Here is a 54312-nt window from a genome sequence, read left to right as displayed (position 1 = left end):
CGCCCCCGACTCCAAGATCCGCCACCCCGATTACACGATCAAGGTTGCGTGACGCGGCACTAGTACGAAAGAGATGCCCGCGTTGCCGTCCACGGTCGGAGACGGTTCGTATGGAAGATGATGTGAGCCGGAGGCACCGCCACGGCGGTCGGTGGCAACCGGCGGGTTGTCAGCGGTTGCTGAGCAGGGTCCGTGCGAGCTCCGCCGGGTCGCTCAGGCGTGGCAGCGGGACCAGGTCGACGCTATGGGGCTCGTTGGGTGGTGGAGCGGCGCGGCGACGTTGCGGAATCTCGATGGCCGGGGCGCCGTCGGTGCTGAGTCCGGCCGGGGCGTGGCCGGCGGCGCGCAGTGCGGCGAGGGTTTCGGCCTGTGGTCTCGCGCTGGCGAGCACGGTCGGTGCGAGCCGGACCAGGTGCAGGCTCTGCAACGAGCGGGTGTTGAGGATTTCGGTGAGGAGGACCTCGTCCTCACTGCAGAGGCAGCAGCCGGTTGGGCGTACTTGAACCCGGCCGTACCGGCGGGCCACGTCGTCGATCAGGTAGGCGAGGGTCTGCGGCACGCGGCCACCGTCGGCCACCTCGGTGATCCGGGTGAGCAGCTCGGCGGGGGTGCTTCCGGCGTCGACTGCGGCGCGGATGCTGGCTGGTGAGAAACGCCAGGTCCAGGCGCCACTGCGGGACTCCGGCGCGGCCATGCTGTCCAGCAGTGCCAGCAGGTTGGCCGACGGGGTGCCGGTCACGACCGCGGTGAGGTCGTTCTGGAGCAGAACGAAGCTGCGGTTTCGGGGCAGCATGGCCTCGGCGTGGCGAAGGGCCGCGACCGGGTCACCGGTCACCAGGCTGCGGCAGAACCTGGTCACGGTTCCGTGTGCGAGCAGACCGAGCCGGTGCGCTTCCCGCCAAATGCCGGTGGTGTACCGGTGGAGATCCTCGTCGGTCTGATCGGTCAGGATGGGGCTCTGCCAGGCCAGTCGGTCGGCGAGCGTGGCGGGGTCGGTGGCCTGCCCTTCGGGTACTGCATCGACGAGAGTGCGTAAGGTCAAGGACCGCAGGCCCGTCAACGTCATCTCCTCATCCTCGTCCCAGTAGAGGAGACGGGGAGACGTCGTGTTGGGGTCGGTCGGAGCGAGCGGGCACGCAGGCATCGCCAGCCAGGTCTGGACGATGTCGAGCAGCTGGGCGGCGGGTTCTGCGGCGGTGAACTCGTCGTAGCTCAGGGCGGGGGTGATTCCGCCGTGGGAGGCATCGGTGAGGCCGCCCGCGGCGAGCAGTTCGATCGTCAGGCGGGTACGGTCCTCGTCCTGGTCGGACGACTTGGCGAGCCGGCGCAGTTCGCGTACGCCGAGGCCGCCAGTCTTGAGCAGGGGCACCGGGCCGGCGCTCATGGTCTCGACGATCGCGGTGATCGCGGCGAGGGTCTCGGAGGCGGCGGCCGCGGCCTCCCGTTCGGCGGCCTCCAGATCCGCCGGCGTGACAGATACCGCGGGCGGCTTCGGGTCGAACGGGGCGACGCGGCCCTCCCGCAGCGCGATGGCGACCTCGCGGGGTATCCCGTCGATGCCCCACGCGGACCTGACGACGAGACCGCGCTCGGCGGCCCACGGCAGCGCCGTCCCTGGCGAGCCGTAGATGATCCCTCCTCGCAGGTCGAAGGGTGAGGCCGGCCGCCGAGCGAGGGCGGCGAGCTGGGCGTGGACCTCGGCGGGGGCCTGCGCCGCGAGTCCGCGCACGTTTTCCGGCTGGGCCAGCCAACTGGCCAGCGAAGCGATCAATTCGTCCTTGCCGCGGCCGGCGGTCGGGATGCCGTACAGCTTTGCCAGCTTGCGCAGCTCGTTCATGTTCTGCGTGGTCAGTAGCTCAGCAGCGCTGGGCCCGAGCTCAAGCGGGTACGGCCAGACCGCGCTCAGGTGTGCCGCGGCAAGGCCGCCAGCGTGCGGCCAGATGAGCACGAGTTCGGTGAGCCGGCGCAGCGCCGCGGCCAGGTCCTGATCGTCCTCCGCCACGCCCACCAGCGCCGCCAGCCGGGCGGTGGTGCACTCCACGCCCAGTGCTGCGGCCGCTTCGGCCGCTTGCAGCTGCGGTAGCGTAAGAAGCCCACAAGCCGCAGCCATCGATGATGGGTGTAGGAGCCGCGCCGCAAGCTGATCGGTGGTCTTCGGCGCGGGCTCGACAGTCGCGTCGCGACGATTCGTGGCCAGAGCGGTGAGCTGATCCAATGTCAGGGTGCGAAGGTGAGCGGCGAGAGACTGCACCGGCCCAACCTACGGCGTACCGGGTCGACCCCGCAGGCGACGGTACCAGGCACTTAGCCCTGCTGGTGCAACCTCCGTACCCGCGGTGTGTGACGAACCGGCCCGCGTATTCCGATCGAGCTGGTGTCACTCTCGCGGGTCGATCACCGGGATCCCCGCGTCCTTCGCCGCAGCCGCCAGCCGGTCATCGTAGGTGGCCATGCCGTCCAGATCGAGGCCGAGCACCTTCGCGGTGGCGAGATGAATCGCGTCCACCGACCGCAGCATCCGGTCCGGTTCGTTCATCACCGCGTCCACGACCTCATCGTCGATGTTTACGTAGTCGAAGGCCAGCAGGAGTGCCCTCGCATCCGGCAGGGCCGCCGGCATAACCCGGTTGACGGCCCGGATTACCTCGATCCGCAGCAACGTCGAACTGACCCACGAGGCGCCCGCGCTTTCGTCGTAGAACGCGGCCAACGCGTGGGAATGGCTCTCCTCGGCCAGCAACTTGAGCGCTGCGGAAGTGTCGATGTAGTAGGTGCTCACCAGCGTTCCTCGTCGCGCAGTGCCGCGAGGGCGTCGCCGAGCCGGTCGGTGCCGTCCTCGGCTCGCATCCGCGGCCGAAAACCTGGCCGTACCGCCAAACGCGCCCGACCCGCTTCGACCAAGCGGTCCAACACCGGCGTCGGCTGACGCTCACCTACCGGCACGATCCGCGCCACCAGCTTGCCGTACTCCGTCACGTCGATCGTCTCGTCGCTCCGCGCCGGTTACTCACCGGTAAGGTATCGGGCGAGGCGCTCGGCGTTGAGTGCCCGCACAGCGCCGTCGACGGCCTCCTTGTCGGACAGGTCGACGCCACGGACGGCCAGCTCCGCGGCGATCTGCTTGGCCGGCCCCCAGGCGGTCGTGTCGTCGAACGCCTCAATGAACCCGGGAAGGTAGGTGTCGACGGCCGCGACCACCGGGGCGATCCACACGGGGTCGACACCGCGACGGCTCAGGGCGAACCGTATCCAGCAGCGCAACACTTCCGGCAGCGCGGCACGCTGCCCAGCGTCCAGAACCCCCTTGCGGGGCAGCCAGTCGGTCAGGAATAGCTCGACCCAGTCCGGGCTCCAGCACAACGGGCCGGTGGCCATGTAGCCCTCGCCGTAGTCGAGAAACAGCTCGGCCAGCGACCGGCCAACCGTATCGTCGAGATCGGTGGTGTCCGCCGCGAAGTCGTCCAGCAGCCTGTCACGGTCCACATCGCTCAGCGGCTGCCGATCGGGCCAGTCGGGAAGGTGCGGCCGGCACCGTGACCACGCCATGGCCCGCAGGTCGACGAAGTCCTCGTCGTCCTGCCGAGGGAAGGTCATGTCGGTGATCCGCAGGGCATGGGCCAACTCGGCCAGCGTCTCGGTGACCGGACACTCGACCATCGGCATCGGCACCTCGCCAGGCTCCCGAAGCCGTTCCCAGGACAGGGCCGCGCCGGGCTCAAGCAGTGCCAGTTTCTCGACCAGCACACCCCCGACGTGCACGATTTGAGCCATCAGCGTGTGCGGAACCGGACCGCCGTACTCGACGAACAGCACGTGTTCGCTGTCCCACGCATCCACCGCCCGCCACGACGCGACCGGTTCGAACGGCGGTACGTCCGACCACGGCGGAGGCGGCTGGCTGCCCGACAGGATATTGATGGTGCCATCCAGCATCGACACCTCGCTGGGCGCAGCGACACGTCGCATTGCCGCGACGGCGGCCAGCCCGTGCGGCGAGGGCCGGCTCGAGGCACGCCCGATCACCTCCAGGCACAACTGCCGCTCCGGCTCCCGCTCGCCGATCCCGGCGGCCAGCCACGCCCGACCAAGCCAACCGCTGGCCCACTGCTCGACCCCGAGCACACCTTCCTCGCTCGTCAGCGAGGCAGCGTCACGCAACAGGCGATCCGACAACCGCAGCTCACGCGCAGGACGCTGCGGGCGCTTCGCCCTCCCCCGCCCAGCCGGACGGCCACGACTCTTCGGCACACCCCAAGTCCACCACACCCGGCCCACAACCTCCGACACTGTAGAACGCGACCCGCCGTCGGGACACCGATCAGGCAGCAGCATCCAAGAACCGCTGTTATTCGGCCCCCGAAGCGGAGTCGCCCGCTCGCGACGCCCTCCGTTTGGGTATCCGTTTCGGGTGGACCGCCGGGGACTCGAACCCCGAACCTACGGATTAAAATCGCCGGTTAGCGTGATCGTGGGTGGTGAGCCGTAGAGCGACTGACCAGATCGGAGCGGTCATGAGCTGCGATAGTGCGGTAGGCGAAACGGGATGCGTCGAAGCTCCGAGCCTTTAGAGATCCACGGAACTCAGCAGCTCTAGCAGCATGTCAGTGTTGTCGATGGCCACCTGTAGCACTTTGCGTGCTTCGGGCAGCTTCCCTGCCTGTGCGGCCAACTGGGGCACAGCCCCGGCCGCAACGGCGCCCCGGGCCACGGCGATAACGCATACCCACAGCCTGGATCCAGCCTGCACCAGGTGCTGTCTATCCGGGTCTGGAAACCGCCAGCGGCGGCGGTCCATGCGAGGCGCTGCCGTTAGCCTGGTGTGGTGTTGGAGCCTGACGCAGTCGCGCTGGGCGTCGCCGCGGCGCGACGCCTTGCCGAGCTGGGCCGTACGGCGATCCGGCCCGGGTTGACCGACCGCGAATTCGACGAGGTGCAGCAGCGGTTCGGGTTCCAGTTCGCGGATGACCATCGCGCGTTTCTGGCCGAAGGGTTGCCGGTATGGACCGAGGGCGACGACGACCTAGACAAGACCACTGACCTGGGCTGGCCGGACTGGCGCGACGGGGATCCGGGGCGACTGCGCGCGCACCTCGACTTCGCTGAAGACGGGGCGCTAACCGCCGTCGAAAACGGCTACTGGCACCCGTGGTGGCGCGATGAGCGGCCGGCCGACGTCACGGATGCGCTGCGATTGGCGCGTGAACGCCTGGCCGCTGACGGCCCGCTGGTGCCACTGTATGTACATCGGTTCTTGCCTTCCGGCCGGGGCGGCTGGGGGCACCCGGTGCTGTCGGTCTGGGGCGTCGATGTCATTTACTACGCCGCCGACCTGCTCGACTACATCGACCGCGAGTTCAACGTGAACGACGACCCAGACGCCGAAACCAAGCCCTGGCCCGAGGCCCGGGTGCGGTATGCGCAGACATTCTGGGTGCAGATCGCCGACTGGAGTCGTAACGGATGCCCAGTCCTGCCGGGCTGAAATCGGCCCCGTGCGCCAAAGACCGACAAGGACGACGACTCGCTGTCACAGGCGAGCCAGCAAGCGAGGCTCATACCGGACCGTCCAGCCATCGGCCGCCGCCCGACTCCCAACCGCCACCACTGCGTCTGAACCGCCCTCGGCACGGTGAACCAGCCCGGTGACGGCAACTTGCTCGGCCATGACCGCACCGAAACACACACAGGCGCACCAAACGACCGATCGGCACAGAGTCCACCCACTTGAGCGAGCCGGCCGGCCAAAGCAGAGGCCACACCCTTCCCCGCCCGCCAGCGCGGCCCAACCGCCGGTCGACGAATGAATGCGTCGCGGCGAGCACTGCGGACCCTGCAGCAACACCGGCATGGTCGTGCGGGCCGGCGGAGACGACCCGGACCACCTCGTGCACGGCGTGGTCAGTGCCCCGCCCAGGCGACGCTCTACAAGGTCGAAGCGGTCCACTGAGGCAAATCTTTGGCCTGTACGTTGTCCGACTGGATGGAGCTGGACCGCGCCCGGACCATTCGTTCCGCTCTGGCAGTGCGCAGAATCCCCAGTGGACGAACAGTCCGGAGCGGCGTTCACGAACCAATGCCATCTGATCATTTTCGCACCCGCATGATCATGCGAATAGGCTCTAGGGTCTTCCGTGATTGTGTTCGACGGTGTCTGTCGATCGGAGTTGGGCTTGGCGCGGAAAGCGGATGCGAAGCGGGCGGAGATCATCGAGTTCTGGCGGACTGTGGAGATGTTCAGTCCGCAGAGCGTCGAGAAAGCGAGCCGGGATCGGCTGGTGGCTGCGGTCAAGCCTGGTGAGCCGCTGCCCTGGGAGCCTGGCCACGAGTTCGCCCGCCGACGACTGGGGAAGAACCAGACCTGGCGGCACGTCGTGTACCTGGGGATCTACCGTCTCGACGCGATTTTCGAGACCATTTCGCGTTTCTTCGAGCCGGGTCTGGACAGCTTCGACGAGCGGCCCGCTGGAGAAAGCGCCGTAGCGATGTTCCTGGTCGACGAAAATGGAAAAGCGCTCCTGGACTCCGAGGTGCTTTCCAGTTGTGCCTGGGCCACCGGTCAGGTACTGAGCCGGGGGCGGCGATCGCGAGACTGGCTTCGCGGGTTCGAGGACGCCGCGGAGCGGTTCAGCAAGGCGTGGGGCGACGAGGTCATTGAGGAGATCGTCCCTCCGGTGGACGACAACTCGCCGCCGACCGTGTACCGGCGGGTGTTGGATCATGCTCGCCTGCGCGCATGCCTGGCCGCCGCCACGGCCCCGGCTGGCATTAGTGAGGCGCTGTCCTGCACGGAGATCCGCATCAAGAGCCAGATCGTCGCCCGGCGTACCGCGGACAGCGGGCGCGGCCACGAGTTCCTCAACAGCTTCATTACAGGAGACCTGGAGTGGGTCGCTGGCCGGGCGGCCAAAGGGGACATCGGCGCCGCCCTGCGCGAGTATCTGCGCCCGGAGGCCGAGATCCCCACCGCCGCGCGGGTCGACGTCCGCGCCCAGCCGGGGGCCGTCCTCCCGGCCACCGCTCCAGACCGCGTGCCGGCGGGCCGCTGGCTGAGCCACCCCGATCACGCACTCGGCCTGAACCAGCAGCTCGCGGTGAACACCGCGCTGGAGATGACCGGCGCCGGCGTCATGGGAGTCAACGGGCCACCCGGCACCGGAAAGACCACGATGCTACGCGATCTGATCGCCGCGCTGGTGGTACGCCGAGCGCAGCGACTGGCGACGCTGTCGCATCCGCGGAAGGCGTTCACAGGCAAGCAGTTGCGGTGGACGACGGGGCAGCGCACGCGGGTGGTGTCCGAGTGGCGGCCCGACCTCACTGGGTTCGAGATGGTGGTCGCGTCGACGAACAACGGCGCGGTAGAGAACGTCACCGACGAGATTCCGGACGCTGACGCGATCGACGACTCGTGGCGAGACAAGGCCGCCGTTGTGGACTACTTCCCGGAGATCGCCACGGCGCTGCTCGCCCCCGACGCGCCCGCTTCGGAGCCCGAGGCCGAGGCCGCGGAGCAGCGCGCCGAGGAGTCCACGCACACAAAGGCGTGGGCGCTCGTCGCGGCACGGCTAGGCAACAAGATCAATCGCACCCGGTTCCTGAACGCGTTCTGGTATCAGGCCCATGACGAGCCGGCGGATGACCAGAACTGGCGGGGGATGCTTGCCGTACTCAAGGACTACGAGCAGCGCCCGCCGGAACAGCGGTGGTCGGCCGCGGTCGCGGAGTTTCGGACGGTCGAAGCGCGGGCGGAGAGCTTGCGCGCCGAACGGGCCGAGGTCTACCGCGCCGTTGAGCGTCGCGCACGGATGGACGGCGAACTCACCAATTCGCGGCGCGCGGTGGCCGCGGCCGGGGAGCGGATCGACCGGATACGCGAGCGGCATCAGCGCGCCCTTCGTGTCGAACGCGAGCGACAGGCCGAGGCGGACCAGGTCGCAAGCACGCGTCGAGCGGAGGCCGAGCGGATCGCCCAGCAGCGGATGGCCAGTGCCGAGCGGATGGTCCGATCGTGGGAAGCCGAGCTGAGCCAGCGCTGGCACGCCCACGCCCAGCATCAGCAATCCCGGCCAGGGCTGTGGGAACGATTGAAGACGCTCGGCGCGGCGGCCAGCCGGTGGGCGCGGCAGGACGGCTGGCTGGCCAGCGAGGTGGGCGTCGCTCAGCACGAGATGCGCGCCGCTCAGCAGGAGGTGGCCGCCGCCGCCCACGCTCTGGCGGCGCCGGTGGCGCAGCCGGCCTACGAGCCGCTGCTGGCGGCGCGGCGGGAGGTGGCGCAGACGGAGCGCGAGGTCAGCGCGGCCACACGCGCCCAGGCCGACGCCGCACGCGACCTGCGCAACCTCGAGGCGGAGATCATCGCCGTCGACGGTCTGCTCGACCGCGCGGCGACCGCCTTCGGCAGGCACTATCCCGACGCCACCTGGTGGAAGGAGCGCGAGCGACGCGAGCTTACTGCACTGTGGACAGACAAGGAGTGGAACCTCGCGCGCGGTGAAATGTTTCTCGCGGCCCTGCGGCTACACAAGGCGTTCCTGCGGCACATGCCCACGGAGATGCGCCGTAATCTGCAGGCTGCCATGGATCTGGTGAGTGGCGATGTGCCAGACGATGTCCCCCAACAGGCGACACTCGCGGCCTGGCGGAGCCTGTTCTTCGTAGTACCGGTGGTCTCGACCACGTTCGCGTCCTACGCCCGGCTGTTCGGCCACCTCGGCAAGGAATCGCTCGGCTGGCTCCTAATCGACGAAGCCGGGCAGGCGACGCCGCAGAATGCGGTCGGCGCGTTGTGGCGGACCAAACGCGCCGTCGTCGTCGGTGACCCGCTGCAACTCGAGCCGATCACCGCCCTGCCGTTCCGCGCGGAACAGGCGATCCGCAACGACTTCGGCGTCGATGAGCAGTGGTTGGCCAGCCGCACGTCCGTCCAGCGTCTCGCCGACCGCCTCACTCCGCTCGGTACCTGGCTGTCCGATGAGGACGACAGCACCTGGGTGGGCGTCCCGCTTACCGTCCACCGGCGCTGTGACCAGCCCATGTTCGACATCGTCAACGCTATCGCCTACGACGGCCTCATGATCGACGGTACCGGCCAGAGCGCCGCGGAACGGTTCGACGCGGCCTACCCGACCCTCCCACCGTCCAAATGGATCGACGTAAGCGGCGGCGCGGCCCAGGGCCACTGGATCCCCGACGAGGGCCGCCACCTCGACCGCATCCTCGACACACTCGCCGATCTCCAGTTCGACATGTCCGAAGTGATGGTGATCGCGCCGTTCCGGGCCATCGCCCGACAGGTCAGCGGCAGGTCACGCCGCTACCCGGGGCTGATCGCCGGCACCGTCCACACCGCGCAGGGCAAACAGGCCGACATCGTCATACTCGTCCTGGGCAGCGATCCCCAGCGTCCGGGCGCCCGCCAATGGGCGGCGAGCAAACCCAACCTACTCAACGTCGCCGTCAGCCGCGCCAAACGTCGCCTCTACGTCATCGGCGACAGGCGGGCGTGGGCACCTCAACGCCACTTCAGCGTCCTGGCAGCCAACCTGCCACACACCACACCCGGCAAAACGCAGTGACGGGCTCCGCGCCGAGGGTGGCAGTCTGGACTGGCCGTGGTTGCCGCAGCTGCGCGACCGCAACGCCTGCTGGATGGCGGCGGCCTTGACCTCGATGTCCCGACGATTCGCCCGGCGCAGCGCCGCGATGATCTGCCTGCGGACAGCCGAGCGGCCCGATCGGGGTCCGGTGCCGGGTCCAGCAACTCTAAGGCCTCCAATGCGACCAGGTCCTCGCTTGGTCGGCCATCGCATAACCGATCACCGTTCTGGCACCGCAGCCGACGACGGTGGCCATCGGTTAGGTGGTGTCGGCGCGCAGCAGCTGGGCCAGGTCCGGTCGGCCGCACATCTCGAGCGCCTCCGGCAGCGCGAACAACTGCTCGCGTATCTCCAGGGACTCCCACAGTCGCCGCGGTTGGTTGCCGTGCTCGAAGCTCGCGGTGGTGTGCGGCGGGACCTCGAAGTAGTCGGCGAGCTCTGCCCAGTTGTCCAGCCGGCGGCAGAACTTCACCTTGGCCGTGCCGGAGAACTGTGCGGGACCGCCTACCGGCACCGCCTGCGGCCGTTTCCCGGGGCCCGCTCGTGGCCGCGGGCCAGCACGGCGACCGCGAAGCGGCCGGCGGCCTCGGCCGCGTAGGCGGCAGCGCCCGCGCCGACGCCTTGGCCGCGGCCGCTCCCGCCCTGGCGTGGAAGCGGCGCAGCTGCGGTGACGGTGCCAAAGGCCCGCGCGTCTACGACTGGGCCGTGGCCACCCTGCCCGACACCGGTACCGAGGAGCACGGCTTCGCTCGGTGGCTGCTGATCCGCCGCTCGGTCAGCGATCCGACCGAGCTGGCCTACTACCTGTGCCACGGGCCAGCGGACACCACCGATGAAGTGCTGATCATCGTGGCCGGAACCCGTTGGGCGGTGGAGGAGTGTTTCCAAACCGCCAAAGGCCAGGTCGGGCTGGACGAGTACCAAGTGCGCCGCTACGTCGCCTGGTACCGACACATCACCTTGGCGATGTGCGCCCACGCGTTCCTGACCGTCACCGCCGCGACGGCGAAAAAGGGGGCGCTGGACCCGATCGCGAAGGACTTGTTCCGCTCTCCATCGCTGAAGTTAGACGTCTGCTGGCATACCTGATCACCCGAGCGCGTACCGTAGCGGGCGTCAATCGATGGTCACGATGGCGACGGCGGCATCAATACCGGGCCCGGATCAGCCACTACCAGCGCAGACTCCGCCAAGGCGAAGTGCGGCTGGAGTATTAGTACTCCAGCCGCACTTCAAGGCGGGCGAGTCTTCGCTGGTAGTGGCCGGTTTGGCTCTGAATTGGTGTCGACGGCGCCACCGCGACCATCGATCAATATGATCAATGGATCGGATGAGGGTAATCAGGTGTGCCAGGAGACGTCGAACCTCGCCGAGGGTGAGGCGGATGAGGCCGTCCCGTTCGGCGGAGCGGCCCCCTTTTCGGCGTTGGCGGCGGTGATGGCCAGGAAGGCGGTCGTGATCATGAGACCAATAGGGCCGCCGATTGTCGCCATAGTAGCCAACATCTGAAACCTACTTCCTCCGAGCCCCAACGCCGGTCGGCGTCCGTAGTCTCGTCGTCTAGTCAGACGCGCGGCCGCCGGACCTGGTCGGGGACTCTCGCCGTGGCAGGTTAGCGCTGACGTACCCACCTGCCTACGGTCACAGTGACGGATCCGAGTCCGCTTGCGCCCAAAAGCGCGATGACTGTGTGCCAGGGGTCGACTCCAGCGGATCCTTCAACGATTGTGACGATCACTACGAAGGTCGCGGCTGCGAGAGCGATGCCGAGGGCGACGACAACCACGAGCAGGGCGGCGCCGGCCGCCAGCAGTAGCTGGTGCAGAGCATGGGCAAGGCTCTCTTCCGCAAAGGTCCACCGTCGGTCCATGAAGTCAATAAAACGGCCGGAGGAATCGGCCGTTTCGAGTGCTTCGCTGTGGCGATATGATCGTCGCTGTGATCCACTACCGATCGGTGGCGTCTTGCGCCTCGCTCGCATGGCGGATCGACTATCGTTTGTATTGCTCTCTCCCCCGCCGACCGGACCGCCCGAGGCGCCTCCCGCTGCAGGCACCCCTCGGCGCGAGCCTCGCGTACGGTCATCGGGCATGGCTTCCCTCTCCAACAGGCCGCTATCAGCCGCCGTGGGTGATTGGAACCATCTGTCGCAGGGCCAACGGAGGTTTCACCGCCAGTTCATCCTGCGAGCCACACTCACGCGCTTGATCTCAGAGAACTCCTCTCCGCTATTGATCAATCACTCTGAGTGTCCTAGATTGAGCATGCCTCAGTAAATTCGCATATGCAAGGCTCAGACGCGACACGCCCGTGCGCACCGCTGTTGCGGCATGGCGATGAGCGATACAGTTGCGAGCTATGCCGCTTAGCGAGAGGAGGCGGAATGCAAGGTGGCAGTCCAGCCCTGGCTAGACGGCGACTTGGTCACGCCCTCCAGGAACTTCGGCTCCAAGCGAACCTGACCGGCGAGGAGGCAGCTGCCGCCGTCGAGCGTTCCGGGTCCTGGCTCAGCCGCGTGGAGTCTGGACGCATAGGCGTGCGCAGACCGGACTTGCTGGTGTTGTTGGACAAGTACGGCATTAGGGACATTCAGCAACGCAGACGCCTTGAGGCCCTTGCCCAGGAAAGCCACAAACGAGGATGGTGGAGCCGATACTCCGACGCTTTGTCCGAGTCGCATGCCGTCTTTATTGGGCTCGAAGATGTTGCGACATCTATCGCAACGTTCGAAAACGCCGTAATTCCTGGCCTTCTCCAGACGGAGAAGTATGCTAGGGCTCTATTCGGCAATTTAATGCCGACCCTCACCCTAGATTTGGTCGAAAAACGAACGGCAGTCAGGATAGGACGCCAAAGAAACATACTTGGGAGGGAACACCCCCCTCGCCTGACATTTATCCTGGATGAATCGGTTCTCTACCGACCAATCGGCGGAACAGAGGCTCTAAATGAGCAACTTGAGCGCGTCATCGAGGCGACGCGCCGACCGTTCATAGAAGTACGGGTATTCCCTTTCGCTGCAGCGGAACATAATCCACTTATCCTTGCTTTCACCAAGATGACCTTCGAAGATGATCCAGATGTCGTATACGTTGAGACAGCGACGGGCGGCGTATATGAAGATGAAAGTCAAATACCAACGTACACACAAATCCTCGATCACCTACTAAACAGCACGCTTGACACGCAGGCGTCCGTCGCCGCTCTTCGTGCAGCGCAGGAAAGGCTCCAGTGAACGGGCGCGTCAAAGAAGACATTGTCCCGCCGCTTGACGGTCGGTGGCGAACGAGTACTCGCAGTCAAGGCAACGGCAACTGCGTGGAGGTTCGCCTTTCGGAGGGCTTCGTGCAGGTACGCGACACGAAAGACCGCCCGGGCCCAACACTCGACTTCACTCCCCACCAGTGGGCAGCGTTCGTTCGAGATATAGCAAACTGCGGGATTTCGTCCCCTTCCTGAATTGAATTGCAGCGGCCGGGCCATCGATGCTGATGCCCGGCCAACGCTATTATAGAAGGGAATGAGGAGCAGGTAGATACTCGATCTTATTTGAGGGCATCGCAGCGCTCGCCGAGATCGCACTGTCGAAGTGCCCCCGGTGTCCGGCACTGTCAGGCATGTCGCCCTGATTATCCGACGGAGATGCCAAAGTCTTATGAACTGATCGCGGGCCTGAATAGGGAGGTTCGCGTCATCTAACATCTGGACCTTCGTCGTTATGGGTGGTAACGAGTCGGTGGCGGTGTTCGGCCGCTTCGTTGGCGTGATCGAGTCCGCTAACTATAGCGGCGACGTACGACAGGCCCACAGACGTTTCGCCGTATGCCATGCGTTAGCGGCCGGTCGCGCATCAGAACATACCTACGCTGGCCGACGTACTCACATCGGCAAAGTAGTAAGTGTGATCATGCTGTCCGACGCTCTTTCGGCTACGGAAGGTCGCTGTCTACCGTACGGTGCCGCCCGGAACACGGGCACGCCAGCGGTGCCTTGATCGCCGACGGGTGTCCTTGCCCGCGGACCTTGGCTACCGGTCAGCGAGCCTGCGTAGGCTGCAGGTTCGGCAGGGACTGTTCGTTCATCAGGCTTGTGAAGCCGCACCCAGATTCAGCCTGAACCGGGCGTGGGATCGCAGCAACGCCGCGGTCGCGGCGACAGCCTGGTGCGCCAGGTCTCGGAACACCGTCCAATACGTGTCCGCGGTCGTGACCGCGCTGGAATGCCCCAAGTCGTGCTGGATCACCTTCAACTCCACCCCAGCCGCACCGGCCAAACTCGCCGCGCCGTGCCGCAGGTCATGCAACCGCACCGGCGGCAACCCCAACTTGTGCACCAGGGCATGGAACCGGTGGCTGAGCCAATCCGGCCGCACCGGCCTGCCGTCCGCGTGGGTGAACAGGTAACCGTGTGGGTCACGACCCGTCCCAGCGAACCGGCGTTGCTGCCAGCGACGCTGCTCGCGTAGCAGCCGGTTGGTGAACTCGTCCAACGCCAGTACCCGCACCCCTGCCGCGGACTTCGGCGGACCAAGGTGCACCGTCCCGTCGACGACCAGCAGCTGTCGTTTCACGCTCAACTCGCGCAGTTGGGCGTCCAGGTCGGTGCCGCGCAGCGCGACGACCTCACCACGCCGCAGGCCGCGCAGGGCGACCAGCCACCACAACGGGAACAACGGATCATCCTGCACCGCCTCCAGGAACGCCGACACGTGCTCGACGTCCCATACCGCGACTGGCGGGCGTGCGCCGGTAGCCCGCCACAGCTTCTCCCGCTCCCGCGTCCAGGCCACCGCCTGCGGCCGGGCACCCCGCGGCAGCCGTAGCCGCCACGCCGCATTCGTCGCCATCAGACCCTGCCGGCGAGCCTCGCTCAGCGCGCTGCGCAGCACCGCGACGATCCGATGGACCGTGCCCGGCGCGATCAACTCGCCGTCGGCGACTTCCTTCCGGCTGATCACGTCAACCGCCCGTTGGACGGTCTTGACCCCGCGGCGCCCGTCCAGGTCCGCGACCCGGAACCGGCCCAGCCACGGGATCAGATGGGTACGGGTCACCGATCGGTACGCACGCAGTGTCGACGGACGCAGTCGATCCTCGGACAGCGACAGCCAGTACTCCAGCCACCGCTTCACCGTCCACGTCTCGGCCATCGCGTCCGCCCCGGACAACCCAAGAACCTCCGCCAAACCCTGCTCAGCCTCCACGCGGGTCAGGAACCCGCCCTGGCGCAGCCGCTTCTGGCGGCCGTCCGGGCCGGGCACGTGGGCGTCGTAGTACCAGCGACCATGCGCCGGCTGGCCGCGCCTCGGGCATTGCGCGCCCAGCTGCCGGCCGGTCGCGGCCGACCGGCACGCGCACCGTGGAAAAACCGTTCCGTTACTGGTAGCGGCGATCATCGCGACCACCCGCCGCATGCCCGGACCGGCAGGTCAGCCTCGACACCAGCCGTGTTCAGGCCCTCGACCAGGTGAAACTCAACATCGCTTCGGTAGATCAAAACTTCTCTCTTCTAGCTCATGTGGCCAGAGCTGAGAACTTTCAATCCTTAAGTCCGAAATCCAAGTCTCCGACGATCCACCACTGCCAGGCGTGGGGCTTAACCGTGCCCCACACGCGCCTCACATCGTCCACTCGGGATGTTGATGTTCGGCTATACTTCCTGGTTCTCCATGGTGGGCCGCCGGGGACTCGAACCCCGAACCTATGGATTAAAAGTCCACAGCTCTGCCGATTGAGCTAGCGGCCCGCGGATCTAGGCTACCGGACCCCTTCACCGACCCATCGCCCTATGCGGGTTCGCGCAAATATCGACGAAGCCGCAACCGGTTAGCGATGCCGTGCGTCTTCGGGGCGTGACGAAACGTGGACTCGCCAGTCTCCTGGCCATCCCATTGCTGCTCGCCACGAACGGCGGGCCGGCGTTCGCCCAGACATCCGAGCGGGCGGTAGAACGGGCAGCAGGGCGGGCGCCGGAGCAGGGGCCGGCGCCCGTCTTGCCAGCTGGCAAGACGTACACGGTGACGCTGTTGACCGGCGATGTCGTTACCGTCCACACCAGATCATCAGGATGCCCGGACGTGTCGGTCCGGCCGGCGCAGCCGAGCGGGATGCTGCACAAGAGCTGCGGCGCCGACGGGCACGTGCGGGTGGTACCCGGCACCGTGGCCGGGCTGGTGGGCGGCGTGCTCGACGAGGCGCTGTTCGATGTGACGACGCTGATCCGGGAAGGGTACGACGACGCGCGCAGCAAGGAGCTGCCGTTGATCGTCAAGGCGGCCGACGGCCGCGCCAGGAGCGCGTTCACTACCGGTCTGGTCGGTCAGCGCGAGCTGCGCAGCATCGGCGCGGTCGCCGGCAAGCAGCCCAAGAGCAAGCCCATGGCCGCGCTGGCCGGCCAAGCGGCGGCGGGCAAGGTCTGGCTTGATCATCGGGTACAGACGACGCAGGCGAGGCTGGACCGAAACCTGCGCCAGGTGTCGGCGCCGCGGGCGTGGGCAGCCGGGTACACAGGTAGGGGTGCCCGGGTCGCGGTGCTGGACACTGGGGTGGACGCCACCCATCCTGACCTCGCGGGCAGGGTCGCGGAGGCCGCGGACTTCACCGACTCCAGCCCGGAGGCGGTCGACGGCCACGGGCACGGCACGCACGTCGCGGCCACGGTCGCGGGCAGCGGCGCCGGTTCGGGTGGGCAGCGCCGAGGTGTGGCACCAGACGCGCGCCTGGTCGTCGGCAAGGTGCTCGACGACCTTGGGCTGGGCACCGACTCACAGATCATCGCCGGCCTGGAGTGGGCGGCCTCCCGTGCCGACGTGATCAACCTGAGCCTTGGCGGATACGAGGCCAGCGACGGCACCGACCCGCTGTCCCAGGCGGTAGACGCCGTCAGCGAGCAGCACGGCACGCTGGTCGTGGCCGCGTCTGGCAACGATCCGCTGGACCGGCTGATCAGTACGCCGGCCGCGGCGGCGTCGGCGCTGACCGTCGGCGCGGTGGACGGCGCCGACCGGGTAGCCGAGTTCTCCGGTCGCGGACCGGTGATCAACACCAATGCGCTCAAGCCGGAGATCGTCGCGCCGGGCGTGGAGATCGTCGCTGCCCGCGCGGCGGGTACCTGGATGGGTCGGCTGATCGACGCGAAGTACACGGCAGCGTCGGGCACCTCGATGGCGGCGCCGCACGTCGCGGGTGCGGCCGCGCTGCTGGTCCAGCAGCACCCCGACTGGGATGCCCGCCGGCTCAAGGCGGCCCTCGTCGGATCCGCGGACCGGCTGGACGCCGCAGCCACGGGAGCAACGAGCGCTGACGCGTACACGATCGGATCGGGGCGTCTCAACGCCGCGCGTGCCCTCGGTGCGTTCACGCCCGACCAGGCTGTGGTCAACCTCGGCGCCGACGGCGCCGAGACGAAGCTGGCCTGGACGAATACCGGCGCGCGGAACGCGACGGTGACGCTGTCGGTCACGGTGGCCGACCGGTTCGGCAGGCGGGCGCCCGGCGCCGCGACGCTGTCCGACCGGACGCTGGCCATCGCGGCTGGCGACTCCGGTGCCACGGTGCTGCGCATCGACCGGACGGGGTTGGCGACCGGGTTCTACACCGCCACCGTGACGGCACGCACCGGCGGGCGAACGGTGAACACGCCGGTCGCGTTCTATGTGGAGCCGCCCACCGTCGAGCTGGCCCTGTCGATGAAGCCCCTGCCGGACGCGCCCGCCGAGGCGGACATATTCCTGTTTGGGCAGATCGTCAACCTGGAGGACCCGGCGCTCTACGCGGTGACCTTCTATCTGAACCGCGGTGGTCAGGGCTTCAAGGTCCGGGTGCCGGCCGGCCGGTACAGCATCACCGGCTCGGTCTACGAGTCCGGCGAGCGGGAGCGGATGGCGCTGACCGGCGACTCCGACATCACGCTCGTCTCCGACACCGCGTTCGCGATGGACGCCACGCTCGCGCGGCCGGTCAAGGCCGGCATCGAGGGCGTGGAGACCTCGCCGGTCGCGCTCGGCGTGTACTACGAGCAGCGTGCCCGGCGGGGCGCCGGCTGGTACGACTTCGCGTACACGTGGGAGGACAACGCCCGCGCCGGCGGCGTCTACACCGTACCGCTGGACGAGCCGGCCATCGGCGAATTCCAGGCGTACACGGTGGCGGGGATGGAGGCGCCCGGCCCGTCGTTCTATGACGTGGTCAGGGCCCACCCGTCTGGCCTTCCGGCCGACGCGTCGCACCAGGTGACCGCCGCCGAACGGGCCGAACTGGTCCGCATCGACCAGCGGTTCCACCGGCTCGACAAGCCGGAGACGGTCACCGGCCACAAGCGGTACGGCGTCAGCGCGGCCGGGCGGCTGATCTCGGAATCGTTCACGCGGGACCTCTCCGGCGATCGTGTCGACTACCTTTCGCCGGGATACCGGTGGATCGACGAGGCGTTCTACGACGACCTGGTCACCCAGGAGGCGCCGCGCGGCTACGCGCCGGGCAGCCGGCACGAGAAGGTCTGGGTGCGCCAACCGCTGCGACCCGACTGGTACGACGACCCGGCCGAGACGGTCGGCGGGTGCGCGCCGGAGCCGATCACCCGCACGCGGGGCCACCTGTACGTCGAACTCGTCCCGATGACCGACCAGCACCAGCGGGCCACCTGCTTCGAGCTGGGTGTCGCGACCACCGCGCTGTACCGGAACGGCGCCCTGCTCGGCGAGGTCGAGGGATCGATGGGTGACTTCGCGATCCCGGCGGAACGCGGCACGTACCGGCTCGTCCACGAGGTGGACAACAGCGGGTGGCTGCCGAGTTCGACCAGGGTGAGCACGGCGTGGACCTTCAAATCAGCGGGCCAGCGTGGCACCGGGTCGGCGCCCGTGCCGCTGCTGTCGGTCGACTACGAACTGCCCCTGGACCTCGCGAACCGGCCGGACGGCGGGAACGCGGCGTTCACCGTGCACCAGGCGCACGGCGTGGACCGGCAGCGGATCACGTCGTTGGCCCTGTGGACGTCCGTGGACGACGGCGCTACCTGGAAGGCGGTGCCCGTGTCGCGGGATGGGGCTGACCGGTTCACGGCACGGTTCCCGCAGGCGGCGACTGGGCAGGCGGTGTCGCTGCGGGTGGCGGTCAAGGCCAGCGGTGGCAGCGCGTTCGACCAAACCATCATCAGGGCGTATCAGACGAGCTGATCGGCACGAACCCCGACCTGTCGATGATGGCGGCTCTCGGCTCCTACGGACGCCCATTTCACCAGCGTGGACAGGAGATGGTCCTCGGCCCCTCAACCCGGCCGAGGCCGGTCAGATGCTGCGGCTTGGTCCCGCGAAGGCGTTCGATGCGGCACTTGTTACCGGTGGGCTACCGCTGATCTGTGCTGCCTGGCAGCCGGGCGAGAGCCTGTGGACGTTCCTGCAAGCAGAATTGGCCAATCCCGTTTCCGCGCTGCTGGTCTCCGCCGAGCGGTCCCTCGCGGGCCGAGTTCCCCGACACGGCCAATGCTCGGGAGGTGCTGTCCGCCATCGGCAGTGGGGAGCGGACATTTACCAACATCGCCCGGGCGGCCGGTGGCATCGCACACCTGCCTGATGCGTTCAACCGACATTCTGGTGGCCAAGCGGATGGTGGCCAATGAGTTGCCGGTATGGACGCGCCCTTCGAAGGAGCGCCGCTACCGGGTCACCAGCCACTGTTGCGGGAATCTCTCGCCCGCCTGTTGCCCGATGGGAGCCTTCCAGCGGCTCCGGTTGTCGGCGCGTACTGGAACCGGTCAAGCACCATCGAGATCGACATCGTCGGCGTGGATCGTGAACCCGTCGCCAAGGAGGTGTACTTCCTCGGCTCGATCAAGTGGCTGGAAAGGTCGCCGTTCGACAGCCGCGATCTCGGGGCCCTTCAGAAGCATCGTGCCGCGCTCACCGACGAGCCGCTCGCTGTGGCCGCGGTCAGTCGAAGTGAAGTCACCGCGACCAGTCTCGCCGCGACCTACGGCCCCGAGGAATTGCTGACCGCATGGCGGGCAGGCGGTTCAGGTGGGGAGGTCCATGACGCGGCGGGCCAGGAGGGTGCCGCCGACAACGGCCGCCGGCATGACCAGTACGGCGCCGAGCGGGATCAGGAAGCAGCAGAACACGCCCACCCCGAACCCGAGCGCCATCGGCCGGTTGGCCTTGAGGATCGTGCGCCGCTCGGGCAGCCGCATCCCACGGCGGTAGAACGCCACTCCCACCAGCTCCAGCGCGAGAAACCAGCCGCCCACGAACGCGCCGACGACCGGTATGACGGTCTGGCCGACGATAGGGATGAAGCCGCCCACGAACAGCGGGATGCCGATCAGCACAGACAGCGCGATCAGCCGGAGCGAGTCCCAGATGCTGCGCCGCAGCGAACGCCACCACGGCACATCGATCTCGTCAGGGACTGCGCCGTATCGAGCTTCGACCTCCCCGGAGATCTTCTCGTAGAACGGGTCGCCGATCGCGAGCGTCACGGCTGTGAAGGTCAGGATGCCGATCAGGCCGCCAATGCCGAGGATGCCGATGGCGGCCAGCACCTGCACAGTGTCACGCAGACCGCCTGACCAGTCGTCGGCCCACCACGTGACCCCCTCGGACAGGTCGGACACGAAGTAGATGAGCGTCGCGAACGCGGCCAGGTACAGCACCCCCGAGATGAGCGCCGGTATCAGGCCGAGCAGGACGAGCTTGGGTTTGCGCGCGTACATGCCGAGGCCGCGGCCGAGCAGGCCCAGGCCCGCGAAGAACTCACGAAGGGGTACCGCCACGAAGCCGGAGCTTACGGCGTTGGGCTCACGTCCGGGGACGCCGGCGGCTCGGTAGGCGGCAATGTCGGCTCGACGGTGGCTTCCGGTGCCAGCGTCGCGGATGGAGACGGGGCCAGCGTCGGTGCGGCGGTCGCGGTAGGTGACGCGGGTGTCTGGGTCGGTGAGGTGGACGCCGTGGGCGTGGCGGACGCGGTGACGGTGGGTGAATGCAGTGGGGTCATCCGGACGCGGGGTTGCTTGCCTCCACCGGGTGCGTTGCCCAGGCCGCCGTCACCCGCGGGGGTGGCTGCGGGAGCGGAGCCGATGCCCGCCCAGGTCCAGCCGGCCCATACCGCGAAGGGCAGACCAATCAGCACAATTGCCGCGAAAACCACCTTGGGCCTTTTGTCCACACCATTTCACCGCCGAAGCGACGAAAAGGTTACGCAGCGAGCCTGATCCGTACCCGTCGGTTGGCCTTGCCCTTGCTCTCGACCTTGACCAGCTGCACTTTGCCGATCTGCGACGTCGACGCCACGTGAGTGCCACCGTCGGCCTGTACGTCCAGCCCGGTGATGTCGACGATCCGGATCTCCTGCTCGTCGGCCGGGATCAGGTTGGACTGGGTGCGGATGATGTCGGGCAGCGCCAGCGCCTCGTCGCGCGGCAGCACCCGCACCGCCACCTGGCGATCTGCGACGACCTCCTGGTTGACCAGGGCTTCCAGCCGCGTCTTGAAGTCCGGCGGCACCTCGGGCAGGTTGAAGTCCATCCTGGCCTCGCCGGGTTCCATGTTTCCGCCCGTGACGAGCGCTCCGAAGTCGCGGAACACCACACCGCACAGCACGTGCAGACCGCTGTGCGTGCGCATCAGCAGGGTGCGCCGCTCGTCTTCGACCGCGCCGGTCACCGCCGTGCCAGCCGGCGGCAGCGGGTCGCCCTCGGCGGGCAGCAGGTATAGGTCGTCACCCTTGCGGGTGCCGACGATGCGCGTCTGCACACCCTGCCAGAGCAGCACCCCGTGGTCGGGCGGCTGCCCACCCCCACCGGGGTAGAAGGCCGACCGGTCCAGCACGATGCCCTGCTCAGGGTCGGCGGCCAGGACGGTGCACTCCCACTCGCGGAGGGTCGGGTCGGCGAGGTCGAGCCGATGAGTACGGCCGTGGTGCGTCACACCCATGGCCCGAACCCTACTCGTTCAAGAACCCCGAAATCCGGTCACGCAGGTCCGACCGGTTCGTCCACAGGACCGCAGGCTTGTCGTACACGTGCAGGGTCGCGTGCGGCAGCGCGGCAGCGAGCGCCTCGGCCACCGCGACCGGGTGCTGGTCGTCGCCCTGGCAGCCGATCACCAGTGCGCGGGCGCTCACCGCGGCCAGGTCGGCGGCGCCGGTCACCGCGACCTGGTCGGGCAGGTCGGCGAGGCCGGCAGCGAGGCCGTCGCGCATAAGCTGGTCGATGCGCTGCCGCAGGTACGCCCAGCCGGCAGGCGTGTTACGGACCGCGGGAGGCGCCTCGGCCGATACCACGCCGGCCACCGCCGCGATGTCGCCCGACTCGACCGCGTCGAGCAGCTCCGCGAGCCGCTCACGCACCGCCGGGCTTCGCTGCTGATCGAGTACTGCCGGAAGGTAGAACACCGCTCGTTCGAAGCGCTCGGGGCTCTGCGCAAGCAGCCGGCACATCGCGCCCGCTCCGAGGCTCGCCCCGACCGCTCGGGTCGCCCCAGCCAGGTCGGCGACGGCTCGCAGGTCGCGGGCGAGATCCGTGTAGGTCCACTGACCTTCCGGCGCGTCCGAGCGGCCATGCCCGCGGAACTGGAAGAAGACCTTGGTGCCCGCGACCGCGCTGCCCAACGGACGCGTGGCGGCGATGCCGGTCGCCAGCCCGTGCGCGAACACGGTCACCGGCTCGCCCGCACCAGTCACCAGTCGCTCCAGGCGCACGCCGTGCGGCGTGGTGACCAGCTCGGTCACGGGTTCGGGCAGCGCGGGCCGCCCGGTCCGGGGCGCCGTGGGCCCAGGGCCGTACGTCCGCGGTCCGCCGTCAGGCGGCGGAGGCCAGCGGAAATCCCTCACCAGAACCCTTTGCCGTCGGTCAGGTCACGCAGCCCTACCCGGACGTCGAGCAGGTAGATGGCGGCTGCCGCGATGCCGATCAGGCCGAAAATGCTGACCGCCCAGAAGAGCAGCGTGAAGAGAAGAGCGATGCCCAGGATGGCCAGCCACGCCCCCTTCGGCAGGGTGCCGATAGCCGGGAACGCGTCGGCTCGCTGGGTGAGGCAGTGCACGAGCGCGACGCCCTCGATGACGAGGGCGAAGATGAGCAGCGCCAGGTCGATGACGTACCGGACGTCGAGGAAGAAGATCGGCGCGGTGGTGGCCATGCCCTGAAGCTTATGCCGCTGGCCCGAACTCCGTTGAACAGAGTCCGGGCCGAGCTGTTGGCGCTCTCTCCGCTCGCGCGGGCCCGAAGGCCTTGATGGCGGCTCTCGGGCCAGCGGATTCGGGGAGTTACTTGGCGGCCGGGCGGGTGCGCTTCGCCGGGCGGGTCGCCTTGGCGGCGGGCTTCTCGGCGGCGGGCTCCGCGGGGGCGGCGGCCGGAGCGGCGGTCACCTCGGCGGGCGCCTCGGTGGCCTCGATGTCGGCGTTGATGGTGTCGGCGGCCTGGACCACGCCGGAACCGAGCACCCGCTCGCCGTGCGCGACCAGCTTGTCGTACACGGTGACGGCCCGCTCCTGGGCGGCGTAGGCACCCGCGACGACCACGGCGGCGTTGCGCTTGGCGGCGTCACGCAGCTTGTCGACGTCGAGGTCGGTGCCGGCGGCCTTGCCGCGCAGGTTGGTCGCGGCGGTGTTGGCGGCGCGCAGCGTGGCGACTGCCCTCTCGCGCAGGTCGACGCTGCCGGCGGCGGCCTTCTCGCTCAGCCCGTTCACCACGGTGGGGAGCTTGCGGAGCTGCTGGTAGGCCAGATCGCCAGCGCCAGCGGCGGCGTAGAGCGGGGCCGGGATGCGGGTCGACGTCGCGCGGGCGGACTTTGCCTCGGTCATCTTTTACTCCTTTTCGGCCGCGGGCGCGGCCGGCTTCTTGACCGCTTTTTTCGCGGTCTTGCGGGCGGGCTTGGGTGCCGGTGCGGCGCCCCCTTCGGTCACCGCGACCGACTCGATGACGGCGTCATCGGCGGCCTGGGCCTCGGGCGCCTCTCCCGGCGCCTTCTCCTCGGCGTGCCGGGCGTTTTCGCGGCGGAAGGTCTCGTAGATCTGGCTGAGCGACTGCTTCTGCGACAGGGTCAGGTCGGGGTCGTTGGCGATGGCCGCCAGCACGCCCTGACCCTCTTTGGCGTCGAGCGCGTCGAGCAGGCCCGCGCGCAGGTACATCACCGGGGTGGAGACCCGGAGCGCGCTGGCCAGTTGCTGGAGCACCTCGGCGCTGGGCTTGCGCAGGCCGCGCTCCACCTGGCTCAGGTATGGGTTGCTGACCCCGGCCTGCTCGGCAAGCTGCCGCAACGAGATCTTGGCGTTGTGCCGCAGGTCGCGGATGAAGCCGCCGATGTCACGGGGCAGATCCTTCGGGGTGGCCATGACACGAAGGTAGCCCGCCCCGCTTGCTCCTGCAAGCATTTCGCTAACTAGCGGCAAACATGGGTCTCAGGTCACACCCCCGCTACCAGGCCGCGCGGACCGCCCCCACCGGCTCACCACCGCCCAGCAAGGGGGTCTCGGCCAGCGAATCGAGAACCTCGGCGGTCACGCCCAGGCGCCGCAGCGCCGAGACCAGTACCGGCATCCGGGCCCGCATCCCACCATCGTCGATCTTGAGGGCGACCGCGCCCACGCCCGGCACCGCCACCGCGAGCACGCCCTCGGCGCCTCCCTTGGCGAGCAGGCCCGGCACCCCGTGCATGAGCCGGGTGTCGTCAGCCCCAGTGCCGGCGACCAGCTCCGGATGCGCCCGCATCGCGTCGGCGACCATGCGTTCCGGCGAGGCGGGCGCGCCGTTGACCAGCCGCAGGAACGCGCCGGCCAGGCCAGTCAGCGAGATCGCGAGCACCGGCGCGCCGCACCCGTCGACGCCCACCGCCGCGACCCGCTCACCGGTGAACTCCTCCACCGTCGCCCGGATGCGCTCCTGCAACGGGTGGTCGGGCAGCCAGTACTCCTGCACCGGCCAGCCCGCGGCCAGGCAGGTGAGCAGCATCCCCGAGTGCTTGCCGGAGCAGTTCATCCGCACCCGGGCCTTGCCGCCGCCGGCACGCAGCACCGCCTCCGCGGCGGGCGCGGACAGCGGCATGTCGGGCGGGCAGCGCAGCGCCGACTCATCCAGCCCCGCAGTGCGCAGCAGCGCCCGTACCCGGGCCACGTGGAAGTCTTCGCCGAAATGGCTCGCGCAGACGAGCGCCAGGTCGGCCGGGTCGGCCAGCAGGAGCCCCGAGCGCAGCATGCCGATCGCCTGGAGGGGCTTGTTGGACGAGCGCGGAAACATCGGGGACTTGACGTCACCGGCGCAATCGACGATCGCGCCCGTGGCGTCGAGGACCACGACCGAACCGCGGTGCACCCCCTCGACGAAGCCGGAGCGCACCACCTCGGCGAGCACCGTGCCGGTCATGCGCCGCCGTCCGCAGCCGCCTCCACGCGCGGGGAGCGCGGCGACCGTAACGACTGGCGGCTACAGGGCGGCTCAGAGGCGCATGACCCGCGCGGGCGAAGGCGAACGCCGGCTGGCTCGGTCATGCGGGCACGCCCAGCAGTGCGCGGGCCTCGGCGCTGGTCAGCGGCGGGCGCTGCGCGAGCTGGGCGAATCCGACCGCGCGCGCCACGAGCTGCATGTTCGACTCGACCGGCCGGCCCTTGGCGTACGTGACGGTGTCTTCCATGCCGACCCGCAGGTGGCCACCCGCGGACAGCGACGCCAGCATCACCGGGATCGTGCTGCGACCGATGCCGGTGGCCGAGAACGTGGTGCCCTCCGGCAGGTCGCGCATCGCCTGGCGGCAGGCCACCAGGGCCTCGGTGGTGCCGGGCATGCCGCCCGGTACACCCATGACCAGGTCGACGTGCACGTGGCCGCCGACCGGCAGGCCCCAGCGGTCGAGCAGGCGCTGCAGGGCGGTCAGGTGACCGAGGTCGAATATCTCGTACTCCGGCACGACGCCCAGCTGCTGCATGCGCAGGTGCAGGCCGACCACGAGCTCCCAGCGGTTGAGGAACACGTCGTCACCGAAGTTGACCGTGCCCATCGTGCAGGACGCCATGTCGGGACCGGCCTCGAGCACGGCCAGCCGGGCGTCCTCCGGGTCGGTCACCGCGCCGCCCGTGGAGAGCTGCACGATCAGATCGGTGCTCTCCCGCAGCGCGGCGACGGTCTCGCGGAGACGGCCGAGATCGAGCGTCGGCCGGGCCTCGCCGTCGCGGATGTGGACGTGGATCACGCTGGCACCGAGCGCCTCGCACTCCTTGGCGGTGCTCACCAGCTCGTCGAGGGTTACCGGCAGTGCCGGCACGTCGGCTTTGGTGGACTCGGCACCCGTAGGCGCCACCGTGATCAACGTACCCATGAGGGTCAGCCTAGATCGTGCGGGAACTGGCGCGGCGGCGTCTGGACCAAGGCGACGCGGACCTCGGCCACCGCCAACATCGCTGCGCGGGAAGGCGTCGCCTCGGTGCGCCGCGTGACGGAGCGATCCATTAGGCACGGTCTATTGCGGCGACCGATTCGCCTGCCCGGAGAACAGCGTCGTCCGGGACGTTTCGCTTGACTACGGCGAGAGCGACCATGCCGAGCTCGAAATGGCGCACGGCGGTGCCGATGAAACCCACCGCACGGCCGTCTTCGGTGGTCACGGGCGTGCCGGCGACCGGCGGCTGGTCGGTGGCCACCCCGTCGAGATGCAGCAGTACCAGGCGGCGCGGCGGCCGCCCGAGGTTGTGCACCCGGGCCACGGTCTCCTGGCCGCGATAGCAGCCCTTGTCGAGGTGCACCGCCGGGCCGATCAGGTCGACGTCGGCCGGGATGGTGCGGTGGTCGGTCTCCAGGCCAGCCCGGGGCACGAGGGCAGCCACCCGGATCGCCTCGTACGCCCACAGCCCCGCCAAAGGCACGCCCAGGGATGCCACGACGTCGGCGACGGCGTCACGCGGGACGATCAGGTCGACGCCCAACCGGCCCCGTCGGGCGAGGCCACCGGACGGCAGGGCCGCAACGGCGTACAGGCTGCTTGATGTCGAAGGGACGGAGCCGGCGGCGAACTTCGGACCCGGCACCGGGAGCACCTCAGGGTCTTTCAGCGGGAGTCCGAGCGCGTCGACCGCGCGGGGGCCGACCAGCGACAGCACCGCCCACTCGGCGGTGGCGTCGCGCGGCTCGACCCGCGTCAGGAAGCGCATCTTCGAAAGGAACGCGAGCAGGTCGGACCCGCTGCCAGGCTCGGTGTCGAGCCAGGTCGTGTCGCCGTCCTCGGCGACCATCGCGTGGTGCTCGACGTGGCCGTGCGGGGAGAGGACGAGCAGTTCGGTGCCCTGACCCGCGCGCAGGCCGGCGAGGTGCTGGGTGGTGAGGCTGTGCAGCCAGCTCGCCCGCTCGACGCCCGGCACGGCCAGCACGCTGCGATGGGAGCGGTCGACCAGCCCCACGTCGGTGGCCAGCACCCGTTGCTCGCGCATCGGGTCGCCATAGTGGGCGGCCACGCCCGCGTCTCGCGAACCCGGCTCGATGGCCTCGACGGCCACCGCTCCCGCCACGTCGATCATCCGCACTCCCCACATGTGCCGAACAGGGCAAGGTGCCCGATGTCGACCTGGAACCCGCGTTGCCGCAGCAGCTCCTCGGCCAGCGGCGCCAAGAGTTCCGGCTCGACCTCGCTCACCGTGCCGCACTGCCGGCAGACCAGGTGGGCGTGTTGATCTTCGCTCACCGGATGGTAGGTCGGCGACCCGTGCGACAGGTGCGTATGGGTAACCAACCCGAGGTCCTCGAGTAATTCCAGGGTGCGGTAAATCGTGGTGATGTTCACTCCGGCGGCGACCTCGCGGACCGCGGCGTGCAACTGCTCAGGCGTGGCGTGCCCAAGCTCGTGTACGGCCTCCAGAACCAACTGGCGCTGGGCCGTCAACCGCAGGCCACGCGCCCGCAGGATCTCCGGCAGTGAGGTTTCCGACACCAACCGATATTAGCCGCCGACACGGATGAGCCGGGCGGACAGATGCGGCGAGAGTGGATAACCCACGGCGGCCATCTCCTGGGCGTACAGCAGCGCGCCCTCGACGATGCCGAACAGCCGGTGACCGGCGGTCACCTCTTTCGCGGTCGAGGTGCGCAGGACCGCGTCGGTGACCAGCTCGACCTGGGTGCCGGTGATCTTGCCCAGGTACAGCTCGACGATCCCGGTGGGCGTGCTGATCAGCACCTCCAGGTCGTCGGTCGGGCGGTCGCCGTCGAACACCGGCCGCCACCAGCCGACCTCGCGACCGGCGGGGCGCACCGGCTGGCTCTGCTCGTCGAGCAGCCAGGCCCGCGACTCGTAGTGCAGGAACGGCCGGCCGTCGTGGCTGATCCGGATCTCCTGCGCGTAGTCGAAGTCTTCGACCGTAGGAAAGCCGCCTCGGCCACGGCCGCGCCACAGGCCGATGTACGGCAGCAGGCCCAGGAGCGCCGGATGCAGGTCGGGGCCCTTGCGCAGGTCGTGGGTCTCCTCGTACGGGTACGGATCGACCGGCGGCGCGTTGAGCCAGGGCGGGGGTCCGAGCGGGTTGTCAGTCACCAGCGTCCTCGACAGATGCGTACGGCCAGATAGACCAGGCCACCGGCGAGCGCCCCGAAGCCCGCGACCAGCAGGCTGACGAACCCGATCTCGGTGACCACGGCACGATCCTATGCTGGCGGGATGGCGCGGTCTCTTATCGTCAAGGCAACAGCGGGTTCGGATGCTCCGGAGCGGTGCGCACAGGCGTTCACGGTGGCGGCCACCGCGGTCGCGGCTGGTGCCGAGGTGTCGCTGTGGCTGACCGGCGAGTCGGCGTGGTTCGCGCTGCCGGGGCGGGCCGCCGAGTTCGACCTGCCGCACTCGGCGCCGCTACCCGACCTCCTGGAGGCCGTCCTGGCCGGCGGGAAGGTCACCGTCTGCACCCAGTGCGCCGCCCGCCGCGACATCACCGCCGACGACGTTCTCCCAGGGGTACGCATCGCCGGCGCGGCTGCCTTCGTCGAAGAGACGCTCGCCGACGGCGCCCAGGCACTCGTGTACTAGTACTAGCAGGGGGTCGTCGCGGCGACGGAGAGCTCGCCACCCTCGGCGTCGACGGAAACGGCGGCCTGCGACGTGCGATAGGCGACGCGATCCGGTGAGTTGACGATCACCGTCGCGCCGGTCGTCAGCGCCTGCAAGGGGCCGGCCAGGCTGGTCGGTGGCGTGCTCGGGGTGCCGTCGGCGCGCACGGTGCGCACGGTGCCGCCGTTCGGGCACGGCGCCTCGGCCGCCGTCACGCCCGACGGGGTCGCCCCAAAGGCACCGAGGACCGGGTTGATCACGCCGGGGTCGACCGCCGGCTCGGTCAGCGCGATGTCGCCGGCCGGGCGGCAGCCGGTTTCGACGCTCAGGCTCACCACGCCCGGCGACGTGATGCTGCCCCGGATCGCCACGAAGTCGCCCGCGTCGGCGCGCAGTGCGTGCGCCTTGGCGGTGTGCCGGGCCCGCGCGTCGTACCCCGCCGGCAGCGCCTTCACGATCTGGTCGAGCAGCCCCGGACCGTCCGCTTCGCGCGTGTAGATGGTGACCTCGCGGGTCAGCTTCGCGCCCGAGCGCACCGGGGTTATGCGGCAGCCGCGCTCCAGGTCGTACCCGGAGATGTGCAGCACGACCGTGGAGCCGGCGGCGGCGGCCAACTCCCCCACCGCGCGGTCGACGACCGGCAGCGCATCTGTGAGGCTGCTCTGGTCGCGGACCGTCGCGTCGCCGCGCCGCACGGAGGCGTACGCGACGGCGGCGAGCACGATTGCCCAGAGCACCACGACGGCCACCAGCCACCGGCGGCGCCGGGATGGCGGCGCGTCTACTGTCACGCGCTCATGCTATTGCCGCTGGGCCAGCACCCTGAGCGGGAGGTGCTGGCCGGAAGCGTAGGCGATAGCCGACGCCGCGGACGGTCTCGACGACCGGGCCGTCCTCGGCCGCGCGGAGCTTGCGGCGCAGCCGCTTCACGGCGGAGTGCAGGATCGAGGTGTCGCCCAGGTAGGCGCCGCCCCAGACGGTGTCGAAGAGCCGCTCGTACGTCCACACCATGATCGGCGGGCTGGCCAGGCGGCCGAGCAGGTCGCGCTCCAGGCGGGTGAGCGCGAGCGGCTCGCCGCGCCAGGTCACCAGGTGGCCGGCGGCGTCGACCGTCAGGTCGCCGAGCTTCACGGGACCGTTCGCGGCCTTGGGTGTGACCTCGGTCGGGACGCGTGCCGCCTCGGCCGGAAAGAGCATCGCCCGCAGCTCGGCCAGGTCGGCGCAGAGCACCACGGTGCCGCAGTCATCGAGCCGCCGCACCACGCGCTCGCGGAGCGCCACGTCCGCCGAAACACAGACCACGAACGGCACGTCCCCATGGACCACCGCATTCCTCCCCAGGTGCGCAGTCTCCGTGCGCCCCCAGCCAACGCCCTGGGATAGACGAAGTCAACTGCAATGTCGGCGAATAAGCGGATTCCCCGGGCGGCGTGCCCGAGTTCTGCCCGAGAACTGCCCGACAGGCGCCATTGATGACCACCGTTACGCGCCAGAAGCATGAGTGCACTGTCAGTAAAAGCGGGACGGGGGAGGAACCAATGAGACGGTTATCTATCGCACTGTTGGTGGGGGTGCTCGGCATAACGGCCCAACCGGCCATCGCCAGCGCCGCCGAGGCGCGCGCACCGGTCAGCCCCGACCTGGTCGCCGAGCTCGACGCCAAGGGCACCACCAAATTCATGGTCTACCTACGCGAGCGAGCCAACCTGGCCGGCGCCGCGAAGCAGGCCACCTCGGACGCCCGCGCCACGCACGTGTACCAGCAGCTCACCGGCACAGCCAAGAGCAGCCAGGCAGACCTGCGGACCGAGCTCGACGAGCGCAAGGCGCCATACCGCAGCTTCTGGATCGCCAACGCCCTCCAGGTCACCGGCGATCAGTCCACAGTAGACGCGATCGCCGCCCGCCCCGACGTCGAACGGATCGAACCGAGCCGCAGCTATCCGCTGCTGACGCCCACAGCAAAGACGCTGCCGACCAAGGCCCCTGAGCGCGGCGTCGCAGCCGCCGAGTGGAACGTCGACAAGGTCCGCGCGCCCGAGGTCTGGTCCCAGTACGGGACGCGCGGCGAGGGCATCGTCGTCGCGACGATCGACAGCGGCGCGCAGTACGACCACCCGGCGCTGGTCAACCAGTACCGGGGCAACCTTGGCGAGGGCAACTTCGACCACAACTACAACTGGTTCGACCCGGCCGGTGTGTGCGGCAGCCCCGCGCCCTGCGACAACGAGGACCACGGCACGCACGTGGCCGGCACCGCGGTCGGTAACGACGGCGGCAACAACCAGATCGGCGTCGCGCCCGGTGCCAAATGGATCGCCGCCAAGGGCTGCGAAGACCGCAACTGCACCGACGCCTCGCTGCTGGCCTCGGGTGAGTGGGTGCTCGCACCCACCGACCTGAACGGCGGCAACCCCCGCCCCGACCTCCATGCCGACGTGGTGAACAACTCGTGGGGCGGCGGCCAGAACGACCCCTGGTACCGCCAGACGATCGCCGCCTGGACGGCAGCCGGCATGTTCCCGTCCTTCGCGGTCGGCAACGCCGGCCCTGGCTGCGACACCGCCAACTCGCCCGGCGACGAACCCGGCGCGTACGCGGTTGGCGGCCACGACATCAACAACGCGATCTACGGGTCGTCGAGCCGAGGCGTTTCCGCTGTGGACGGAAGCACCAAGCCCGACATCTCAGCACCCGCCGTCAACGTGCGGTCCAGCGTCCCGGGCAACCTGTACGCGGCCTTCAACGGCACGTCGATGGCCACTCCACACGTCAGCGGCACGGTCGCGCTGCTGTGGTCGGCGGCGCCGACCCTGAAGGGCAAGGTGGAGGCGACCCGAAACGTGCTCGACCGCACCGCCCTCGACGTCGACTCCACCGGCTGCGGCGGCACCGCGGCCGACAACAACAACTTCGGCGAGGGGCGGCTCGACGCGTACGCCGCCGTCGCCCGGGCCATCCGGCAGGTCGGCGAGGTGACCGGCGTGGTCACCGATGCCGCGGGCAAGCCCCTGGCTGGCGCGACGGTCAGCGCGGCGGACGAGACCGCGACGACCGCGGCGAACGGCTCCTACTCGCTCAGCCTTCCCATCGGTGAGCAGCGGGTCACCGCGGCTCTGTACGGCTACCGCAGCGAGTCGGTGACCGTCACCGTGCCCGAGAACGGCACCGTGACGGCCAACTTCGACCTCGACGCCGCCACGACGGTACGCATCGGCGGCCTGGTCTTCGACGGCTCCGGTCACCGCTGGCCGCTCGCGGCGCGCATCGACGTGGCGGGCCGGCCCGGAGGTCCGATCTTCAGCGACCCGGCTACCGGCCTGTACTCGGTCGGGCTGGCCGGTGGCAGCACATACCGGTTCACCTTCACCTCGCTCATCCCCGGCTACCAGACATTGACCCGCGAGGTAGCGGTGGGCGAAGTTAACGGCAAGGTCGACGCGGTGATGCGGGTCGACCCCGGCTGCACCGCGCCTGGGTACCGGGCCAGCTTCGCTGAGCCGACGATGACCGAGAGCTTCGACGGCACCACGGCACCGCCCGGCTGGACGGTGGTCAACCGCACCACGACGGGCGGCTGGCAGTTCGACGACCCTGGCAACCGCGGCAACCTGACCGGTGGCAGCGGCGGCTTCGCGATCATCGACAGTGACGCACTGGGCTCCGGCAACACGCAGGACACCGACCTCATCACCCCGCCGCTGGACCTGTCCGACCAGTCCGCGCCATACATCCGGTTCAACAGCGACTGGCGTGCGGTCGGCGTAGGCGCCGACAGCGCCGACATCGACGTGTCCAGCGACGGCGGCGCTTCGTGGACCAACGTGTGGCATCAAGCCACCAGCCGCCGCGGTCCGCTGGTCGAAGAGGTACCGCTGTTCCCGGTGGCTGGCGACTCGGACGCGCTCGTGCGGTTCCGGTTCAACGGCCGGTTCGCATGGTGGTGGCAGGTCGACAACGTCCAGATCGTCAACCGACTCTGCCAGCCGGTGCCGGGCGGCCTGGTCGTCGGCCGCACCACCGACGCCAACACCGGTGCCGCACTGGCCGGCGTGCAGGTGTCCAGTGTGGATCCGCCGGTCGAGTCGGGCACGTCGGCAGCCGACGGGTTCTACTGGCTCTTCTCGTCCGTCATCGGTAACCGGCAGTTCCGGGCCACGAAGGCTGGATACCCGCCGGCGACCAAGGACGCGTACGTGGCCGGCGACGGCGCCACGCAGGTCGACTTCCCGATCACCGCGCCGCGGATCGCGGTGAGCACGACGTCGATCGAGACGTTCGCGCAAATCGGCCGCAGCCGCACGGCCACAGTCAAGATCACCAATACCGGCAGTGCGCCGGCACAGGTCGACCTGCTGGAGTTCCCCGGCGGGTTCGAGGCGATGAGCCGGCAGGGCGCACGGCTGACCGAGGTCGCCGTGCCCGGCGGCGCGCGCAAGGAGCAGGCGTCGGACGGCAAGCTGCCGACCTACGCGCCACGCGCCAGCACGCTCATCGACGACGCGTGGAGCCGGGTCGCCGACTTCCCGGTGCCGATCTTCGACAACGCCGCCGCAACGGTCGACGGCAAGATCTACTCCGTGGGCGGTGGCAGCGACACCGGACGGGAGCGTTCCGCGTACGTGTACGACCCAGTCGCCGGCTCCTGGCGGCAACTGCCCGACATGCCGAGCGCACGCTCCAAGCCGTCTGCGGCAGCCGTCAACGGCAAGCTGTACGTCTTCGGCGGCTGGGGTCCCGACGACGTCGTCGCCACCGTCGACGTCTTCGACCCCGCCACCGGCGCGTGGAGCACAGTGCCCGGCGCGGTCAACCCGACACCACGGGCCGCGGCTGGGATCGCGGTAGCGGGCGGCAAGGTGTACCTGGTGGCCGGCTGCGTCGACAGCACCTGCCCGGACTCCACCGACGTACTGGCGTTCGATCCGACCACGGGCACGTTCACGACCCGGGCGCCGTACCCGCACCTCGTGTCGTTCCAGTCGTGCGGCGGCATCGGCGGCAAGGTTTACTGCGCTGGCGGCGCCTCGACCGTGTCACACAAGGACGCCTTCGTGTACGACCCCGCCACCAACCGGTGGACGGCACTTCCCGACCTGCCGCTCGACCTGTGGGGCTCCGCGCACTCCACAGCCAGCGGGCTGCTGATCCTGGCAGGCGGCGTGACCAACGGGTTCAGCACGATCACCAACCGGAGCCTCGCGTTCGACCCGAGCACCAACGCCTGGGTCGACCTGCCGGCGACGCAGTTCCCCCGGTACCGGGGCGGAGGCGCCTGCGGCACGTACAAGATCGGTGGGTCGCCGGGCGGCTTCAACAGCACGGTGGAAACCGAACGGCTCGGTGGTGGGCTCGACCTCTGCGACGAGATCGCCGACGTGCCGTGGCTGTCGGAGAACGTGACCGCGTTCACCCTGGCGGCCGGCGCCTCCCGCAACGTCACCGTCAAGGTTGACGCCCACCCGACGCTGGGCATCAACCAGCCTGGTGCCTACCGTGCCAAGCTCGGCATCCGCACCGACACCCCGTACCCGGTCCCGCAGGTCACGGTGACGCTGAACGTGTCACCGCCGACGAACTGGGGCAAGGTCCAGGGCAGCGTGCTCGGCGTGACGTGTGACGGCGAGATCGTGGCCGTGCCGGCGACGGTGCGGTTCCTCTCGATCGCCAACCCTGACAACACGTACACGTCACGTGCCGACTCCACCGGCAAGTACTCGTACTGGCTGCCGCGCGGGCGGTACGACATCGTGGTGTCCAAGGACGGCTGGCTGGCGACCAGCCAGCGCCTGCCAATCGAACCCGGCGTCACACAAACCGTGGACGTCACCCTCGAACAAAGCTGCATCTAGCCACACATGAAGCAGGCGCCCCCCGGCTTCGGGAGGCGCCTGCTTTGCTGTTGCTCTGGGGTCAGGCGGCGACGGTGACGCTGACCTGGTTGATGCCCTGGCTGGCGGTCACGGTGGCGTCGCCGTTGCCGTGCCGGGAAAGGGCGCGCAGCGTCCAGGTGCCCGGAGCGGCGAAGAACCGGAACTGGCCTTCGGGAGAGGTGACCACCTCGGCCGTGAACTCACCGGTCGAGTCGAGCAGTCGCACGTACGCGCCGGCCACCGCCTCGCCGGAGCCGTTGTTCACGACGCCCGTAATCACGGTTTCCTTTTCGAGGTCGACGCTGGCCGGCAGCGGGGCGGCCTGGTCGGGCGCGGCGCAACCCGCGGAAGTCACAGCAGTCATTGTCACGCCTTTCCGGGCTCATCGCCGAGGGCCACGGGCACGCCGACAAGCGAGCCGTACTCGGTCCACGAACCGTCGTAGTTCTTCACGGCCTGGTGACCGAGCAGCTCCTTGAGCACGAACCAGGTGTGCGAGGAGCGCTCGCCGATGCGGCAGTACGCGATCGTCGACTTGGTGTCGTCGAGCCCCGCCTCGCCGTAGATCTGTCGCAGCTCGTCGTCGGACTTGAACGTGCCGTCTTCGTTGGCGGCCTTGCTCCACGGCACGCTGAGTGCCGTGGGGATGTGACCGGCGCGCTGGGCCTGCTCCTGCGGAAGGTGGGCGGGGGCGAGCAGGCGGCCGGCGTACTCGTCGGGCGAGCGCACGTCGACAAGGTTCTTCGTGCCGATCGCGGCGACCGCCTCGTCGCGGAACGCGCGGATCGACAGGTCGGGGTCCTGCGCCGTGTACTGGGTGGCCTCGCGCGTCACGCTGTCCTTGCTGAGCGTGCGAGCTTCCAGCTCCCACTTCTTGCGGCCACCGTCGAGCAGCCGGACGTCGCCGTGCCCGTACAGCTTGAAGTACCAGTACGCGTAGGCCGCGAACCAGTTGTTGTTGCCGCCGTACAGGACGACGGTGTCGTCGTTGGCAATGCCGCGCTCGGAGAGCAGGGCCTCGAACTGCTGCTTGTTGACGAAGTCCCGGCGCACCGGGTCCTGCAGGTCCTTTTTCCAATCCAGCTTGATGGCTCCGGGGATGTGCCCACCGTCATAGGCGGTGGTGTCTTCGTCGACTTCGACGAAGACCACACCCGGGGCGTCGAGATTGCTCTCGGCCCAGTCTGCGGATACGAGTGCAGTGTCGCGACTCATCGAATGAACTCCTTGTGAGGATTGATTCGAGGTCGGCGCGCAGGCGCTCAAAACTTGCCGTGGCGCGCGACCCATGGATTTGGACGATCACGGGTACGTGCGACGGCGCCACTGCCGGGCGTAAGTGGATCAGAGGGTACGCAAAACCGGCCCCGCCGTCAGATGACGGGGCGACACAGGCAGGCGGCCACGCGGCACAGGTCGACCGCGCGCCGTTTGGTGAGGAGCGTCCCCATGGTCAGCGAGCTTACCAGCCGTTCTTCCGCAGGTAACAGCAGCGACTCACCATCCGGGACGGCCTAGTCACTCTTGGATCGCGATAGGAGCAGTGGCGACCAACGAGGCGGTCGGCCTGGACCCCGCTTACGACTGGTTGAGCGGCACGTTCTGGGCCGCGGCGGTCACCGCGAGCCCGTCCGACTGAGCCTTGACGTCCTGCAGTTTCAGCTGGAACGGCATCTCGGGCAGCGCCAGGTTGAGCGAGATGTCCCGGGCGTACGCGTTGACGAACTCCTCGGCGCCCTGCGGCGCCCCTTCCGCCGAGAGGTTGGCGAAGGACACCTGCACGCGGCCGTCGCGGACCGCCAGCTCCGCGTTGCCGTTCACGGTGATCTCCTGGCCGAGCACCCGGAGCGGAGCGGTGACGAAGAGCACACCGTCCCGTTCGGACAATTGAAGACCGGGCTGGTTGATCAAGGCGACGACGCTGGCGTACGCAACGATGGCCGTGCCCTCCACGGTGCCGGCGGTGATCTCACCCTGCTGGGTGCGCAGCGTGTCGAGCGGCGCGGTCACGGTGCGCGCCTCGACGTCCAGGCGCGGCAGCCGGACGCCTTCGCCCTCTACCGTCCCCTCGACGTCCCGGAGCTGGATCGAGATCGACTCGTATTCGCCTGCGAGCACCTGGGTCAGGAACGGAAAGCCGCCGACGCTCACCTCGGGCGGCGACGTCTTCAGGCCTTGGGCGACGAGTTCCTGCTCGATCTGATCGCCGATCACACGTTCGGCCATCGAGGCACCGACCCGGTCGGCCACCGCCACGAGCCCCAGCAGCACAAGCAGCAGCACGATGAGTACGGTCAGCAGCCGCCGGCCCCGCCTGCGGCGCGGCTGCGTGCCCTCGTCGGCGTACGTGTACGTCGTCACGTTCGTCGTTTATACCCGGTGTTCCTGTGTGTCACGCTCACGTGAGAAACAGGACGCACATGGCATAAGCCGCGGGTGCCGCCAATGCGAACCCGCCGAGCGGCCCCTGCATGTGCCGAGCGATCCACATCGTCGGCGGTTCCCCGGCCATCTGGCGGCCCGCCTCGGAGTACCCGGCAGCCAGGTCGGCAAGGCCGGCCGCACTGGCCGCGACCAGGCCGACCACCGCGCCGCTGACGGGCGTGAAACCCACGACGTAGCTGCCGATGACCGCGGCGGCCAACGTGCCGCACATCGCGCCGAGCACGACGCCGGCCGCGCCGCGCGGCACCTGCGGCGCCAGGCGCGGCCAGGCGAACACCGCGTCCGTCAGGCGCGCCGCGACCAGCGACACGCCGGTCGCGGTGAGACAGACAAAGATCGCCTGGGTACCCAGCGGCACCCGACCCAGCACGATCAAGGTGGCGAACGCGACGACACCGACCACGATGAGCAGGGTCGCGCCCAACGAATCGGTGACACGCACCCGGTCGACACGCCGGATGAGCTGCGCGAGCACGCCCGCCACGAAACCGCCCACGGCGACATACCCGACCGGGGCGATGGTCGCGGTGTCAGGTGAGATGGCGGCGAAATCCGCCAGCGCGGCGACCCCCACGCAGACGCCAGCCACCAAGGGCAGGGCCGGCGGGCGGATCGCCATCGTCCAAGCCAGGACGAAGAGCAACTGCACACCGAAGATCACGATCGCGTACGGGATGCGCGCGCTACCCGGTCCGGCGGTCTGGGCACCCATGATCAGGCCCAGGGTGAGCAGCCCAGCGAACCCGGCCACCGCTACGGAGAGCAACCGGCGTACCGGTACCGGCTCGACCTCCTCCGGCGCGTCCTCGTTTTCCGAGCCATCCGACTCGGACTCGGATGGCTCGGTCGGCTGCAGGCCGCTCGGCCCGTCCCGGCGGGCGCGCCGGGCAGCGGCGCGTTCCCGCCGCTCATCGGGGGTGGCCGCCGGTGCCGCGCCGGGCGCACCGTAAACGCTCGGGGCCGTACGCCGCGGGCCCGGCGGGGGTCCGTCCCACGGCTCGCGGCCCACGTCAGGGGACGAGGGAAACACGCTCGCACCGTACTCTTTTCTCGGCCGTTATGGCCGATCACACAGATGAACGGGTATGGACCAGGGCGTTATGAGCTGAAAATCGGTTAAGCTCAGCGTCAGTTTTTCAGTAACCCCGCCCGTCAGCGACGCCGGGACCCCGACGGTCACCGCGCGGCCCAAGCGCCGCGAGGACGGAGGTGAAGTGTGGAGATCCTGCTCCTCGTGACGGCGCGTGCTGGTGAGCCTTCCGCCGTGCTGCCCGCGCTCGATCTGCTTCCCCACTCGGTCCGCACCGCGCCACGCGACGTGCGCACGTTGGTCTCCGGCCCCAGCCCCGACGCTGTCATGGTCGACGCCCGCTCCGAGCTGGCCGAGGCCCGCGCGACGTGCCGCATGCTGCACGCCACCGGGCTGGGCGTCCCGCTCGTCGCTGTCGTCACCGAGGCCGGGCTCATCGCGCTCAACGCTGACTGGGGCGTCGACGACGTCATCCTCGCCAGCGCCGGTCCCGCCGAGGTCGAGGCGCGGCTGCGGCTGGCGGTCGGCCGGCTCACCAACGCCACCTCTGGCGCCGGTGGGCTGATCCGGGCCGGCGAGCTGACCATCGACCCCGACACGTACGCCGCCAAGCTCAAGGGCCGGCCGCTCGACCTGACCTACAAGGAGTTCGAGCTGCTGAAGTTCCTCGCCCAGCACCCGGGCCGGGTGTTCACCCGCGACCAGCTGCTGCGTGAGGTGTGGGGCTACGACTACTTCGGCGGCACCCGCACCGTCGACGTGCACGTGCGGCGGCTGCGCGCCAAGCTCGGCTCCGAGTACGAGTCGATGATCGGCACGGTGCGTCAGGTGGGCTACAAGTTCGTGGTTCCGCCGACCCGCCAGCTCCCCGACACGGAGCCCGCTCCCATTTCCGTCTGAGGCTTCGCCTCCCTCCCACTTCCGTCGATCAAGGGCAAACGCACGTGGTTCGATCTCAAAACCGCGTGCGTTTGCCCTTGATCGCGTGACCCTCCCTTGATCTGCGCCGCCGCCACGCGCACGGACGCCACACGCACGGACGCCACGCACACGCGCACGGACGCCGCATGACGCGCGGCGGGTCCGGGCCCGGCGCCGGCGTAGCGATTCCGGCACCCATCTGGGCCGGCGCACGGGCCAGCGCCCGATTGGCGCGGCCTCGACCCACAGCGGCCCGCTCGCCGATCAAGGACATCGCCGTCGATCAAGGGCAAACGCACGTGGTTTAGAGATCGGACCACGTGCGTTTGCCCTTGATCGGCGAAAGCAGGGTGGGAAAGAGCGGCCAATGTCGGTAAAGAGGCCTGAGCGGGGATTGTCGGAATTATTCTTCTCGTTGTGAATGGTGCGCATGAGGCGGGGGGCGGCGCACGGTACCTACGCACGCTGCTGATCGTCGTGGGAGTAGTGGGCGCGGTGGTGCTCAGCGGATACCTCGCGGGCCGGATCCCGGGACGGCCAAGCGCGGGGCCGCGAACGGCGCCCCAGACGACACCCAAGCCGGAGGCCGCCCCGACCGAGACGCCCGGCAGGCCAGCGGCCCAACGGTTCGCGCCCGCCCGGCAGCCCGTCACCGGCCCCAACCGGCCGCCACTCCCCGCCGAACGCGGCGGCCCGTTCGGTAGCCGCCGCACGACCGGTACGCACACCGTGGCGTTGACGTTCGATGACGGGCCGGATCCCAAGCACACCCCGGAGACGCTCGAACTGCTTAGACGACACCGGATCAAGGCCACATTCTGCCTGGTGGGCGTCAACGCGAAAGCGTTCCCGGGCCTGGTGAAGGCGATCGCCGACGACGGCCACACGTTGTGCAACCACTCGTGGGATCACGACATAAGCCTCGGCGCGAGGTCACGTGCGACCATCCGGGCCAACCTGATCCGTGCCAACAACGCGATCCGGGCCGCCGCACCGGGCTCCCGTGTCTCGTACTACCGGCAGCCGGGCGGCGCCTGGACCGCCGGCGTCGTCGGCGTGGCCCGCGAGTTGGGCATGACGTCGCTGCACTGGATAGTCGACCCGCAGGACTGGCGAAAGCCGAGCGCCGGCAGCATCGCCGGCACTGTCAACGCCAGCACGAGGCGGGGCGCGATCGTGTTACTGCACGACGCGGGGGGTGACCGCCGCGGCACCGTCATCGCGCTGCGTTCGATCCTGCCCAACCTCAGCCGGCGCTTCCAGCTCGGCGCGCTCCCGCCGGGTACCGACGCGCCGCGGCGGCACGGGTTCGAGCTCCCCGTCAAGCCGGGACAGATCTGAGGTACCCGATACCGTATTGCCGTGACGTCTGTGCAGCCCGCGGTGGCGCGGATCGACCACCTTTCCCCCACCGACGTGGAGGATGTGCTCGGGCTGGCCCGGGCAGCTGGCGACACCGACGGGGCGTACCCGCTCTCCGAGCACGTGGTCCTGCATATCCGGCACGGCGGTGACACGCCAGCGGTACACCTGCTGATCCGGGACCACGACGGCGCGCTCGCCGGCTATGCGCATCTGGACACCACCGACGAGGTGGAGGGCGCGGCGGCCGAGTTGGTCGTGCATCCGCTGCGCCGGCGGCACGGCCTGGGCCGCACCCTGGTAAAGGCGGCGATGGCCGCCATCGACGGGGCGGACCCGCGCGGACGCCTGCGGCTGTGGGCGCATGGTGACCACCCGTCGGCGGGTGCTCTGGCGCTGAGCCTGGGGTTCACGCGGTCTCGGGTGCTGTTGCAGATGCGGCGGTCGCTGTTCGCGGCGCTGCCCGAGCCGCGGGTGCCGGACGGCGTGGAGGTACGGCCGTTCAGGCCGGGCGACGACGACGTGGCGTGGGTCGAGGTAAACGCACGCGCGTTCGCCGACCACCCTGACCAGGGGCGGTGGACGCTGCGCGACCTGCACGTGCGGATGGCGGAGCCCTGGTTCGACCCAGAAGGCTTCCTGCTGGCGGTGGACCGGTCGAGCAAGCATCTGCTCGGATTCCACTGGACGAAGGTGCACGGCCATCACCACGAGCACCAGCCGATCGGCGAGGTGTACGTCGTGGGCGTGGACCCTAGCGCGCATGGCCTGGGCCTGGGCCGCGCGCTGACCGTGGCGGGCCTGCGCCACCTGCGAGGACGCGGTCTTGACCAGGCGATGTTGTACGTCGATGAGTCGAATGTCCGCGCCCTGGCGCTCTACGAGGGTCTCGGATTCGCGCGGTGGTCAACGGACGTCAGTTATCGATACGGCCACTAACGGCCTATACCGGATATTTCCGTCACCAGTCTCTCAGTTCACGGAACGGACAACTCGCCCTCAGCCGCACGCAATCTTGGTGGCGGCATGAGTTCACCCCGCGTTCACCCACGCCCGGGAAGCCGGCTACCTGCCGCTTTTAGCGTCGGCGACGTCGGGCCGGCACGGCCGGGCGATCCCTTAAAAGAGAGGCTTACCTGAGGTGAACCGCAACGTGCTTTCGCGGCGCGTCCTCGCTGGCGTCGCGCTCGTCGCAACGATCGCGCTTGCCGGCTGTGGTGGCAACGACGACAGCGGCGACACCGGCACCGACGCCGGTTCGGGCTCCAACCAATACGCGAACCTGTCCGGCGAGCTCAAGGGCGGAGGCGCCAGCTTCCCGAACGCCTTCTACACCGAGGCGATCGCAGAATTCAAGGGCGTGGCCTCGAAGCTGTCCGTCACCTACAACTCGGTCGGTTCCGGCCAGGGTAAGAAGGACTTCGGCGCGAACCTCGTCGACTTCGCGGGCAGTGACAGCTTGGTCAAGGACACCGACGGCGTCCCCGCCGACTCCTTCCTCTACGTGCCGACCGTGGCCGCGCCCATCACCGTCTCGTACAACCTCAACGGCGTTGACAAGCTGCAGCTCAGCCCGGACACGCTCGCGAAGATCTTCCAGGCCGAGATCACCAGCTGGGATGACGCCGCGATCAAGGCGGACAACCCCGGCGTGACCCTGCCCGCCAAGAAGATCACCGTCGCGCACCGCTCGGACGGCTCGGGCACCACGAACAACTTCACCAAGTACCTGAAGGCCGCGGCCCCGAGCACCTGGAAGCTGGACAGCGGCGACACCGTGAACTGGCCGGCCAGCACCCAGGGTGCCGAGAAGAACACCGGCGTGGCGCAGCTGATCAAGTCGTCCGACGGCGGCATCGGCTACGTCGACTTCAGCGATGCGAGGGAGAGCGGCCTGAAGTTCGCGGCCATCAAGAACAAGGACGGCCAGTTCGTCGCGGCCAGCCTCGACGGCGCCACCGCGGCTCTGGACGGCGCGACGGTCAAGGATGACCTCACCTACGACCCGCTGAACGCGGCCGGCGCCACGACCTACCCAATCACCGCGCCGACCTACATCCTGGTCCGCACCAAGTACGACGACCCGGCCAAGAAGGACCTGGTCAAGGGCTTCGTCACCTACCTGCTCAACGACGGTCAGACGCTCGCGCCGGAGGTGGACTTCGCGCCGCTGCCGGACGCGCTGAAGACCAAGGCGCTCGCCCAGCTCGACAAGATCCAGTGACGACCGATAGCTGAGTTCAAGGGCGGGATCAGCGATGATCCCGCCCTTGGCGGCACCACCAGCCCCGGAGTTGAGAGCGTGACGACTGAAACGCACACCACCCTGACAAGTCGGGGCGGCGGGCCACGGGCCGACCGCTCCTTCATGATTTTGGCGCTCGCCGCCGGCCTGCTGGTGCTCGCCGTACTGGCGTTGATCCTCATCACCACCACCCGTGAGGCGTGGCCCGCATTCAGCCACATGGGCCTTAGCTTCATCACGGAGCGCACCTGGGACCCGCCCGCTGAGGTCTTCGGCGCCCTGGCGTTCATCTACGGCACGGCGCTCGTGTCGCTGATCTCCCTGATCTTCGCCGTGCCGGTCTCGATCGGCATCGCGCTCTTCCTCACCGAGCTGGCACCGCGCCGCCTGCGCGGACCGGCGATCACCGTGATCGACCTCCTCGCCGCCGTCCCGTCGGTGGTCTTCGGCCTGTGGGGCGTGCTGGTCGTCGCGCCCAAGCTGGTGCCGGTCTACCGCTGGTTCCACGACGTGCTCGGCGGCATCCCGGTGGTAGGCAGCGTCTTCGCCGAGCCGATCGGCAGCGGTCGCAGCTTCATGACCGCCGGCCTCATCGTCGCCATCATGATCGTCCCGATCATCACGTCGATCTCACGCGAGGTGTTCAGCACCGTGCCGCAGGCCGACAAGGACGCGGCGCTCGCCCTCGGCGCCACCCGCTGGGAGATGATCAAGGGCGCGGTCTTCCCGCACAGTTTCGGCGGCCTCGTCGGCGCGGTCATCCTCGGCCTCGGCCGCGCGATGGGCGAGACGATCGCCATCACGCTGGTCATCGGCGGCTCCACCCAGATCACGGCGAACGTCTTCGCCAGCGGCAATGCCATGCCGTCGGTCATCGTCAGCCAGATCGGCGAGTCGACCGGCACGTTCACCGCGGCCCTGATCGGCCTCGGCGTCGTGCTGTTCGCGATGACGGTCATCATCAACACGCTCGCGCAGGCCATCGTGCGGCGCGCGGAGGCCCGCATGAGGGGAGCCACGTCATGACGACGACCCTGGAAAGGACCAGCCGGGGCACCCCCGATCTCACCCGCCGCGCACTCTCCACCCGGCGGCGGATCACCAACCAGGTCGCCCTCGGCGCGATCACCCTGGCACTGGTGATCGCCATCGTCCCGCTTGGCCTGGTCGTGTACTCGGTCATCTCCAAGGGCGGCGGCATCATGAGCGGGGAATTCCTCACCGAGGACATCTCCCTGTCGGTACGCCGAGCCGGCGGGGGCATGGGCCCCGCGATCATCGGCACGCTCCTCATCACCGGCGGCGCCGCGCTGATGGCGGTCCCGCTCGGCGTCCTGGGCGCGATCTACCTCAACGAGTACGGCAAGCAGCGCCCGCTCGCTCGGCTGATCCGGATGCTGGCCGACATCATGACCGGCGTGCCGTCGATCATCATGGGCCTGTTCATCTACACCATCTGGGTGCTGACCTTCGAGGCGCGCAGCGGCTTCGCCGGCGCGCTCGCGCTCGCCTGCCTCATGCTGCCGGTCGTGATCCGCAGCACCGAGGAGATGCTCAAGCTCGTCCCCGACGAGCTGCGCCAGGCCAGTCTCGCACTGGGCGCCCGAAAGTGGCGCACCACCGTCACCGTGGTGCTGCCCGCGGCGATCTCCGGCATCACCAGCGGTTCGCTGCTGGCGATCGCTCGCGCCGCCGGCGAGACCGCGCCGATCATCTTCGTCGTTGGCGCCGTCAACGCCACCAACTGGAACCTCTTCAGCGGCGAAAACACCGCGCTGCCAGCGCAGATCTTCAGCAACGCCAGCCAGCCGTTCCAGATCGCGCAGGATCGGGCCTGGGGCGCCGCGCTAACCCTGATCGCGATCGTGCTGATTTTCACGATCATCGCCCGCTTCATCGCCAACCGCTTCGCGATTAAGGAGCGCTGACCCATGACCATCCCCCACCACGAGGCAACCACCGTGACCGATCGCCCCTCCGTCAGCATCAACGCCCCGACCAGTGGCTGGGGAGTCCAGGACACGCCACATGCCGCCGGCACACCGGTCATGGCGCTGAAGGACGTCAGCGTCTTCTACGGCACCTACGAGGCGGTCCGCGGCACGTCGATGCCCATCCGGCAAAACCAGATCACCGCGATGATCGGGCCCTCCGGCTGCGGCAAGTCGACCATCCTGCGCTCGCTCAACCGGATGAACGACCTGGTGCCCGGCGCCCGGGTCGCCGGCCAGGTGACCTACCACGGCCAGAACCTCTACGCCAGGGACGTCGATCCGATCCAGGTGCGCCGGCGGATCGGCATGGTGTTCCAGAAGCCCAACCCGTTCCCGAAGTCCATCTTCGACAACGTCGCCTACGGGCTGCGCATCAACGGGATGAAGGACAACCTGTCGGACCGGGTCGAAGAGGCGCTGGTCGGTGCCGCACTGTGGGACGAGGTGAAGGACAAGCTCAAGATGAGCGGCCTGTCCCTCTCCGGCGGCCAGCAGCAGCGGCTGTGCATCGCCCGCACGATCGCGGTACGCCCCGACGTGATCCTCATGGACGAGCCCTGCTCGGCGCTCGACCCGATCGCCACCGGCAAGATCGAAGACCTGATGCACGAGCTGGCGAAGACCTACACGATCGTCATCGTCACGCACAACATGCAGCAGGCGGCGCGGGTCAGCCACTACACCGCCTTCTTCACCGCCGAGGTCGACGACAAGCAGGTGCGGCACGGGCGGCTGGTCGAGTTCAACGAGACCGGTCGCATCTTCACGAACCCCGCCGACAAGCGCACGGAGGACTACATCACCGGCCGCTTCGGCTAGACCCTCAGGCGCACGGTGCCGTCCGGGGCCAGCTCCGCGCGCGGCGTCACCGCCGCCGCCGCATCCCGGTCGGCCGCCGCGCGCAACACGTCAGCCACCATCTGGTACGCGGACAGCTGTCGCAGCAGCACGATGGTGGGCGGGAGCATGGCCAACTCCCCCGCCTCATACCGAGCCACGGCCTCGGCCGGACGCAGCCACGTCGTGTAGTCCGCCTCGCCGGAGACGTCCTCGGCACGCTGGTCGTCGGGCAGGGCGGCCACGAAGAAGTACGTGTCGAAGCGGCGCGCCTCGAACTCGGGCGTGACCCAGCGCGCCCAGGCGCCCAGCAGGTCCGACCGCAGCACCAGCCCGCGCCTCGACAGCAGCTCGGCGAGGCCGAGCTCACGGCCGACCAGCGCCCGCCGATCGGCGTCGCTCGCGCTCCCCGGCCCCGCCAACAGCACGCCAGTCTCCTCGAATACCTCGCGCACCGCCGCGCAGACCACCGCCTGCGCCTCCTCGCGTGACCGCCCGAGCCGCCGCGCCCACTCGTCCGGCTCCGGCCCCGACCAGGCGAGGTCGGCGGTGGCGTCGGCAGGGTCGACACTCCCGCCCGGGAAGGCGTACATCCCGGAGGCGAACGCCATCGAGGCGGCGCGCCGCAGCAGGTAGACCTCGAAGCCGGCGTCAGCGGGGCGGAGCAGCACCACCGTGGCCGCGACCCGCGGCACGGGCACCGGCCCGCCCTCGCCAGCGGCGAACTGCCGCACCCGCGCCACGAGCGCGTCCGGCAACCGCCACCCGTCCTCGTCCGTCATCCCCGCAGTATGCCCGTACGATCGGGCTTCATGAGTGAACGTGTGCGATGGGGAATCCTGGCCACCGGCGGTATCGCCACGACGTTCGTCGAGGACCTGCGGCTGCTGCCCGACGCCGAGATCGTGGCGGTGGGCTCGCGTTCCAAGGAGGCGGCGGAGGCGTTCGCCGGTCGATACGACATCCCGCGCGCGTACGGCTCGTGGTCGGAGTTGGCGGCCGATGACGACCTCGACGTGGTTTACGTGGCCACGCCGCACTCGGCGCACTACGCGGCCACCCGGATCTGCCTGGAGGCGGGGCGGGCGGTGCTGTGCGAAAAGCCGATGACGCTTGACCTGGAGACCAGCGCCGAGCTGATCGCCATGGCCCGCGACCGGGGGCTTTTCCTCATGGAGGCCATGTGGATGCGCTGCAACCCGGTGGTCCGGCGGCTCGCCGAGGTAGTCGCGGACGGCGCGATCGGCGATGTGGTCTCGGTGCACGCCGACTTCTCCATCGCGGGACCCTTCGAGGCGACGCACCGGCTGCGGGCGCGTGAGCTGGGCGGTGGCGCACTCTTGGACCTCGGCGTGTACCCGATCCACCTCGCTCACCTGCTGCTCGGGGTGCCGGACCACGTGCGCGCCTGGGCCAAGCTGACCGCCGAAGGCGTCGACGAGAACACCGCCATCATCTTCGGATACGAGTCTGGAGCGCTGGCCGCGCTGACCTGCGGCATCGTGCGCGGTACCCCGATCACCGCACTGATCACGGGCAGTGCGGGGCGGATCGAGCTGCCGCCCGCGTTCTTCGCGGCGCGCGAGTTCGTGCTGCACCGCGAAGGCGCCGAGCCGGAGGTCTTCAAGGGGTCGACCGAGGGCCGTGGCTACCAGCACGAGGCCGCCGAGGTGCAGCGCTGCTTGCGCGAGGGTCTCCTGGAGAGTCCGCTGGTCCCGCACGCGGCGACCCTGGAGGTCATGCGCCTGCTCGACCAGGTCCGCGCCGAGGTAGGCGTCTCCTACCGGGACTGACCAGCACACGCGCGTGACCAGGTGCGTCCTTCGAGTTGTCGGAACGACTTGAAGGACGCCCTGATCACGAAGGAGGGGTCAGGCGAAGAGGGGGCGGATCAGAAAGTAGACCAGGCTGGCGATCAGGCCCGCCGCCGGGAACGTCAGGATCCAGGCGCCGACGATGTTGCCGGCCACGCCCCAACGCACCGCCGACAGCCGCTTGGTGGCGCCCACGCCCATGATCGCTGACGTGATCGTGTGCGTGGTGGAGATCGGGGCGCCCAGCACCAGGGCGTTGAAGTAGAGCACCGAGCTGGCGACAGTCTCGGCGGCGAAGCCCTCCGGCGGCCGCAGGTCGATGATCTTGCGGCCGAGGGTGCGGATGATCCGCCAGCCACCGGCGTACGTGCCGAGCGCCAGCACCGTCGCCGAAGTCCAGAAGGCCCACTCGGGGATCGTCTTGGCGTCGTCCTGGTACCCGCCGACGTAGAGCGCGAGCACGATGATGCCGATGGTCTTCGCGGCGTCCTGCATGCCGTGCCCGACCGACATGGCAGCGGCCGATACCGTCTGCGCCCACCGGAAGCCCCTGTTCAGCTTGCCCGGGTGCCCGTTGCGGAAGAGCCACATCACGGCGATCATCACGAGGTACCCGAGCCCGAATCCCACCAGCGGCGACATGATCATCGGCAGGATGACGCTCTCCAGGATGCCGCTCCACAGCACGGTGCCGGAGGCGGCGATCGTCGCGCCCACCATGCCGCCGATAAGAGCGTGCGACGACGACGAGGGCAGGCCGAAGTACCAGGTGACCAGGTTCCAGACGATCGCGCCGAACACGCCGGCGAAGACGACGCCGAGACTGGCGACGCCGGTCGGCAGATCCACGAGGCCGCTGCCGACCGTCTTGGCCACGCCCGCGCCGAAGTGGGCGCCGATGAAGTTACCGATGGCCGCCATGACGAGCGCGACCCGCGGCGTGAGCGCGCGCGTCGACACGCTCGTCGCGATCGCGTTCGCGGCGTCGTGGAAACCGTTGGTGTAGTCGAACGCCATCGCGATCACGATCACGGCGATGACGGCGGCAAGCTCCGCGCTCAAGGGCTATGACTCCTTGACCGCGATTGTCTCGATCGTGTTGGCCACGTGCTCGAAGGCGTCGCAGGCCGCCTCCAGCTCGTCGGCGACCTCCTTCATCTTCAGCACGGTCAACGCGTCGTACTCACCGGAGAAGAGCCGGACCAGCAGCATCCGGTACGCCCGGTCGCCATCGTTCTCCAGCCGGTTGCACTCGATCCAGTAGTCCTCGAGGTTCTTCATCGCGCGCAGCCGCGGCATCGCGTCGGCGGTCAGCTTGGCCTGGGCGTCGAGCACCGCGATCAGCTCGTGCATCTCGCGGGGCAGCGAGGGCAGCTTGGTCAGCCCGTAGAGGTAGAGCAGGTTACCCACCGCTTCCAGGTGGTCCATGATGTCGTCCAGGCCCGAGCCGAGGCGGTAGATGTCCTCCCGGTCGAACGGCGTGATGAACGTCGAGTTGATCTTCTTGTACAGCTGGTGGGTGATCTGGTCGCTGTCGTGCTCGACCTCGGTCAGCCGCTCGCTGACCGACTGCACGTCCACACCGGGTAGCGCAAGCTCGTTGAGCAGCTCCGTACCGCGCACCAGATTCTGGGCGGCCTTGGTGAAGAGCTCGTAGAAAGCACCCTCGACGGGGCGGAAGGAAAACTTCACGGCGCCAACCTCATGCCAGTGGTGGACGGTACGGGTTCATGAACTCGGGGGGAATGCTAGGTAACCCCTTGGCAGGGCCGGAAGGCGGCTACCCCCTACCACCTGCTGATTCACTCGCCGTTTACCTGCCGTTCACCTCGGGCGCCAGCGGTCGCACGGTCGGTCTTCAGCCGCCGACGCTCCGCAGCGATATCGAAGTCGGCCTTCGGGTACGAAAGATCCATGCCGACCAGCGCCTCCCGCACGATGTTGGCGACCGCCCAGTCGCGGTACCACTTCCGGTCGGCCGGCACCACGTGCCACGGCGCGTACTCGGTGCTGCACTTGCTCAGCGCGTCGTTGTAGGCGGCCTGGTAGTCGGTCCAGCGGGCCCGGGCGTCCACGTCCGCCGGGTTGTACTTCCAGTGCTTGGTCGGGTCGGTCAGCCGCTCCAGCAGGCGCTCACGCTGCTCCTGGTACGAGATGTGCAGCATCACCTTGACGATGACGAAGCCGCCGTTGACCAGCTCCCGCTCGAACCCGTTGATCTGCCAGTACCGCGACCGCCACGTGCGCTCGGGCACCAGCGAATCGACCCGAGCCACCAGCACGTCCTCGTAGTGTGACCGATTGAACACCCCGACCTGCCCGGCCTCCGGCAGCGCCCGCCGGATGCGCCACAAGAAGTCGTGCGCGCGCTCCTCGTCGGTCGGCGGGCCGAACCCGACGATGTGCAGGCCGAGCGGGTTCATCGCGCCGGCGACCTTCTTGATCGTGCCGTCCTTGCCGCCGCAGTCCATCGCCTGGAGCACCAGCAGGAGGCGCCGCCGGTCACCGGTCGCCTTGGCGTTCGCGTACAGCATCTCCTGGTGCCGAGCGAGCTCGGCACCGATGCCCGTGAGCTGTTCACGGGCCCAGCCCTTGGGGTCCTTCTTCTTGGGCAGCCCCGGCGTCGATCCCGGGTCGATGTCCATCAGATCCAGGGTTGGCCCGACGCGCAGCAGATCGCCCAGTGACCCGCGCGCGCGGAGGCGAGCGCCAGTTAGCTCAGTCATGCCCCGATCATCGCGCACACTGGTAGCCGTGGGGGATCTCGCGGCGGAGTTCGAAGCGGAACGCGATCACTTGACGGCGGTGGCCTACCGGATGCTCGGCAGCCGCACCGAGGCGGAAGACGCGGTACAGGAGGCGTGGCTGCGGTACGCGGACGCGCTCGCCGACCCGGCCGCCCGCGCCGAGGTGCGCGACCTGCGTGCCTGGCTCACCACCACGGTCGCCCGGATCTGCCTCGACGTACTGCGCTCCGCGCGGGTGCGGCACGAGGTGTACCCGGGCCAGTGGCTGCCGGAGCCGCTGGTCGAGCGCGCGCCCTCCACCCAGCCCGACCCTTCTGACGTGGCGACCCGCCACGACGAGGTCAGCATGGCGCTGCTCGTGGTGCTGGAGCGGCTGACGCCCGAGCAGCGGGTCGCGTTCGTGCTGCACGACGTTTTCGCGGTGCCGTTCGACGCGATCGCGGACGCGCTCGGGATCAGCCTCGCCGCTGCCCGCCAACACGCGTCGCGCGCCCGGCGAGCGGTCGCCGAGGGCGGCCCGCGACACACAGCCGATCTGGCCGAGCAGCGGCGGGTGCTGGCCGCGTTCACCGCCGCCGTGGAGTCCGGTGAGATCGACAAGCTGCTCGCCGTGCTGGCGCCCGACGTCCTGATGGTCGGCGACGGCGGCGGGATCTTCCCCGCCGCCGGGCGCCCGCTGCACGGGCCTGTGGAGGTGGGCCGGCTCATGCTGGGCCTGGTTCGCACACTCGGACGCGACACCCGGTCGATGCGCACGGCCCCGGTGCTGGTCAATGGCGCGCTCGGCATCCAGTTTGAAGGCGTGTACAAGGACGGCCGGCCGCTGCGAGCGGTGATGTCCATCGCGATCGCCGACGGCCGCGTCACGGCCGTCTTCAACCAGCTCAGCCCGGCGAAGGTAGCGGCGGTGCCGCCACTACCGGCTGAGGCCGATCCCTGGCCGCCGCGCCTCTAGACGACGAGAGCGAGCCACTTCCGGTACGTCGTCGCGAACGGCTCGGTGCCGTCACCCAGAGCCTGGTGAAGCCATTCGGCGGCCCCGCGGCCCTCGGCGACCAGGTCCTCCGGGTACCCGAACCGCTGCCGGTGCTCCTCGAACTCGTCTTCGTCGCGCAGCTCGACGGCGCCTGTCGCACGGCGGCGCACCACGTCGAGGTCGAGGTCGACGATGTGCACCGTGTCGCCGCTCCACTCCGCTGGAGTGGCGATGTCGCAGTACACCTCGCTGGTGCGCGGCGGCGGGTTGAACATCGCGGTCCACCAGGCGTCGTGCGGCACCAGCAGAACGAACGGGATCTGCTCCACCGAGGGCCGGCCATGGTAGACGGACCGCGTGCCAGCGGTCACGCCCAGCCAGGTCCCCAGGTCGTCTTCGGCGAGCCGGCGCGCAGGGTAGTCACGGTGTGCTGTGCCGTCGTACTTGCGATAGACGACCCGGACCACGTCGCTCGGCATGCACCGCACCATAACCGAACCATTCACTGGCCCGTTCGGCCGGCTTCAGTCCATCGCGAACCGCCTTGTGGATAACCGGGAGTCCGTCGGTGTCGGCCGGTACCGTCGCAGCGTGACTGCCGCACCCACTACCGCCGCGCCCGTAGCTCCCCGACCGCGAACGGCGGGCAGGCCCACCGCCGACGAGTTGCTCAGCGCGGCAGTAGGCGCGGTTCCGGGCGGCTCCGCACGCCCCGGTCAGCAGCTCATGAGCGGCGCGATCGAGCAGGCCATCGAGACCGGCCAGCACCTTCTCGTGCAGGCGGGCACCGGCACGGGCAAGTCCCTGGCCTACCTCGCACCCTCCCTGTTGGTCGACGGGCCGGTGGTCGTGTCCACCGCGACGCTGGCCCTGCAGTCGCAGCTCGTCGACCACGACCTGCCGCGGCTGGCCGATGCCGTCGAGCCGGTGCTGCGACGCCGGCCAACGTTCGCCGTGCTCAAGGGGCGCCATCACTACCTGTGCATGGCCCGGCTCGATCACTCCAATGAGGACGAGCCAGACGACGCTCTCTTCGACGCGCCGTCGAGCGGTGGCGGCACCAAGTGGCTCGGCGAGGCGGGCCGGTTGGGCAAGCAGATCCAACGGCTGCGCGAGTGGGCGATGAAGACCGACACCGGTGACCGCGACGAGCTGGACCCGGGCGTCGACGATCAAGCCTGGCGGCTGGTCTCCATGCCAGCCCGCGAGTGCGTCGGCGCCAACCGCTGCCCCTACGGCGCGGAGTGTTTCGCCGAGGCGTCCCGAGCCCGCGCCCGCGAGGCCGACATCGTGGTCACCAACCACAGCCTGCTGGCTGTCGACATGCTCGCCGGCCGCCACATCGTCCCGCCGCACAAGCTGCTCATCGTCGATGAGGCTCACGAGCTGGCCGACCGGGTGTCCTCGGCGTCGCAGGCCGAGCTGACGCCCGACCTCATCGAACGAGCGGCCCGGCGGGCGCGCGCCTTCGTGCAGCCACAGGCATACGAGTCGTTGGTGGAGTCCGGCGACGCGCTCGCCGTCGGCCTGGCCGAGTCACCGGCTGGTCGCATCACAGCCGGGCTCCCGAATGCCCTGCGCGAGGCGTGCACGCTGCTCGACGCGGCCACCCGCGCCGGGCTCGACGGCATCGGCGACATCAAGGCCGACGACTCCGACCCTGTGCGCAAGCAGCAGGCCAAGGCCGTGCTCGACGAGCTGTCGAAGACGACGCAGCGGCTCCTGGAAGAGGCCGACCACGACGTCGCCTGGGTCGAAAAGCCGGAGGGACTGGGCGCCGGCCGGCGGGCGGTCGTGGTGGCGCCGCTGTCCGTCGCCGGCACGCTCGCCACGCACCTGTACGACGAGCGCACGGTCGTGGCCACGTCGGCGACGCTGGCGCTCGGCGGCCGGTTCGACACGGTGGCCCGGGCGTTGGGCCTGGCCTCCGCGCCCACCCCCGCTCAGGGCCGTGTCGACGACGATGACTCGGAGTGGACGTCGCTCGATGTGGGGTCGCCGTTCGACTACCCGCGCCAGGGCATCCTGTACGTGGCCGCGCACCTGCCCCGGCCCGCGGCGTCCGGGCTGCCCGAGGCCGCTGGCAACGAGTTGCTGACGCTCATCGAGGCGCTCGGCGGCCGCACCCTCGGCCTCTTCTCTTCCCGGCGAGCCGCGCAGCAGGCTGCCGAGCTGGTCCGGGCCCGCACCGACCTGACCGTCCTCCTCCAGGGCGAGGAGGCGCTGCCGCTGCTCGTGCGGCGGTTCCGCGATGACCGGTCGAGCTGCCTCTTCGGTGTGATGTCGCTGTGGCAGGGCGTCGACGTGCCCGGCGACGCGTGCCAGCTCGTGGTCATCGATCGGCTGCCGTTTCCCCGGCCCGACGAGCCCTTGGCTGCCGCCCGAGCGGCGACGGTCGACGCGGCCGGCGGGTCCGGGTTCGCCTCCGTGAGCGTGCCCATCGCGGCGATACGACTGGCGCAGGGCGTCGGCCGCCTGATCCGGTCGACGGGCGACAAGGGTGTGGTCGCGGTGCTCGACTCCCGCCTGGAGACCGCACGCAGCTACGGCTCGTTCCTGCGCAAGTCGCTGCCCCCGTTCTGGTACACGACCCGTCACGAGATAGCGGTGGGCGCCCTCAAGCGCCTGGCCGCCTCGTAGCCCACCCAGGGCTCACGGTGGGCTGGAGGCCACTACTACGGCCTCCGGGGGCGCTTCGGGGCGGCGATGGGTCAGGCGGCGGACGCCCGTGTTGAGCACCGCCACGAGCGGCACCGCCACCAGCGCGCCAACGATTCCCGCCAGCACTACCCCGCCGGCGATCGCCACGATCACGGCGAGCGGGTGGATCGCCACCGCCCGGCCCATGATGAGCGGCTGTAGCACGTGCCCTTCGAGCTGCTGCACCGCGATCACCGCGCCCAGCAGGATCAACGCGGTGACCCAGCCGCTGTCGACGAGAGCGATCAGCACCGCCACGGCCCCGGACAGGGTCGCGCCGACGATCGGGATGAAGGCGCCGAGGAAGACCAGCGCGGCGAGCGGGAGCGGGAACGGTACGCCCAGGATCCACACGGCCACGCCGATGCCGACCGCGTCGATGAACGCCACCAGCACGGTCGCCCGTACGTACGCCACTAGGCTCAGCCAGGCCGCCCGGCCCGCGTCGTCGACCTGCCAGCGCGCCCGCACCGGAAGCAGCCGGACGATGAAGCGCCAGATCCGGCTGCCGTCACGCAGGAAGAAGAATGTGGCGAAGAGCACCAGGAACATCCCGGTGAGCACCTCGAAGACGGTGGTGGCCGTGGCCACGCCCGCGTCGGTGAGGGAGGCGGTGTTTTCCTTGAGCCAGTTTTCCCCGGTGTCGATGTACGTGTCGAGCTGGCTGTCGGACAGGTGCAGCGGCCCGGTCTGGAGCCAGTCCTGGATCTGCCGCACGCCCTTGGTGGCGCTGTCAGTGAGCTGGGGCAGACCGTCGATG

At 69.3% G+C, this 54312-nt stretch carries 52 protein-coding genes and 1 tRNA gene (1 of these 53 cut by a window edge); 18 read left to right on the top strand and 35 right to left on the bottom strand.

The window, feature by feature from the left end; translation table 11 throughout:
- Positions 1 to 169: 169 nt before the first annotated feature.
- The 5 genes from V6V89_RS15155 to V6V89_RS41730 form a co-directional block, all read right to left on the bottom strand.
- The gene (locus tag V6V89_RS15155) at positions 170 to 2041 is read right to left on the bottom strand and encodes a helicase-associated domain-containing protein (RefSeq protein WP_334619736.1); all 1872 of its coding nucleotides are present in this window, start codon (positions 2039 to 2041) and stop codon (positions 170 to 172) included.
- 336 nt (positions 2042 to 2377) lie between these two features.
- Positions 2378 to 2779: a type II toxin-antitoxin system VapC family toxin gene (locus V6V89_RS15150; RefSeq protein ID WP_334619735.1), complete on the bottom strand. Its 402-nt coding sequence runs from the start codon at positions 2777 to 2779 to the stop codon at positions 2378 to 2380.
- The gene (locus V6V89_RS15145) at positions 2776 to 2976 is read right to left on the bottom strand and encodes a hypothetical protein (RefSeq protein ID WP_334619734.1); all 201 of its coding nucleotides are present in this window, start codon (positions 2974 to 2976) and stop codon (positions 2776 to 2778) included. Before V6V89_RS15145 ends, V6V89_RS15150 begins: the two co-directional genes overlap by 4 nt.
- Before the next feature lie 27 nt (positions 2977 to 3003).
- Entirely contained in the window at positions 3004 to 4158 is a 1155-nt protein-coding gene (locus V6V89_RS15140) for a hypothetical protein (protein WP_334619733.1), read from the bottom strand.
- Between the two features lie 406 nt (positions 4159 to 4564).
- Complete coding sequence (locus V6V89_RS41730) at positions 4565 to 4795, bottom strand: DUF6245 family protein (protein WP_442935144.1); 231 nt, start codon at positions 4793 to 4795, stop codon at positions 4565 to 4567.
- Positions 4796 to 4822: 27 nt separating this feature from the next.
- Here V6V89_RS41730 and V6V89_RS15135 point away from each other — a divergent pair, with 27 nt between their 5' ends.
- Together V6V89_RS15135 and V6V89_RS15130 are read left to right on the top strand one after the other, a co-directional pair.
- Entirely contained in the window at positions 4823 to 5482 is a 660-nt protein-coding gene (locus V6V89_RS15135) for a hypothetical protein (RefSeq protein WP_334619732.1), read from the top strand.
- Positions 5483 to 6170: 688 nt separating this feature from the next.
- Complete coding sequence (locus tag V6V89_RS15130; protein WP_334619731.1) at positions 6171 to 9575, top strand: AAA domain-containing protein; 3405 nt, start codon at positions 6171 to 6173, stop codon at positions 9573 to 9575.
- Positions 9576 to 9855: 280 nt separating this feature from the next.
- Here V6V89_RS15130 and V6V89_RS15125 read toward each other — a convergent pair whose 3' ends face one another.
- On the bottom strand, positions 9856 to 10110 hold the full coding sequence (locus V6V89_RS15125) for a hypothetical protein (protein WP_334619730.1): 255 nt from the start codon (positions 10108 to 10110) through the stop codon (positions 9856 to 9858).
- Between the two features lie 29 nt (positions 10111 to 10139).
- Here V6V89_RS15125 and V6V89_RS41725 point away from each other — a divergent pair, with 29 nt between their 5' ends.
- Positions 10140 to 10685, top strand: coding sequence for an IS701 family transposase (locus tag V6V89_RS41725; protein WP_442935143.1), 546 nt, complete (start codon positions 10140 to 10142; stop codon positions 10683 to 10685).
- A 251-nt stretch (positions 10686 to 10936) separates the two neighbouring features.
- Here V6V89_RS41725 and V6V89_RS15115 read toward each other — a convergent pair whose 3' ends face one another.
- Positions 10937 to 11059 (bottom strand): hypothetical protein, encoded by a 123-nt coding sequence (locus V6V89_RS15115; RefSeq protein ID WP_334619729.1) that lies wholly within the window; start codon positions 11057 to 11059, stop codon positions 10937 to 10939.
- A gap of 920 nt (positions 11060 to 11979) precedes the next feature.
- Between V6V89_RS15115 and V6V89_RS15110 the strand changes: the two genes are divergently transcribed.
- Both V6V89_RS15110 and V6V89_RS15105 read left to right on the top strand, forming a co-directional pair.
- Positions 11980 to 12831, top strand: a complete 852-nt coding sequence (locus V6V89_RS15110) for a helix-turn-helix domain-containing protein (RefSeq protein ID WP_334619728.1) — start codon at positions 11980 to 11982, stop codon at positions 12829 to 12831.
- A 20-nt stretch (positions 12832 to 12851) separates the two neighbouring features.
- Positions 12852 to 13055, top strand: a complete 204-nt coding sequence (locus tag V6V89_RS15105) for a DUF397 domain-containing protein (RefSeq protein ID WP_334619743.1) — start codon at positions 12852 to 12854, stop codon at positions 13053 to 13055.
- Between the two features lie 622 nt (positions 13056 to 13677).
- On the opposite strand, the gene V6V89_RS15100 is transcribed toward V6V89_RS15105, so the two are convergent.
- Together V6V89_RS15100 and V6V89_RS15095 are read right to left on the bottom strand one after the other, a co-directional pair.
- Positions 13678 to 14856 carry a tyrosine-type recombinase/integrase gene (locus V6V89_RS15100; protein WP_334619727.1) on the bottom strand — a complete coding sequence of 393 codons (1179 nt, stop codon included), beginning with the start codon at positions 14854 to 14856 and terminating at the stop codon, positions 13678 to 13680.
- Between the two features lie 409 nt (positions 14857 to 15265).
- Positions 15266 to 15341 (bottom strand) — tRNA-Lys (locus tag V6V89_RS15095).
- A gap of 106 nt (positions 15342 to 15447) precedes the next feature.
- Between V6V89_RS15095 and V6V89_RS15090 the strand changes: the two genes are divergently transcribed.
- Positions 15448 to 18771 carry a S8 family serine peptidase gene (locus V6V89_RS15090; RefSeq protein ID WP_334619726.1) on the top strand — a complete coding sequence of 1108 codons (3324 nt, stop codon included), beginning with the start codon at positions 15448 to 15450 and terminating at the stop codon, positions 18769 to 18771.
- A gap of 836 nt (positions 18772 to 19607) precedes the next feature.
- Here the strand turns inward: V6V89_RS15090 and V6V89_RS15085 are convergent.
- From V6V89_RS15085 to mtfM, 13 genes are all read right to left on the bottom strand, one after another.
- A complete protein-coding gene (locus V6V89_RS15085; RefSeq protein WP_334619725.1) occupies positions 19608 to 20363 on the bottom strand; it encodes an EI24 domain-containing protein in 756 nt (251 codons plus the stop codon).
- 11 nt (positions 20364 to 20374) lie between these two features.
- Positions 20375 to 20755: a hypothetical protein gene (locus V6V89_RS15080; protein WP_334619724.1), complete on the bottom strand. Its 381-nt coding sequence runs from the start codon at positions 20753 to 20755 to the stop codon at positions 20375 to 20377.
- A gap of 29 nt (positions 20756 to 20784) precedes the next feature.
- Positions 20785 to 21522: an alanyl-tRNA editing protein gene (locus V6V89_RS15075; RefSeq protein ID WP_334619723.1), complete on the bottom strand. Its 738-nt coding sequence runs from the start codon at positions 21520 to 21522 to the stop codon at positions 20785 to 20787.
- A 10-nt stretch (positions 21523 to 21532) separates the two neighbouring features.
- On the bottom strand, positions 21533 to 22420 hold the full coding sequence (locus V6V89_RS15070) for an alpha/beta fold hydrolase (RefSeq protein WP_334619722.1): 888 nt from the start codon (positions 22418 to 22420) through the stop codon (positions 21533 to 21535).
- Positions 22417 to 22728 (bottom strand): DUF2516 family protein, encoded by a 312-nt coding sequence (locus tag V6V89_RS15065; protein ID WP_265251595.1) that lies wholly within the window; start codon positions 22726 to 22728, stop codon positions 22417 to 22419. The genes V6V89_RS15070 and V6V89_RS15065 overlap by 4 nt, the downstream gene beginning before the upstream one ends.
- A 127-nt stretch (positions 22729 to 22855) precedes the next feature.
- Positions 22856 to 23392, bottom strand: a complete 537-nt coding sequence (locus V6V89_RS15060; RefSeq protein ID WP_334619721.1) for a hypothetical protein — start codon at positions 23390 to 23392, stop codon at positions 22856 to 22858.
- A gap of 3 nt (positions 23393 to 23395) precedes the next feature.
- Positions 23396 to 23923: a helix-turn-helix domain-containing protein gene (locus V6V89_RS15055; protein WP_334619720.1), complete on the bottom strand. Its 528-nt coding sequence runs from the start codon at positions 23921 to 23923 to the stop codon at positions 23396 to 23398.
- 82 nt (positions 23924 to 24005) lie between these two features.
- Positions 24006 to 24950, bottom strand: coding sequence for an asparaginase (locus V6V89_RS15050; RefSeq protein WP_334619719.1), 945 nt, complete (start codon positions 24948 to 24950; stop codon positions 24006 to 24008).
- Positions 24951 to 25071: 121 nt separating this feature from the next.
- Positions 25072 to 25899 carry a 3-keto-5-aminohexanoate cleavage protein gene (locus V6V89_RS15045; RefSeq protein ID WP_334619718.1) on the bottom strand — a complete coding sequence of 276 codons (828 nt, stop codon included), beginning with the start codon at positions 25897 to 25899 and terminating at the stop codon, positions 25072 to 25074.
- 130 nt (positions 25900 to 26029) lie between these two features.
- The gene (gene ygfZ, locus V6V89_RS15040) at positions 26030 to 27091 is read right to left on the bottom strand and encodes a CAF17-like 4Fe-4S cluster assembly/insertion protein YgfZ (RefSeq protein WP_334619717.1); all 1062 of its coding nucleotides are present in this window, start codon (positions 27089 to 27091) and stop codon (positions 26030 to 26032) included.
- Positions 27088 to 27504 (bottom strand): Fur family transcriptional regulator, encoded by a 417-nt coding sequence (locus V6V89_RS15035; RefSeq protein WP_442935142.1) that lies wholly within the window; start codon positions 27502 to 27504, stop codon positions 27088 to 27090. Before V6V89_RS15035 ends, ygfZ begins: the two co-directional genes overlap by 4 nt.
- Positions 27505 to 27510: 6 nt before the next feature.
- A complete protein-coding gene (locus V6V89_RS15030) occupies positions 27511 to 28104 on the bottom strand; it encodes an FABP family protein (RefSeq protein ID WP_334619742.1) in 594 nt (197 codons plus the stop codon).
- Positions 28098 to 28202: a small membrane protein MtfM gene (gene mtfM / locus V6V89_RS15025; RefSeq protein ID WP_278171721.1), complete on the bottom strand. Its 105-nt coding sequence runs from the start codon at positions 28200 to 28202 to the stop codon at positions 28098 to 28100. Before mtfM ends, V6V89_RS15030 begins: the two co-directional genes overlap by 7 nt.
- 22 nt (positions 28203 to 28224) lie before the next feature.
- On the opposite strand from mtfM, the gene V6V89_RS15020 reads away from it, so the two are divergent.
- Positions 28225 to 28587, top strand: a complete 363-nt coding sequence (locus V6V89_RS15020) for a DsrE family protein (protein ID WP_334619715.1) — start codon at positions 28225 to 28227, stop codon at positions 28585 to 28587.
- A gap of 2 nt (positions 28588 to 28589) precedes the next feature.
- On the opposite strand, the gene V6V89_RS15015 is transcribed toward V6V89_RS15020, so the two are convergent.
- Complete coding sequence (locus tag V6V89_RS15015) at positions 28590 to 29399, bottom strand: hypothetical protein (protein ID WP_334619714.1); 810 nt, start codon at positions 29397 to 29399, stop codon at positions 28590 to 28592.
- 4 nt (positions 29400 to 29403) lie between these two features.
- Positions 29404 to 29889: a winged helix-turn-helix domain-containing protein gene (locus V6V89_RS15010; protein ID WP_334619741.1), complete on the bottom strand. Its 486-nt coding sequence runs from the start codon at positions 29887 to 29889 to the stop codon at positions 29404 to 29406.
- A gap of 257 nt (positions 29890 to 30146) precedes the next feature.
- On the opposite strand from V6V89_RS15010, the gene V6V89_RS15005 reads away from it, so the two are divergent.
- A complete protein-coding gene (locus V6V89_RS15005; RefSeq protein ID WP_334619713.1) occupies positions 30147 to 34460 on the top strand; it encodes a S8 family serine peptidase in 4314 nt (1437 codons plus the stop codon).
- Positions 34461 to 34521: 61 nt separating this feature from the next.
- Here V6V89_RS15005 and V6V89_RS15000 read toward each other — a convergent pair whose 3' ends face one another.
- The 5 genes from V6V89_RS15000 to V6V89_RS14980 form a co-directional block, all read right to left on the bottom strand.
- The gene (locus V6V89_RS15000; protein ID WP_334619712.1) at positions 34522 to 34845 is read right to left on the bottom strand and encodes a DUF1416 domain-containing protein; all 324 of its coding nucleotides are present in this window, start codon (positions 34843 to 34845) and stop codon (positions 34522 to 34524) included.
- Between the two features lie 2 nt (positions 34846 to 34847).
- A complete protein-coding gene (locus V6V89_RS14995; protein WP_334619711.1) occupies positions 34848 to 35696 on the bottom strand; it encodes a sulfurtransferase in 849 nt (282 codons plus the stop codon).
- Positions 35697 to 35854: 158 nt separating this feature from the next.
- Positions 35855 to 35932, bottom strand: a complete 78-nt coding sequence (locus V6V89_RS14990) for an Ms5788A family Cys-rich leader peptide (RefSeq protein WP_334619740.1) — start codon at positions 35930 to 35932, stop codon at positions 35855 to 35857.
- A 127-nt stretch (positions 35933 to 36059) separates the two neighbouring features.
- Complete coding sequence (locus tag V6V89_RS14985; RefSeq protein ID WP_334619710.1) at positions 36060 to 36842, bottom strand: LmeA family phospholipid-binding protein; 783 nt, start codon at positions 36840 to 36842, stop codon at positions 36060 to 36062.
- A gap of 37 nt (positions 36843 to 36879) precedes the next feature.
- On the bottom strand, positions 36880 to 37956 hold the full coding sequence (locus V6V89_RS14980; RefSeq protein WP_334619709.1) for a hypothetical protein: 1077 nt from the start codon (positions 37954 to 37956) through the stop codon (positions 36880 to 36882).
- A gap of 186 nt (positions 37957 to 38142) precedes the next feature.
- Between V6V89_RS14980 and V6V89_RS14975 the strand changes: the two genes are divergently transcribed.
- The 7 genes from V6V89_RS14975 (at position 38143) to pstB (ending at position 45297) form a co-directional block, all read left to right on the top strand.
- Complete coding sequence (locus tag V6V89_RS14975) at positions 38143 to 38856, top strand: winged helix-turn-helix transcriptional regulator (RefSeq protein WP_334619708.1); 714 nt, start codon at positions 38143 to 38145, stop codon at positions 38854 to 38856.
- 438 nt (positions 38857 to 39294) lie between these two features.
- A complete protein-coding gene (locus tag V6V89_RS14970; protein ID WP_334619707.1) occupies positions 39295 to 40218 on the top strand; it encodes a polysaccharide deacetylase family protein in 924 nt (307 codons plus the stop codon).
- Positions 40219 to 40239: 21 nt separating this feature from the next.
- Positions 40240 to 41178 carry a mycothiol synthase gene (gene mshD / locus V6V89_RS14965; protein ID WP_334619706.1) on the top strand — a complete coding sequence of 313 codons (939 nt, stop codon included), beginning with the start codon at positions 40240 to 40242 and terminating at the stop codon, positions 41176 to 41178.
- Positions 41179 to 41392: 214 nt separating this feature from the next.
- The gene (pstS, locus tag V6V89_RS14960; RefSeq protein WP_334619705.1) at positions 41393 to 42463 is read left to right on the top strand and encodes a phosphate ABC transporter substrate-binding protein PstS; all 1071 of its coding nucleotides are present in this window, start codon (positions 41393 to 41395) and stop codon (positions 42461 to 42463) included.
- A gap of 78 nt (positions 42464 to 42541) precedes the next feature.
- Positions 42542 to 43510 carry a phosphate ABC transporter permease subunit PstC gene (pstC, locus tag V6V89_RS14955; RefSeq protein WP_334619704.1) on the top strand — a complete coding sequence of 323 codons (969 nt, stop codon included), beginning with the start codon at positions 42542 to 42544 and terminating at the stop codon, positions 43508 to 43510.
- Positions 43507 to 44412, top strand: coding sequence for a phosphate ABC transporter permease PstA (gene pstA / locus V6V89_RS14950; protein WP_334619703.1), 906 nt, complete (start codon positions 43507 to 43509; stop codon positions 44410 to 44412). The genes pstC and pstA overlap by 4 nt, the downstream gene beginning before the upstream one ends.
- Positions 44413 to 44415: 3 nt before the next feature.
- The gene (gene pstB, locus V6V89_RS14945) at positions 44416 to 45297 is read left to right on the top strand and encodes a phosphate ABC transporter ATP-binding protein PstB (protein ID WP_442935141.1); all 882 of its coding nucleotides are present in this window, start codon (positions 44416 to 44418) and stop codon (positions 45295 to 45297) included.
- Here the strand turns inward: pstB and V6V89_RS14940 are convergent.
- Positions 45294 to 46097, bottom strand: a complete 804-nt coding sequence (locus tag V6V89_RS14940) for an NUDIX hydrolase (protein WP_334619702.1) — start codon at positions 46095 to 46097, stop codon at positions 45294 to 45296. The two genes, pstB and V6V89_RS14940, sit on opposite strands and share 4 nt — an antisense overlap.
- A gap of 30 nt (positions 46098 to 46127) precedes the next feature.
- Here V6V89_RS14940 and V6V89_RS14935 point away from each other — a divergent pair, with 30 nt between their 5' ends.
- Complete coding sequence (locus V6V89_RS14935) at positions 46128 to 47108, top strand: Gfo/Idh/MocA family protein (RefSeq protein WP_334619701.1); 981 nt, start codon at positions 46128 to 46130, stop codon at positions 47106 to 47108.
- A 78-nt stretch (positions 47109 to 47186) separates the two neighbouring features.
- Here the strand turns inward: V6V89_RS14935 and V6V89_RS14930 are convergent, their stop codons facing one another.
- From V6V89_RS14930 to V6V89_RS14920, 3 genes are all read right to left on the bottom strand, one after another.
- The gene (locus tag V6V89_RS14930; RefSeq protein WP_334619700.1) at positions 47187 to 48191 is read right to left on the bottom strand and encodes an inorganic phosphate transporter; all 1005 of its coding nucleotides are present in this window, start codon (positions 48189 to 48191) and stop codon (positions 47187 to 47189) included.
- Between the two features lie 3 nt (positions 48192 to 48194).
- Positions 48195 to 48821 (bottom strand): DUF47 domain-containing protein, encoded by a 627-nt coding sequence (locus V6V89_RS14925; protein WP_334619699.1) that lies wholly within the window; start codon positions 48819 to 48821, stop codon positions 48195 to 48197.
- A gap of 110 nt (positions 48822 to 48931) precedes the next feature.
- Positions 48932 to 49855, bottom strand: a complete 924-nt coding sequence (locus V6V89_RS14920; protein ID WP_334619698.1) for a PPK2 family polyphosphate kinase — start codon at positions 49853 to 49855, stop codon at positions 48932 to 48934.
- Positions 49856 to 49883: 28 nt separating this feature from the next.
- Between V6V89_RS14920 and sigJ the strand changes: the two genes are divergently transcribed.
- Positions 49884 to 50831: an RNA polymerase sigma factor SigJ gene (gene sigJ, locus V6V89_RS14915; RefSeq protein ID WP_334619697.1), complete on the top strand. Its 948-nt coding sequence runs from the start codon at positions 49884 to 49886 to the stop codon at positions 50829 to 50831.
- Here the strand turns inward: sigJ and V6V89_RS14910 are convergent.
- Complete coding sequence (locus tag V6V89_RS14910) at positions 50828 to 51331, bottom strand: DUF402 domain-containing protein (protein WP_334619696.1); 504 nt, start codon at positions 51329 to 51331, stop codon at positions 50828 to 50830. The two genes, sigJ and V6V89_RS14910, sit on opposite strands and share 4 nt — an antisense overlap.
- Before the next feature lie 112 nt (positions 51332 to 51443).
- On the opposite strand from V6V89_RS14910, the gene V6V89_RS14905 reads away from it, so the two are divergent.
- On the top strand, positions 51444 to 53492 hold the full coding sequence (locus tag V6V89_RS14905; protein ID WP_442935140.1) for an ATP-dependent DNA helicase: 2049 nt from the start codon (positions 51444 to 51446) through the stop codon (positions 53490 to 53492).
- A 12-nt stretch (positions 53493 to 53504) separates the two neighbouring features.
- Here V6V89_RS14905 and V6V89_RS14900 read toward each other — a convergent pair whose 3' ends face one another.
- On the bottom strand, positions 53505 to 54312 hold the 3' portion of the coding sequence (locus tag V6V89_RS14900) for an AI-2E family transporter (protein ID WP_334619695.1). It continues 449 nt past the right edge of the window; 808 of the gene's 1257 nt are visible here — the last part of the coding sequence; the start codon falls outside the window, past its right edge; it ends in the stop codon at positions 53505 to 53507.

The sequence above is a fragment of the Micromonospora sp. CPCC 206061 genome (assembly GCF_036906915.1).
Lineage (GTDB): Bacteria > Actinomycetota > Actinomycetes > Mycobacteriales > Micromonosporaceae > Phytohabitans.
The sequence above is the reverse complement of the archived record's forward strand: the minus strand, read 5'-3'. Positions and strand labels throughout refer to the sequence as shown.

Bases quoted from the DNA above. Each gene is read 5' to 3' on its own strand.
- V6V89_RS15020 (WP_334619715.1), top strand. From the start codon at position 28,225: ATGGCGCGGTCTCTTATCGTCAAGGCAACAGCGGGTTCGGATGCTCCG.
- V6V89_RS14910 (WP_334619696.1), bottom strand. From the start codon at position 51,331: ATGCCGAGCGACGTGGTCCGGGTCGTCTATCGCAAGTACGACGGCACA.
- V6V89_RS15110 (WP_334619728.1), top strand. From the start codon at position 11,980: ATGCAAGGTGGCAGTCCAGCCCTGGCTAGACGGCGACTTGGTCACGCC.
- V6V89_RS14940 (WP_334619702.1), bottom strand. From the start codon at position 46,097: ATGACGGACGAGGACGGGTGGCGGTTGCCGGACGCGCTCGTGGCGCGG.
- V6V89_RS15045 (WP_334619718.1), bottom strand. From the start codon at position 25,899: ATGGGTACGTTGATCACGGTGGCGCCTACGGGTGCCGAGTCCACCAAA.
- V6V89_RS14920 (WP_334619698.1), bottom strand. From the start codon at position 49,855: ATGACTGAGCTAACTGGCGCTCGCCTCCGCGCGCGCGGGTCACTGGGC.
- V6V89_RS15115 (WP_334619729.1), bottom strand. From the start codon at position 11,059: ATGATCACGACCGCCTTCCTGGCCATCACCGCCGCCAACGCCGAAAAG.
- V6V89_RS15060 (WP_334619721.1), bottom strand. From the start codon at position 23,392: ATGACCGAGGCAAAGTCCGCCCGCGCGACGTCGACCCGCATCCCGGCC.
- V6V89_RS14990 (WP_334619740.1), bottom strand. From the start codon at position 35,932: ATGGGGACGCTCCTCACCAAACGGCGCGCGGTCGACCTGTGCCGCGTG.
- V6V89_RS41730 (WP_442935144.1), bottom strand. From the start codon at position 4,795: ATGGACCGCCGCCGCTGGCGGTTTCCAGACCCGGATAGACAGCACCTG.
- V6V89_RS15065 (WP_265251595.1), bottom strand. From the start codon at position 22,728: ATGGCCACCACCGCGCCGATCTTCTTCCTCGACGTCCGGTACGTCATC.
- pstA (WP_334619703.1), top strand. From the start codon at position 43,507: ATGACGACGACCCTGGAAAGGACCAGCCGGGGCACCCCCGATCTCACC.
- V6V89_RS15005 (WP_334619713.1), top strand. From the start codon at position 30,147: ATGAGACGGTTATCTATCGCACTGTTGGTGGGGGTGCTCGGCATAACG.
- V6V89_RS15000 (WP_334619712.1), bottom strand. From the start codon at position 34,845: ATGACTGCTGTGACTTCCGCGGGTTGCGCCGCGCCCGACCAGGCCGCC.
- V6V89_RS14935 (WP_334619701.1), top strand. From the start codon at position 46,128: ATGAGTGAACGTGTGCGATGGGGAATCCTGGCCACCGGCGGTATCGCC.
- V6V89_RS15050 (WP_334619719.1), bottom strand. From the start codon at position 24,950: ATGACCGGCACGGTGCTCGCCGAGGTGGTGCGCTCCGGCTTCGTCGAG.
- V6V89_RS15075 (WP_334619723.1), bottom strand. From the start codon at position 21,522: ATGGGTGTGACGCACCACGGCCGTACTCATCGGCTCGACCTCGCCGAC.
- V6V89_RS15055 (WP_334619720.1), bottom strand. From the start codon at position 23,923: ATGGCCACCCCGAAGGATCTGCCCCGTGACATCGGCGGCTTCATCCGC.
- V6V89_RS14995 (WP_334619711.1), bottom strand. From the start codon at position 35,696: ATGAGTCGCGACACTGCACTCGTATCCGCAGACTGGGCCGAGAGCAAT.
- pstB (WP_442935141.1), top strand. From the start codon at position 44,416: ATGACCATCCCCCACCACGAGGCAACCACCGTGACCGATCGCCCCTCC.
- ygfZ (WP_334619717.1), bottom strand. From the start codon at position 27,091: ATGATCGACGTGGCGGGAGCGGTGGCCGTCGAGGCCATCGAGCCGGGT.